Genomic DNA, 57,671 nt, shown 5'->3' with positions numbered 1-57,671 from the left:
TCATATTGCTCGTAAAAATTGATGCAAAGAATATTACCAATGGATGTATAGTCATTAGTTTTTAGCTCCTTTCTTTTTATTCATTAAATTATAAGCAACCCACATTATAATAGGTAGGATGAAGAAGGCTCCTGGTGGCATTACCATCAAGGTCCATGGTGTCCAGCTATCTGGTAGGATTTGTATACCAAATATTGCACCGAATCCTAAGATTTCACGAATGATTGCTACTGCCAATAGAACTAGAGTATAACCTATACCTGCTGCAAATCCATCTACTAGGGAATCTACTGGTGGATTTGAAATTGCGAAGGCTTCAGCCCTACCCATGATAATACAGTTGGTAATTATAAGTCCTACATAAGGTCCAAGTGTCTTGCTCATTTCTGGCATGTAGGCCTTGAGGAATATATCTACCAAGATTACGAAGAATGATATTACAAATACTTGAACAACCATCCTAATGTGTTTAGGAGTTACATCCTTAATTAATGAGATTATAAAAGATGATAGGGCTGTAGTAAAGGTAAGGGCAAGACCCATAATCAATGAGTTAAGGGCAAGGTTTGTAACTGCTAGGGCAGAACAAATTCCTATTACTTGTACTAATACGGGATTGTCGTGGAGTATTCCATTTTTAAGAATTTCTTTGTATTTCTTCATTACTTATTTCCTCCCATATCTTCTATGAAACTTTGAAGATCGTCATTTACTAAGTCGACAACAAAGGTTGAGGTTTGAGTAGCGCCTGATATAGCATCGATATTTCCACCTGGGGCAGGTTTGTTGATAACAAAGTCGCTATCCTTACCTTCTATATCAAGCCCCCTGTATTGGCTCTTGTACTCTTCCTCTTCTATACGACCACCTAGTCCTGGTGTTTCATCTTGCTCTGTAAAGGAAATACCAAGGAGGCTATTAAAGTCAGCACTGATTCCTACATAACCTGAGATAGATCCCCAAAGACCTGGTCCGTTAACTTGAACAGCATAGCCCTCAACCTCACCACTTGGCTTGTATACAAACAATGCTTTACCATCGTATTCATCTTCTTCTACATTTTCGTTAAAGGTAGCCTTTATAGATTCAGGGTCATTTGCGTCATAGTCGATATCAAAAACATAGAGGATCTTTTCCATTAGGGCAAGCTCTGTATTTTCTGATATCTTTGGGCTTGTGATTTCATTTACAAAAGCTAAAATAAAAGTCAAGATTACGGACAATATAATCATAAAGATAACAGGTTTTACCATTGATTTTTTATTACTCATGCTGCCATCTCCTTTGTTTTGCTTTTTTAGCTTGTTGACTCTTTCTTACTGCGTAATCGATTATAGGTCCAAAAGTATTGCCTATAAGGATTGCAAACATCATACCACCTGAGAATAGGGCGAAACCTCTGATAATTACAGTAACTACACCTATGATAATTCCGTAGCACCACTTAGCTATCTTAGTCTTAGGTGCAGAGATAGGATCTGTTGCCATAAATACAGTACCAAACAAGAATCCACCTGATAAGATACCATAAAATGGTGGTAGGACACTATCAAATCCCATCATTCTCAAGATTAGGGACAAACCTGTAAATCCAATAAGTGATGAGACCATAATTTCCCATGATGCAACTTTCTTAACAATTAAATAAATACCACCAAGGATAATTAATAATTTAGAAGTCTCACCAATAGATCCTGGCACCAAACCAAAGAATAAATCAGAAATGCTAGCAAGCTCATTTCCGTTCTTAAACATTAGCATTGGTGTTGCCATTGATACATCATCAATTACAGGAGTTAACCAATTAGAAATAGCTGGGAAAGAATTTTGGTTCCAACTAATAGTTAGTGGTTGTGGGAAGTTAACATAGATAAAAACTCTACCAACTAGAGCTGGGTTAAATACGTTTTTACCAAAACCACCGAAAACAGCCTTACCGAAAAACATTGCAAAGATAATTCCTACTGCTGATATCCAGAATGGAATACTAGCTGGCAAAGTCATTGTATATAAAATCGCAGATACTATAGCAGCTTCTGAGATTTTTTTGTTTTTATATAACTTAGCTTGAGATAGATATTCCACTAGGCAAGCGATAACTATGTTGAAAATATAAAGACATAGAACACGCCAGCCGAAATTTAGAACTGAAAATATCATAATAGGAATAAGGGCGAACAAAACTGTTCTCATCATTTTTTGTTTTAAAAATAGATTTTTTAAAGCCATATTTCACCTCCATTATTTATATTATAACATATTAAAAAAAATAAATAAAAAAATCTTGCTAATAGTTTTAGATATTATAGTTTAAATAACAATAATATTCAAAGTTTAAATTATTATTAAAATAGTAAAACATTAAATTATAAACTTTCTGTGAAGTATGTTTAATTCCTATTATATTTTATATAAAAAGATAATTGTGAACTTACTTCTTGAAATCTTCATAAAACTGGCTATAATAATAGTAGTGTATGGTGATACGCATAACACCAATGGAGGGGTATATGTTTGATTTAAATTACAATTCAAATACTCCCTTATATATGCAGATCGTTGAACAAACTAAGAGCCTTCTAGCAGCAGGTATCTTGAAAGAGGGGGACAAGTTTCCTTCTGTAAGAGAACTTGCCAAAATTCTTACTATAAATCAGACTACAGTCTCCAAGGCCTTCAAAGAACTTGACAAGATAGGTCTGATTGAAACTAGGCCAGGAGTCGGGACTTTTATCAAAATAGATAAGGGTAAGATTGTCAATGATAAGGGGAAGTTTGAAAAAAATCTCATAGAGGATTTTAAGCAGGCTATTTTCTTGGGCTATAGCAAGGATGAGCTTTCTGACTTGTTTAGTAGATGTGAAAGGATGATCGATGAAAATAAGGGTTAATAATTTGGTTAAATCTTTTGAAGATAGGAGGGTCCTAGATAAGATCTCCCTAGACCTAGAGAAGGGCCTTATAACAGGTCTTGTTGGAAGGAATGGATCAGGTAAGACCACCTTATTTAAGTGTATGTCAGGCATATATGACATAGACGAGGGAGATTTTACAATAGATGGTGTGAGCCTAAAGGATGATAAGGCCTTGATTTCAAAGATTGCCTTTTTGCCTGATAGGTTTGAATACTTTAATTATTATAGGGCTAGGGCTATTCCTGATTTTTATAGGGTTATTTATAAAGACTTTGATACAGACTTCTTTTTTACTCAAATTAATAAAAATAAGATAGATCCTAATCAAAATATTAGAATTTTTTCTAAGGGAGAAAAGAATATCCTAGGGCTTATTACAATCCTTGCGAGTAGGGCTGATATTCTCCTAATTGATGAGGTTCTTGATGGGATGGATATTTTAAACAGCGAGAAGATTTTGACCTATTTAATAGATGCCAAGGACCAAGGTAGGGCTATTTTTGCATCATCCCACCAAATAGATAAGCTCTCTGGTATAGCAGATAATATCTACTACCTAAGCCTAGCTGGCAATTTAATAGATACATCAAATAGGGAAATTAATCAGCTAAATAAGGTCCAAGTAGTCTTCAAGGATGAAATCCCAAGGGAATTTCTTGACCAAACTATAGTAGTCAACAAGATAGGAAGGGTAGCAACAGTCCTTATAAATATAGACGAGAGCAAGTTATCTAGGTTTTTGAATAGGGATGATGTTGTCCAATATGATATATTAAATCCTAAGGTAGAAGATTATTTCTATCTTGAAGCTGGAGGAATAAACTATGAGGAAATTTAAGGATCTTTCAATTTTTATTATTAAGAGATTTTACCTGCTTTTAATTCCAGCCTTAATATTTTTGGTAATAGTTTTAAGTTTTGGATCAAGAAATACCTTAAAATCTGAATACCAGACTTTTATTAATAACATAAATGAAATGAAAGAAGACATTGATAAGGATAGCTTTGGGAAGGATATCGTCATTAATGATGAGCTTATTAAGGAAACTAGGATAATAGCCTTCAAGTTTAAGGATAAGTATAAGCTCATGTCAGGCAGGGAATTAGAAAGTGTAAGTGATGCTGAGGCTACTTATTATTATGAGAGAATCAACAATACAGGCCATGATGCTCAGAACTTGACCTACAATTCCTATCATTACTTCATAGAGAAGTTCAATGAGAAGGGGCTTAATCCAACTTCCTACTACGAAAATCTCTTGGGGCCTATTATGGTATTTATAATAATATTTTCCATAATAATAACATCTCTAGAGCAATCTATGCCTATTTATGACTTTACTAGGATGCTACCTTGGAAGAAGAGAGAAGATTTGGCAATGAAGGTTGTCTTTACCTTCTTACTTTCACTATTTGTCTATGTGGTCAATATAATCTTTGTAACTTTTGCCTTAAAAAGCTCAGCCTTTGGCAGTATCTTGGACTACACAAGTCTAATAAACCAGATAGTGAGGGATATCTTGATCCTCCTAGGAACAAGTATCATAACAACTTCTCTAGGATTTATTGCAGGAAATTTCCTAGGCCACATAGGACTTGGTTTTATGATCTTTACAGGAACCCACCTAATAAACTTCAATATAGCAACCTTCTTATCTATATTTAGTTTAAGAATATATGCTGATATAGATATGAAATATAATGACTTTATTAGAGGGCTAGATAGGTTTCCTGCGACTGTCTTATCCCTTTCTAATTTAAGACAAGATAATATTAATTCAATCCTAGCATTCTTGCTAGTAAGTCTAATAGTATTTGCTATAGCTTATTTTACATCGAAGAAATTTATAGCAGAAAGGTCAGGCTATATGATTATATATAAGCCTATAGCTATGGTGTGCAAGTTCTTTGGAGTTTTAACACTAGCTAATATGGCGACATCCATAACCCTATCAGTATTTATGGAAGTTCACCCTATAGTAGGGATTATCTTATTTGCAATTTGCTTGTTATTCTCCTACAAGTTCTTTGACATCATCTTTAAGATTAAACTTAAGTTCTAGGGAGGTTATTTATGGCAAAAGATAGGTTAAGTTGGCAAGAATATTTTATGAAGCTTGCCAAAAACGTGGCCATGCGAGGCACTTGTGATAGGGCCTATGTGGGTTGCGTTATAGTAAATGAAGAAAATAGGATAGTATCAACTGGCTACAATGGATCAATCAAGGGAAATCCCCATTGTGACGAGGTGGGCCATACTATGAGAGATGGCCACTGCATAGCTACAATCCACGCTGAGATGAACGCTCTCTTGTATTGTGCTAAGGAGGGGATTAAGGTAAATGAATGTATATGCTATGTAACCCATTTTCCTTGCCTAAACTGTACCAAGGCCCTTATCCAAGCAGGTATTAGGAAGATTTACTACAATGAAGCCTACAGGGTAGATGACTACGCCCTAGAGCTTCTAGATAGAAATAATATTCCCTATGAGAAAATCGAGGTGGATGAGCTTTGATTAGGCTATTAGCATCAGACTTTGATGGGACAATCTATATAAATGAAGCAATAAGCGAAGAAGATAGGAGGGCCATAGGGGACTTTCAAGAGGAAGGTCATGTTTTTGGCATAGTAACAGGAAGACCATATTTTTCCCTAAGACCCCTTATAGAAAACAAACTTGCCCCTGATTTTATAATAGCAAATAACGGGGGAGAAATACTGACAAGACAAAACAAGGCCTTGACCAAGATTTATAGGGACCCTATGGATAAGGATAAGGTAAGGGACTTTATAAGTAAATATCATTCCTATGAAATAAATATCTTCACTGACCAAGATAGGAAGGCTGGCTCTATCAGTGATGTAAACGATGGCGAGGAGATTATAAGCCTAGCCATCTACATAGAAGAAAAAATTGATTTTAATCGAAAGTATGAATTTTCCTACCACAGGTCAAAAGGAGTCTACGACATAACTAGTCTAGAAGTAAACAAACAAAGAGGAATCGACCTTATCAAAGAATATTACTCATACAAGGATGACATAATAGCAATAGGAGATGACTTTAACGATATAAGCTTCCTAAAATCTACCCCCCTTTCCTTTACCCTTGACTATGTAAAAGAAGAGGAGGTCTTGGGGGCTGTAAACTTTAAAGTAAAAAACATAAGTAACTTAATAGAAAGATTAAAAAGGGGAGACTTCTAGGTCTCCCTTTGTATTACATTCCGCTTAAAAGATTATTATATTATTCCGTGTTTACTGGTTCGGGTCAGAATTTACCGAATTATTCGCATCATTGAACTTTTTCTATATCAACCAAAGGAAGCATATCCATTATTGCATCTCTTGATGGCAGGTCTAGGACTCTGGCTGTGGCTGTAGCGCTTGCTACGGATACCCTATAAGATTCGATTGGATCGCCGTCACGAACCAAGGTTCCTATGAAGCCTGCTATCATGGCATCCCTACAGGCTACTGTGTTTATTATAGATTTTCCATCTTCAATTTCGTGGGTCCTGTATATGGAATCTTTGTTAAAGAACATAGATCCTTGAGCCCCGTAGGATATGATTACATTCTTGGCCCCAAGCTCTATAAGTTTTTTGCCATAAGGGATATATTCGTCTATATTTTGAATTTTTACATCAAAGATTTCTTCTATATCTTCTCCATTTGGTTTTACTAAGAGGGGTTTTTCCTTCACTATATTTATCAAAAACTCACTAGGCACATCTGCTACGAAGTCAGCCCCATTGGCCTTGGCAACTGATACTAGTCTATAGTAGATGTCATTGTCTGTTGGATCTTCCATTGGAGGAACTGATCCACCCAGGATGATGGTATCTCCCTCTCTAACCCTTGATAGGTAGTAGATTAGCTCATCTACAGTTTCGCTTTTCATAAGAGAGCCTGGGAAGTTGATAGTTGTATGCTTGCCACCCTCATAAAGTTTGATATTTGTTCTATTAGGATTGTCCATTTGTATGAAGGAGGTGTTTATCCCTTCCTTAGAAAGCCAGTTTTCTATAAAGGCCCCTTGGAAGCCTCCCGAAAATCCTGTAGCAATGGTAGGAATTCTTAGGGATGCTAGAATTCTAGAAACATTTAGAGCCTTGCCTCCTGGTAGGGCCCTTTCAGAAACTATGTCATTTACCATTCCAGTTTTTAGTTCCTTAAGTTTTACGAAAAGGTCTATGGACGGATTAAGTGTTACAGTGTAGATCATAATTACTCCTTTAGACTTTGAGTTTGCTTATAGCATCAATTACTTCGTTCATATGCATGCCATGGCTACCCTTTACAAAGACTAGGGTAGACTTACTTATAAGAGATTTTAATTTTTCTATTAGCTCATCCTTATTGTGGAAGTGGAAGAGGCGATTTTTTGGGAAGTTATTTAGGGCTGCCTTGTAGGTGTGGTAGGATAGGTCTCCAAATAAGAGGACATATTCAAAGTCGTTTGGATCTATATCTAGGCCAACCTCATAGTGAAGTTCTTCTTCTCTTTCTCCTAGTTCTAGCATATCTCCCAAGACTGCAATTTTTGAATTGTAACCTTCGACTAGGGCTGCACTTTTGAGTCCTGCCCTTAGGGATTGGGGGTTGGACTTGTAGGTGTCATCATAGACATCAAAGCCACTATATTCTATAATATGGCCCCTATTTAGGGAAGGTTTCATATTGGCAAAGCCTCTTTTAACTTCATCACTTGTCAGGTCAAATAACTTAGCTACTAGGAGGGCGCAGGCTCCATTGTAGATATTGTGCCTGCCCAGGAGCCCTATTTGGTAAGTATCGCTGTCCTTAGAAAACTTAACCATGTTGGCAAAGGTGTTTTCTTCTTTTACTTTAAAGTCTACATCTTCACCTAGACCAAAGGAGATGGTTTTTTGCCTTAAGTCATAGGATGGGAGTTCTTTCTTGATAATCTCGTCGTCCCCATTGTAGATAAAGACCCCATCGTAAGCTAATCCCTCGATTATTTCCATCTTTGCCTTAAAAATTCCCTCCTTGGTCTTGAGATTTTGGAGGTGGCTATCTCCTATGTTGGTTATGATGACTATATCTGGCTTGGCAATGGATGTGGTAAGGGAGATATCTCCAAAGGAATCTGTACCAAGCTCTGTTATCCCTATATCAATATCCTCATCAAAGGAAAGGATGGTCTTAGGAACACCGATTTCGTTATTCAAATTGCCGGTAGTCTTATTTACCTTATATTTTTGGCTAAGGACTTCATAGAGGAGGTCCTTGGTAGTGGTTTTGCCGTTTGATCCAGTAATGGCTACTACCTTTATGTCAAGCTCTTTCCTATAGGCCCTAGCCAGATTTTGGAGGGCCCCTAGGGTATCATCTACCCTTATATATGGAAGGGAAATATTTGACTTAACTTGGTAGTCCCTATCTATAAGGAAGGCTGCTGCCTTTTTATCTTCACTCTCCTTAATAAAGATTCTTCCATCAAAGACCTCTCCTATCAAGGGAATATAAAGGTTACCCTCTTCTATAGTCCTTGAATCGGTAGATACTCCCTTGACCCTTAGGTCCTTAAAAGATTCATCAGAAAGCTCTCCACCAATCATTGCGGCGATTTGACCTAGACTTCTCTCAATCATTTCTATACCTCGCTAGTCCATCATCAATTAGCATATCCAAAACTTCAGCAAAACTTATTCCATATTCTTCCATAAGGAGTCTTGCAAAAAATGAAGATGGGGTAAAGCCAGGGAAGGTATTTATTTCATTGACATAAAAACGACCATCCTTGCCATAGAAAATATCAACCCTTGCAAAACCCTCACAACCACAAGCCTTGTAGCAAGCACTTACAAAGTCTTGGGCATCTCTTAGCTTATCTTCTGGTAAATCATAAGGTAGGCATTCCTTGGTTGTCTTAGAAAAATACTTGGCATCATAATCCAAGAGGTCATGGTCTGTTGTATAGGCTGCAGCCTTGGATAGCTTGAGATCCTTAGTGCCAACTACTGCAAACTCTAGCTCTTGGCCCTCTATTAGCTCTTCAACCAAGGCCTTTTTGTCATATTGCAAGGCGTTCTTACAGGCTGGAATTAATTCTTCTTTTGAAGAAACCCTAGATACTCCGACTGATGACCCATTGGCTGATGGCTTTACTATAAGGGGAAGACCAATTTCCCTGATACATTTATCAGCAAAGTCCTCGCCTAGGTCTTCTTTTCTAGCATATAGGTACTTGGCTTGGAGGAGGTCATTCTTCTCAAAAATATCGTTAGTAGTTACCTTATCCATACAAATAGCTGAGGATAAGAGTCCGTTTCCGATATAGGCAAGACCTGCTCCATCCAAGAATCCTTGGATAGTACCATCTTCTCCGTAGGTACCATGGACACAAGGAATAACAATAGTATTATCGAGGTCTTCTTCGCTAATAGTCTTTAGAAAATTAGCTATAGACTTAGTCTTTCCTTCCTTAATATCTTTGACTAAAGAAAACTCATCGTCTGGATCAAAGTTATCAAAGATAGGGGAGAACTTTCCTTTCTTATCTATATAACATAGCTTTAGATCGTACTTATCTTTATTTAAATTTTTGCTTATGTTCAAGGCGCTCCTTAAAGCGATATCATGTTCGCTAGAAGGGCCACCACACAAAATGTAAACACTAATCATTAACTGCTAAAATGCTCTCTTTCTTAGTTTTTTATACCTTAATTATACTTCAACTTATGAGACTATAAACAAAAAGAATAAATTTGAAGGGTTTTCACAAAATCTATCCAAAATAATTACATTAGTAACAATGGCCATAAAGTTAATTTGTTAATTTTATCTTGGACAATCAACACAATTTATCCATCTTTAATAAAATAAGACCTTTGTTAGAAAATAAACTAGGAAAATAAGATGGGAAAACATTTGAATTACTTTATTTTAAAAAAATTTTAAAAAAAATCTTCAATATACATAATTTCTACACAATCTCATAGTATAATATGAGCAGTTGAGAAAGAGTTGTTAACATTTTGTAACCAATGTAACACGAATATAAAATTACGAAAATAATTTGGAGGAATATAGATAATGAATAAATTAAGAAAGTACGCTCTAGCAGCAGCCCTAGTATTGCCTACGGTATTTGGACTAGGAGCAAATAGTGCTAAGGCTGACAGTATAGTAATTAATAAGCAAGTAGCAGGAGCAGTTAATGTAAGAAGCTCTGCAGAAGAAACTAACAACGTTATAGGTACTATCGATGATGATAGCAAATCTTACGAAATCAAAGACGAGGTAAACGGATGGTTCAAGATTGACTTCGAAGGAAAAGAAGCTTATGTAGGAATGCCTTGGTTTAACGTTAGAAAGGAAACTGAAGTAGTAGCTCCTACAAACTTTAGAAAAGAACCTAACCTAAGTTCAGAAATCCACGAAGTACTAGAAGAAGGTAGCAAGGTTACACTTATTGAAGAAAGTGAAAATGGCTTTGTAAAGGTGAAAGTTGAAGATAAGGTTGGATATATCTACCACAACCTACTAAAGGCTATAGTAGATAAGAAGGCAGAAGATAAGGCTAACCAAGCTAGCCAAAATACTAGTGTAGCAAGCAACAACCAAGCTTCATACACAGAAAGCTATGAAACTAGCTACACAGTACCAACTTATACAGAAGAAACATACACAGAACCAGCAACAGAATACTATGAAGAAGAAACTACAAGCTACCAAGGAGATTCTAACTGGGCTAAGGAATGGATAGCACAAAGAGAATCAGGTGGATCATACACAGCTTACAATCCAAACGGTGGCTACTATGGTAGATACCAACTTAACCCATCATTAGTATCTTATGGAGCAAGCCCTGCAGAACAAGAAGCAGCAGCTGACTCTTATGTATATTCAAGATACGGATCATGGGAAAATGCTCAAGCTTTCTGGGCAGCTAATGGATGGTACTAAAAATAAATAATTGACTTAATTGACCTAGGGTGAGTTAATCATCTTGGGTCTTTTTTTGATAAAGTGGTAAAATATATTTAATAAAAATATTGGAGGTAGTGATGAAAGCAATTTTAACAGTAGTGGGCATAGATAGGCCCGGAATAATTTATAGGGTGTCTGAAGCCTTATACAAATTTAATATTAATATCTTAGACTTTAGTCAAACCATTATGGAAGATAAGTTTGTGGCTATAATTAATATTGACCTAGCCAAGGCTAGTGATGACTTTACTAATATAAGCGATTATTTTACTAAGCTTGGAGAAGAAAACGGCCTAAGTATAAGGCTACAAAATGAAAAACTCTTTGATAAGATGCATAGGATATAGGTATGGATACAGGAAATATATTAGATACAATAAAGATGCTTGACCAAGAGAACCTTGATATCAGGACAATTACTATGGGGATTTCCCTCTTTGACTGTATAGATAGGGACTACAAGGTGGCCTGCCGCAAGATCTATGACAAATTAATGAGGGAGACAGAGGGGTTCATAGAAACAAGTAAGGAAGTATCCAAAATCTATGGAGTCCCTATTATAAATAATAGGATATCAGTTACTCCTATAGCCTTGATAGGAGGAGCTACTGACTTAGATGACTATACACCCTTTGCCCTAACCCTAGATAAGGCAGCTAAGGAAATAGGGGTTGACTTCATTGGAGGATTTTCTGCCCTAGTCCACAAGGGGATGACCAGGGCTGATGAGATCTTGATAAAGTCAATTCCTAGGGCCTTGGCAGAAACAGACTATGTTTGCTCTAGTGTAAATATAGGCTCCACCAAGGCTGGTATAAATATGGATGCAGTAAAGATGACAGGCCAAGTCGTAAAAGACCTTGCCCAAAATACGGCTGATAAAGACTCCCTAGGTTGTGCTAAGTTTGTTGTCTTTGCCAATGCAGTTGAAGACAATCCCTTTATGGCAGGGTCTTTCCTTGGGGTAGGAGAAGCTGATACTGTTATAAATGTAGGAGTTTCTGGCCCTGGAGTAGTAAAGGCTGCTATAAGTGGCAAGGAAGACCTAGCTATTAATGAAATCTATGAAATAATCAAAAAGACTGCCTTCAAGATAACTAGGATGGGAGAGCTGGTGGGTCGTGATGTTGCTAAGAAACTTGGCAAGAATTTTGGTATCCTCGACTTATCTCTTGCTCCAACTCCTGCTATTGGGGATTCTGTTGGTAGGATTCTTGAAGATATAGGAATAGACAAGGTAGGAGGCCATGGAACTATAGCAGCCCTTGCCATGCTAAATGATGCAGTAAAGAAGGGTGGTCTTATGGCATCATCTAGTGTAGGAGGACTTTCTGGTGCCTTTATCCCAGTTAGTGAAGATGAAGCCATGATAGAGGCTGTAGGAAATGGCTCTATGAGCTTTGATGAGCTAAAGGCAATGACCTCAGTCTGCTCTGTAGGTCTTGATATGATAGCCATACCAGGAGATACCAGTGCCGAGACCATCTCTGCTATGATAGCTGATGAAGCTGCCATAGGAGTTATCAATTCTAAGACTACTGCTGTTAGGGTCATCCCAGTCTATGGCAAAAAGCCAGGAGAGATGGCAGACTTTGGGGGACTTCTTGGTAGGGCGCCAATAATTGATGTAGGCGACTCAAATTCTGATATAATGGTTAATAGGGGTGGGCATATCCCAGCTCCCCTACATTCATTTAAAAACTAAAGGAGATAATATGGAAAATACAAAACCAATACTAACAATAAAGATGGAATCTGGAGATACAATCAAGGCAGAACTCTACCCTGACAAGGCTCCAAACACAGTAAACAACTTCATAGATCTTGCCAACTCTGGCTACTATGATGGACTAATCTTCCATAGGGTAATCAAGGGCTTCATGATCCAAGGAGGAGACCCTGATGGAAATGGAACGGGTGGACCAGGCTATGCAATAAAAGGCGAATTTTCTGCCAATGGCTTTAAAAACGACCTAAAGCACGATAGGGGAGTCCTATCTATGGCGAGGTCAATGATGCCAAATAGTGCAGGTAGCCAATTCTTTATCATGCACCAAAACAGTCCCCACCTAGATGGCCAATATGCAGCCTTCGGCAAGGTAATCGAAGGAATAGAAGTAGTAGACAAGATTGCAGAAGTTAAAACAGACTTTAGGGACAAACCTAAAGAAGACCAAGTGATGGCAGAAGTTAGTGTAGATACTAAAGGATGCGACTTCCCAAAACCAGAAACCCTATAAGGAATTTAAGGCTCAGTAATAGGCTGAGTCTTTTTCTATGTCATTTTTATAAGTAGATCTCTAAAATTTTTCCTAGGGCTTGTAAATTTTGGCAAAAAAACAAGGTGGATTTGCTTCCACCTCATCATTAGATTTAATTAATTTGATCGGATTGATAAATTCTTAGGAGTTCTTCGAGGATGTCGATTTTTTCTTTGATGATATTTCCCTCGTCTGTGTCCTTCTTGAGCATCCTAGGGAGCATTATCTCAATCTCGCTGATATTTGGGGTGTAGGATGATAGGTCATCTGTTATGGACTTGTAGGACTTGTGTTCTGCCAAGGCTACATGGTGGGAGTTATAGATTAGAGTGTAGCCAGCTATGCCAGTTTTAGCTTGGTAAGGCTTAGAGATGCCTCCATCTATTACATAGAGCTTGCCATTGGCCTTGACTGGACTATCTCCCTTGTTGGTTTTGACAGGCACGTGGCCATTTATAATCCTTCTCTTATCATGGTCTACTCCAAATTCATCTAGGATCATATCTACTATTTCTTCCTTTTCTGATAGCTTGTAGTAAGGGTTGTAGATTTCTTCCTTAAGTTTCTTATCGTCTACAAAGATGTTTTCAAAATAAGAGTATTGGCTCTTTCCAAAGATTGGTGAATACTTTCCATTGATTAGGTACCACATAACATCCTTGGCATAGATGTCATCAGAAAAATATGACCTTCTAACTAGCTTGTCTAGCTTATCCATGAGGGCCTTACCCTTGTAGGTCTTGCCCTTGATCTTAACTTCTGCAAAGCCACCGTCTTCATTTAGAGGGATGCAGCCATGGAAGAGGAGGGAGCCGTTTTCGATCTTATACATTGATCCGTGGTCATAGAGGAACCTAATGTGCCTTTGAAGCTTCTCTGCCTTGGTAAATTCGTTGGTTAGGACCTTTATAATAAATTCTTCTTCCTTGGTTAATTTTAGGGGGTCTTTAGGGTCGACTGTTGGCAAAATTGTATCCTTCATAGGGACACCCTTGTAGGTACCCTTGTCAAAGTCAATAAATTTGAGGAAGTTCCTATCATCTACTCCGAAGTCAGGGTTTCTGTCAATTAGCTTGCCATCTAGCTTAAATCTTATAATGGATATGGCTTTAAACATCTTGGCAGCTACCTTGGCAGAGATATTATCATAAATATTGCTATCAAAGACCTTAGGCATAAATAGCTCACATGGATCATCCTTATAGGTAGTTACTGCAAATTGGTAGAGGGGTCTTAGGTTTATTCCATAGCCATCTTCAAGCATATCAAAGTTATTGTAGGAGAAGGCATTGGCTAGGCAGGCTGCTATAAGGGCTTGGTTACCAGAGGCTGCTCCCATCCATTCAACATCGTGGTTGCCCCATTGGATATCTATATTGGGGAAGTTAAGTAGCTCATCCATAATAATGTGAGGGGATGGGCCTCTGTCGTAAATATCGCCTATTATGTGGAGCTTATCAACGCTCACCCTTTGGATAAGGGATGATAGGGAGATGATAAAGTCATTGGCTGAGCCATATTTTACTATATTAGATACTAGGGAATCATAGTATTCCTTCTTGTTAAACTCGGTGTTGTTGGTATAGAGGAGTTCATCAATGATACCTGTGTAAGAGCCGTGGAATTTGGATTTTACATAGGACTTAGGGTACTTGGTTGATACAAATCTAAAGAGTTTGATTAGCCTATAGATGGTAATAGTGAGGTAGTCATCAGTCAAAAGGTTTTCATCTTCAAAATTTTTAAGAAATCTCTCGGGATTATAGATGAGGGTCGCTAGGTCGTCTTGGTCCTTTTGAACTAGGGAGTCTGAAAATAGTTTTTCGATCTTCTCCCTTATATTACCGGAAGCTGAACGCAAGAGGTGGAGGAAGGCATTGCTTTCCCCGTGAATATCTGAAAAGAAATATTCGGTTCCCTTTGGCAAATATAGGCTGGCATTAAGTGATATCAATTCATCCTTGATACTGGTAGTGTCTGGAAACATCTCTTCGAGTAGTTTTAAATAATTTTTGTCCATAATGGCTCCTTTCTATAATTTCTGCTAAAACGTCTTATAATAAAAGAGATGAACATACTCATCCCTTTGTAGGCAAATTAATCCCCTTCCACTTCTGAAGGGATTTCTTCACTTGTAGCGTCTGTTGGTAAATCATCCTTATCTAAGTCTTCTTTATTACCTTCCTCTATATAAGGACTTTCTGTATCCTCGGAATTCTCGGACTCAGTATAGAGGTCGTCTTGAGGGTCTGGGTTTACAAAATTTAAATTAACTGGCTCTGCGTCAATCTTCCTGTAGCTGGCAGGTTTACTTGGAGTGTAAGGAGCTTGGTAGCTTTCTTCTGCTTTATTAATCTCTACTTCCTTAGGACTTTCAGAATAATCCTCAAAGACTCCCTTGGACCTTCCTATAATTGTAAAAATCGCACTAATAACAACTAGGGCATTTAAGAGCATAAGAAGGAAGATTAGTCTTTCTCTTAGAATAAAAACATAGATAAATATGTCGATAGCTATAAATAATAAACCAAAGAACAAATTAACTATGGCCCTTTCACCAGTACTTGCTTGTCTAAAGATATTCCTAGTTACTATAAAGTTAAAGATAAATATCAAAAGTAGGGCAAAAATCGCAAAGGGCTTTATAAAGTTTAATGGTACATTATTAAAATTGATTATGTCCAATAAGGACGCTAGGGATTTTTTGTCAGCAAAACCTGTAAAAATCGTAGCCAGTAAAAATAATATAGTAATAACAGACCTAAATAGACCTGATAATTTTGATAAGAAATTAATTAAAGTTTTCATATAGCCTCCGTTTATTTAATTATAGCATAAAAAAGCAAATATAGCATATAAATCTTATTTGTTTGAATAAAATCTTAAAGTATAATTATCCCAAATACACAAAAGCTAGGAGGATTCTATGGAATTTGATAAAGTTTTAGAAAAAAGAGTATCAGCCAGGGACTTTACTGATCAAAAACTGACAGATGAAGAAGTCGCTGAAATCTTGGATGCAGCCAACAAAGCGCCCATTGCTATGGGGGAGTATGATAAGTGCCAGCTTTTTGTAATAAGGGATAAGGCCCTATTGGAAGAAATATCAGAAGAGTATAGAAATAAGGCAGGGGTCAAGCACGATGCCCTCTATGGAGCACCTGTCATGATTCTCTTCGCATCTTCTAAGGAGACATCTGCTGCCTTCGAAGATTGTGGCTGTGTGTTGGAAAATATAGCCCTCAAGGCAACAGCTATGGGACTTGGATCTTGCTATATAAGAGGAGCTATCCAAAGCCTAGGAAATGATGCGACCTATCTTGATAGCCTAGACCTAGCTAATAAATTCCATCCAGTAAGTGGAATCATCCTAGGACATAGCAAGAAAGAAAATCCTCCTAAGGACCATAAGATAAGGGCAAATTTTATAGGATAAGCTTCACTAATATTTCCCCTTATATATAAAGAAAGAAAAGTCAAGTAAGGTTATAAGAGCTAGAGAAAAAGACTTGATATAATTTTGAGCTTATGGTATAATTAACAATTGCTAGAAATCTAATTTTCGAGATTTTTTTATTTTTGAAACACTTATTTTATCAGATATTAATAGGACAGATAAGTTTTAAAACGGACAAGGAGTATAATTAATGGCCCAATTCCATGAAGAAATGTTTGGGAGAACTAAGAGAAAATCTTTCTCCAAATTCCCTCAAGTGCTAGATTTACCTAATCTACTCAAAGTACAAAAGGATTCATATGAATGGTTCCTAAATGAAGGTCTAGGAGAGATATTAGAGGATATTTCACCAATAGAAGACTACAATGGCAACCTAATTCTTGAATTTATTGGCTATGAGTTTGATGATGAACCTAAGTATACTGTAAAAGAAGCCAAGTATAAGGACGCTACTTATTCTAGGGACCTTAAGGTCAAGGCAAGACTTATAAACAAGGAAACAGAAGAAGTTAAGGAACAAGAAGTCTTTATGGGAGATTTCCCAATGATGACTGATAGTGCTACCTTTGTAATAAATGGTGCTGAGAGAGTTATTGTAAGTCAGCTTGTTAGAAGTCCAGGAGTCTACTATGCTGAGGAAACCGACAAGAGCGGGGACAAGATGTATTCTTCTACAGTAATTCCTAACCGTGGAGCTTGGATAGAATTCGACACAGATGCAGCCCATACTGTAAATGTAAGACTTGATAGGACTAGGAAACTTCCTGCAACAACCCTTGTTAGGGCCTTGCTATTTGAAACAGATGATGAGATAATCGAAGCTTTGGGTGATACCAAGCACCTAAGGATGACCCTAGAGAAGGAAAATAGCGAGACTACAGAAGAAGCCCTAATAGAAATCTATAAGAAATTAAAACCTGGGGACCCAGCTAGTATTGAAAGTGCCACCAACCTTATCAACAACCTCCTCTTTGACGATAGGAGATATGACCTAGCGAGGGTAGGTAGGTATAAGTACAACCTCAAACTAGACTTGGCATCAAGGATAGAAGGACTAATTTCAAAAGATGACATAATAGATCCAGAAACTGGAGAAGTCTTTGTAAATGCTGGAGAAGTAATTGACTTTGATAAGGCAAAGGCTATAGAAAATGCTGGTATCGTAACAGTAGATGTCATCATGAAGGACCAATACAATGTAGAAGATGACAAGGTACTTAGGATAGTTGGAAATAACTTTGTAGATATAAACTCATTCGAAGAATTAAAGGACCTTGACATAGATGTCGATGAATTTAGTGAAAAAGTATACTACCCAGTAATGAGAGAGATCATTGACCAAGCCTCCTCAGATGAAGAGATTAAGGCAATGATGGAGAGGAGAAAGAAAGAACTTGCTCCTAAGCACATTACTAAGTCAGATATCCTAGCAATAGTTAACTACCAATTCAACCTATTTGAAGGAATTGGATCTGTTGATGATATAGACCACCTAGGTAACAGACGTGTAAGAGGAGTAGGAGAGCTCCTACAAAACCAATTTAGGGTAGGACTTGCCCGTATGGAAAGAGTTGTTCGTGAGAGAATGACTACCCAAGATCCAGACCTTGCAACCCCACAAGGCCTTATAAATATTAAGCCAGTTACAGCAGTTATTAAGGAATTCTTTGGCTCATCCCAATTATCCCAATTCATGGATCAAACAAACCCTATGAGTGAGCTAACCCACAAGAGAAGACTATCAGCCCTAGGACCAGGTGGTCTATCAAGAGATAGGGCAGGAGTTGAAGTAAGGGACGTACACGATTCCCACTATGGTAGAATTTGTCCGATAGAGACTCCAGAAGGACCAAACATCGGTCTTATAACCTCCCTTACCACCTACTCAAGGGTAAATAAATACGGCTTTATCGAAACTCCTTACAGGATAGTAGGAGAAGGTGGAGTTGTAACAGATGAGATAGAATACCTAACAGCAGATATCGAAGATAACTATATAATTGCCCAAGCCAACGAACCCCTTGATGAGAATAATAGGTTTGTCAATGATAGGGTATCTGGACGTGGTATAAATGGTGTAAATGATATCTATCCTAGAAACAAGATCCAATACATGGACGTATCTCCACAACAAATCGTATCAGTTGGAGCAAGCTTGATACCTTTCTTGGAAAATGACGACTCAACTAGAGCCTTGATGGGCGCCAACATGCAAAGGCAAGCAGTACCTCTTATCAAAACTGAAGCACCTATAGTTGCTACAGGAATTGAGCATAGGGCTGCCAAGGATAGTGGAGTTTGTGTAGTATCAAAATCTGCCGGTGAAATTGTCTATGTAGGAGATGAACATATAAAACTAAAGAGGGATAGCGATGGAGAAATAGAAGACTATGAACTTCTTAAATTCGAAAGAGCTAACCAAGGAACAACTATCAACCAAAGACCTATAGTAAAAAGAGGAGATAGGGTAGAAGCTAACGAAATCCTAGCAGATGGCCCATCAACAGAAAATGGTGAGCTTGCCCTAGGTAAAAACATCCTTATAGCCTTCACAACCTGGGAAGGATACAACTTCGAGGATGCTATGCTCCTTAACGAAGAGCTTGTAATAGATGATGTATTGACATCAGTTCATATAGAAGAACATGAGTGTGAAGCTAGAGAAACCAAGCTAGGTGCAGAAGAGATTACCAAGGATATTCCAAATGTCGGCGATGATATGAAAAAAGACCTTGACGAAAATGGAATTATCAGAATTGGTGCAGAGGTTAAGTCAGGCGATATCCTAGTTGGTAAGGTATCACCTAAGGGTGAGACCGAACTATCACCAGAAGAAAGACTCCTAAGGGCAATCTTTGGTGAGAAGGCTCGTGAGGTGCGTGATACCTCCCTCAAGGTACCTCATGGAGAAAGTGGTATCGTAGTCGATGTCAAGGAATACAACAAGAAAGACGGAGATGAACTATCACCTGGAGTAAACAAGGTAATCAGAGTCTATGTGGCTGCTAAGAGAAAGATCATGGTAGGAGATAAAATGTGTGGTCGTCACGGTAACAAGGGTGTCGTTTCAAGAATCCTTCCTCGTGAAGATATGCCATTCTTGCCAGATGGTACCCCACTTCAAATCTGTCTAAACCCACTAGGTATCCCAAGTCGTATGAACCTTGGACAAGTACTAGAAGTCCACATGGGACTAGCAGCTAGAACCCTTGGTTGGAAGATAGCAACTCCAGTATTTGATGGTGCCTTGGATACAGAGATAGAAGAAGTCCTAGAAGATGCTAAGAAGGTAGCTCCTTATGTAAATAAAACTGGAAAAATCGTCCTCCGTGATGGAAGAACAGGATTGCCTTTCGAAAACCCTGTTACAGTTGGAGTCATGTATATGCTTAAACTCCACCATATGGTAGAAGAGAAGATCCACGCAAGATCTATTGGACCATACTCACTAGTAACCCAACAACCTCTAGGTGGTAAAGCACAATTTGGTGGCCAAAGATTTGGAGAGATGGAAGTATGGGCCCTAGAAGCTTATGGTGCAAGCCACACTCTCCAAGAAATCTTGACTGTTAAGTCAGACGATGTTACAGGAAGGGTTAAGACCTACGAATCAATAGTCAAGGGAGAAAACATCCCAGAGCCTGGAACACCAGAATCCTTCAAGGTTCTAGTAAAAGAACTCCAAAGCTTGGCACTAGATGTTGAACTAATAGACAATGACGGTAATGTAATAGAACTTAAAGAAAATATAGATGATCAAGACAGGTTCTCCCAAGTAGACAAGATCGACCCAAGCAAGATCAAGTCTATAACAGGAACACTTGGATCAAGTAAGAATAGCAAAACAGCTAAAGAGAGCAAGGACAGCCAAGTTGTAGAAGCTCTAGATGGAAAAGAAGATAGCCAAAGCCTTAGTGCTAACGAAGTAGAATAGGGGAATAAATGAGCGAATTAAGTCAATTTGATGGAATGAGGATGAAGATAGCATCCCCTGAAAAAATCAGATCCTGGTCCCATGGAGAAGTAAAAAAACCAGAGACTATTAACTACAGAACCCTAAAGCCTGAGAAAGATGGACTTTTCTGTGAAAAAATCTTTGGACCAACCAAGGATTATGAATGTGCTTGTGGTAAATATAAGAGAATAAGATACAAGGGCGTAGTCTGCGAAAAGTGTGGAGTAGAAGTAACCAAGTCTAAGGTCCGCCGTGAGAGAATGGGCCATATAGAACTTGCAGCTCCTGTAAGTCATATCTGGTACTTCAAGGGAATCCCATCCAAAATGGGACTCCTCCTTGATATGAGCCCAAGAGTGTTGGAGAAAATCTTATACTTTGCATCATATGTAGTTATAAATCCTGGTCAAACAGACCTTATGGAAAAACAAGAGATATCAGAAAATGAATACCAAGATATTATAGAAGCTTATCCAGATGACACAGAATTTAAGGCTGCTATGGGAGCAGAAGCAGTAAAAGAACTCCTAAAAAATGTCGACCTAAAGAAGGAATACAACTCTCTACTAAAAGAACTAGATGAGTCAACAGGTCAAAAGAAGGTTAGAGTATCAAGAAGACTAGAAGTAGTAGATGCCTTCCTAACATCAGGCAACAAACCTGAATGGATGATCCTAGATGTCCTCCCAGTTATGCCACCAGAACTAAGACCTATGGTTCAACTAGAAGGTGGTAGATTTGCGACATCTGACCTAAACGATTTATATAGAAGAGTAATCAATAGAAATAACAGACTAAAGAGACTACTAGATATCGGAGCTCCAGAGATTATCGTCCGTAACGAAAAGAGAATGCTCCAAGAAGCAGTAGATGCCCTCATAGATAACGGTAGAAGAGGTAGGGCTGTAACAGGTGCTTCCAACAGAAACATGAAGTCCCTATCAGACCTATTGAAGGGAAAATCTGGTAGATTTAGACAAAACCTTCTAGGAAAGAGGGTAGACTACTCAGGAAGATCTGTAATAGTAGTAGGTCCAGACCTAAAGTTCAACCAATGTGGCCTCCCACAAGAGATGGCCCTCGAACTATTTAAGCCATTTATCATGAACAAGGTTGTAGATTCAGGCATAGCCCACAACCTAAAATCAGCAAAAAAAATGGTAGAGAAAAAAGACCCAAGGGTCTATGAAATCCTAGAAGATGTAATAAAAGACCATCCAGTCTTGTTAAACCGTGCCCCTACCCTTCACAGACTAGGTATCCAAGCCTTTGAACCTGTCCTAGTAGAAGGTAAGGCAATTAAACTACATCCATTGGCATGTAACGCCTTCAATGCCGACTTCGATGGAGACCAAATGGCTATCCACTTGCCTCTATCTAACGAAGCCCAAATCGAAGCAAGACTACTAATGATGTCAACCAACAACATCCTTGGACTAAAAGACGGTAAGCCAATCACAACCCCATCCCAAGATATGGTACTGGGTGCTTATTACCTAACAACAATAAAAGAAGGTGCCAAGGGAGAGGGAATGATCTTCGAATCAATAAACGAAATGCTTAAGGCCTTAGATGCTGGATTCGTAGAATACCAAACCAGATGTTCAGTAAGAATGAGAAAGAGCCCAGAAGACCCTGGTAAGATCGTAGAATCTTCTGTAGGTAGATTTCTCTACAACCAAGGCATCCCACAAGACCTAGGCTATGTAAATAGAAAAGAAGATCCATATTCCCTAGAAATTGATATGGTAGCAGATTCTGGAACCCTAAAAGATATAATCGACAGATGCTTTAGAAAACACGGCAACATCAAGACCGCTGAAGTCCTAGACTACATCAAACAAACAGGTTACAAGTACTCAACCCTATCAGGACTAACAGTATCCATGTCAGACGTAAACATACCAAAAGAAAAATGGAACCTAATCAAAGACGCTGACAACGAAGTAGACAGGTACGAAAAACTCTACAGAAGGGGTCTAATAACAGACCAAGAAAGATACGAAAAAGTCGTAGACATCTGGACCAAGACAACAAACCTAGTAACAGATGCCTTGCTAGCAGACCTAAAAGATGACAACAACATCAAGATCTTCGCTGATTCCGGTGCCCGTGGTTCAACCAACCAAATTAGGCAACTTGGTGGTATGCGTGGACTAATGAGTCAAGCCGATGGTAAAATCATAGAAATTCCTATCAAGGCTAACTTCCGTGAAGGACTATCCGTACAAGAATACTTCATATCAACCCACGGATCTAGAAAGGGACTTACAGATACAGCCCTAAGAACAGCCGACTCAGGTTACTTGACCAGAAGAATGGTAGACATCTCCCAAGATGTAATAGTAACAGAAGATGATTGTCATACAGATGGCTTTGTAGTAGCCCATGAATTTAGAGATGGTAACGAAATAATCGAAAACCTCCAAACTAGAATCACTGGTAGAACAAGCTTCGAAGACATCAAAGATCAAAATGGAGAAATAATAGTCCACAAGAATGAAATCATTGATGAAGATATGGCTGATGCCATAGTAGATAGTGGTATAAAAGAAGTTAAACTCCGTTCAGTCCTAGAATGTAAGGCAAAACATGGAGTATGTGCTTCATGCTATGGTAGAAACCTAGCTACAGGCAAACATGTAAACGTGGGAGAGGCAGTAGGAATCATAGCTGCCCAATCAATCGGAGAACCTGGTACCCAACTTACAATGAGGACCTTCCACTCAGGTGGTATAGCTGGTGTAGGAATCACCCAAGGTCTTCCTAGAGTTGAGGAGCTATTCGAAGCTAGAAAACCAAAGGGACTTGCCTACATGGCAGAAAACTCTGGTGAAGTTACCCTCATCCAAAACGAAAAGAAAACCGATATCGAAATCCTATCAGATGATGGCTATGCTAAAAAATACAACATACCATTTGGCTCAAGAATATTGGTAAAAGATGGCGATATAGTCAAAAAGGGTGACCAACTAACAGAAGGATCCCTAGACCCGCACGATGTCCTAAACGTCCTAGGCAAGGTAGGAGTCCAAGACTACATTACCAAGGAAGTCCAAAAAGTATACAGGCTTCAAGGTGTAGAAATAGACGATAGACACATCGAAGTCATAGCTCGTCAAATGCTAAAGAAAGTCAAAATCGAAGAATCAGGAGATACAGAATTCCTACCAGGTAGCCTCCAAGATAGAAGAGAAGTTGACCTAGCCAACGAAAAACTAGAAGCTTGCGGCAAGAAAGTCGCAACCTATACCCAAGAACTATTAGGTATAACCAAGGCAAGCCTTGCTACAGATAGCTGGCTATCAGCAGCATCCTTCCAAGAAACAACCAGAGTTCTAACTGACGCTTCAATCAAGGGTAAAGTAGATGACCTTAAGGGTCTAAAAGAAAACATCATCATAGGTAAACTAATCCCAGCAGGTACAGGCCTTAGAAGGTACAACGATGTTGAAATAGATTACGAAACCAAAGAAGCAGAAGATGCTCAGATAGCCATGAACATAGAAGCTATGGAAAATGAAGAGCAAGAACAAATGCAAAACTAAAAAAGCAAACTTAGCCCCGACCCTAGGACGGGGTTATTTTTATCCTCATAAGGGCCTAATTGATATATTAAAGCATATATAAAAAATGACAAGAAATCCCCCCTCCGATAGATAAATATATCTATCTAACAACTTAAAATATTTAAAATAAATATTGACAAAATTTAAAAACATTTTATAATTGAAGTATAAGGAGGAGATAAAAGAAGCCTATAAGGATAAAGGAGACTACCATGAACAAAAAATTAAGAAAAACTTTCCTAGCTGCCATGTCATTGCTCATACTTTCATCCTGCCATAGTACGAGCAATGAAGAAGATAAAAGGATAGAAGAAAACATAAATAAGCTAAGTAAAGAGTATAGGGATGTAGTTGATGATATATGCTCCCTAAAAGTAGAAGAAGCCCTATACTATGATACCTATGACTCAGAAGGCAATTTGATAACCACCAATATGGGAGCTCAGTGGGACGATAAGTCTATGACCTATAGTAAAAATACCTACAATCTCAATAGTCCAGTAGAAAGAGTCGACTTGTTTGAGGGAAAGGAAGTATACTACATAGACCTTGTAAATAATAAATTCTATAAAAGAACTCTAGAGAAAGTACCTGAAATAATAAGTGTAAGTAAGAAGAAATATCCTGACCCTTTCTTGCTAAATGAAAAAATAGAATATTTTAATATATCAGATATAAGTGAGAAAAAAGGAGAAACTCTAATAGAATTTGATAACAATACATCTATGAAATTTGACAAAGAGAATATTTTGCTAGAAGAAAGCAATATGAGTGCAGGTCAAAAGATAAATACCAAACTTAGTCATAAGGAAAGCGATTTAGATAAGATCTTTAATTCCTACAAGGATCTGACAAAAGATATGGAAGAAGTTACTTCTATGGAAGGCATAAAAGACCAATCTATGTCATCTAACTAAAATAATTTAGCGAGAGTGAATATTTATAGTGAGAGGAATGTTAGGAAGAACAATGAAAAAATATTTTATACTAGCACTCCTATCCATAGCACTGGTTGCTTGTGGTGGAGGAGATAATAAACAAAACACAAGTGCATCAGACAAAAAATATATAGATGCTGAAGTAGATCCTGAAACATACAAAAGAAAAAAAGACCAATTATCTAAACTTGATGAGAAGACAGCTACCTTGGTAGAAAATATATTTAAGGCACGAGGTAAGGTGGTGTTATATTATGAAGCCACAAGCGATGATGGGTCTATTAAAAATATAACAGCAACTGAAAGATTTGGGGATAAAGGAATCTCCTATACAAAAAACTTACTATACCAAGATGGTGATTTGGAAGATATGAAAGAATTGGTTGGTCTCAATGAAGGAGATGATGCTTTATATATCAATATATTTGAGAAAATGTACTATAAGGATACAAAGAAGAATAGAGGAATTAAATATACAGATGAAGACTTAGAATATCCTGATGCTTCCAATTTAAGTGATAAATTAATTGACAATACTATCACTGATATACAAGAAGAAGATGGCAATACGAGGATAGATTTCTCTGATGGAACATATAGTATATACAACAAAAATTATGTATTGCTCGAAGAAACTCAGCATAGTGGGGATTCGTTAGTTACTATAAAGTTGATAAAAGAAGAAGAAAATCCAGAAGAAGTATATGATTATTATAAGTCTTTGATAGAGGATTATTTGGAAGAGGATTCTCTAGCTAGTATAAACTGGTATCCTGACCAAGAATATGAAAAGGGAAATTTAGTAAGAAAACATCCAAGGAAGAAACCATGAGAAAGAAAACTATATGGATAGGAGGTTTACTTGCCTTTGTATTGTTATTTACATTTCAATATAGAAGAGTAAATGCTTCTTATCCTAAAAAAAGTGAAATAAAAACTTACGATATGGAAGATAAAGTTAAATTAGGAAATGTGGAAGTTAAAGTCTTGGATAGATATATCAAAAATTTCGAAGGACAAGATTATCTGGGAGTAGACCTTGAATATACCAATAAATCTAAGGACTTAAATATAGCTAGATCTAATCTCTTACCTAAATTTTATCAAAATTTCGCTACTTCTATTCCTCAAAACATGATTGAGAGGGGGAATGAGGATGAGTTGTTTGACCAAGCCTATCATCTAGAAGACCTTGATTTGGATAAGAACTCTAGCAAGGAAATAACTATTTATTTTCAATTGAGCAAAGAGGGAGATTATTTCAATAATTTACTCTTGAATGGGGAGTATTATAGTGAAATACGTCAGGATAAATATGATGATGGTATTCTTTACTATGAAGTTATAGACTTAGGAGATGTTTATGATTAGGGAAAGTTTTTATAGGGTTTTTAAGAGAAAGAGGATTTTCCTGATTTTACTTGTAATAATAGGGATAAATGTCTTTGATATTATCCCTAGGAATGCTCTTACGCTTGCTGCTTCAAGTCCGATTATACAATCAGCCTTTGTAGATAATATAATGATTAATGGAGCTTACGGATCACCTTATGTAGCCTTTACTTTTCTATCCTTTATCCTAGCAAGTCTACCTATGGCAGATTGTCTAGTAGAAGATAGGGATACTGGTATAAATAAGATTTATCTATTGAAGATATCTAAGAAAAAATATCTTAGAGATAGGTTTCTTTTGAATTTTGTTTATGGTGGACTTAGCCTGGCTGTAGTTATCTTTATCAATTTATTGGTATGGATGATGCTTAGGCCATCTTCACCTGTAACTCATTACAATGTGAATTTACTTAATAACTTTTTCTTGATAGACTTATTGGAGAAGAGTCCTATCTTCTACTATATAGCTATGTTGTTAAGGCTCTTTGTAGTAGGGGGTACTATGGCTTCTTTCGCTATGTTTTTAAATGACCTATTTAAGTCTAGGTATATTGGAATAGGGGGAGTTTTTATTTTAGATATAGTAATTTCTCTTGTTGGAACAATTATATTTGAAAAGATTGGCAAACCAGGAAGTTTTGGTGGACTTACTAGACTTGTCGATGGACTTGCATTAAATTTAGGTCTTATAGACTTTCTATATCTTATGCTTCTATTAGTCATACCCCTAGTATATTTCTTTGTAATAAAGAAGGATAGGGAAGTGCTATGAGGTCATTGGATAGGGATATAGAGATTTTGATTAGGAGGGGGAGGAAGTATTTTGTATTTTTAGGGATTTTTCTCCTCCTGACTATCCTCTTGTCTTATGGGTCTTTTGATACTAGGAGTCCCTTGGAGACCTTGTTTGATTCAATATTTAAGGACAATGGGAATTTTATTGATTTTAAGAATTTTGCCTTTCCCATAGGATTCTTGGTAATACATTTCTTGCCTAGCTTTGCTATTAGTGAGATTTTGTATAGGGATAATTTGAATATGGGTTCATATAATATTGGCAAGTTTCACTCAAAGAGGGAGTATTTTGCAAACAAGTTCCTAGCTGCTTCGCTTGTCAATGCCTGTATAGGATTTTTCTTTTTTTCTTTCCTATGTTTATATGTGAGTCTAGTAGGGGAGAAGAATTCTATGCTTATGGTAGGTTTTATTAGGGTCGGTATTTTTTATACTATAGAAAATATTTTGCTTACAAATTTTACCCTACTTATCGCTTTATTTACAGGCTTTAGGCTAGCTTTATTTATTTATATGGCAAATCTTGCCCTAGCTATGGTTACTAATATTCCCTTTATCCTAGGTCAGGGATCTTTGGTTATGAAACAAGATTTCTATGGAGGATTGTTTAGCCTGGGGTTAAATATAGGAGTTGTGGTAATTTATGCTATTGTATTTTGCCTATTGGCCTATTACTTGCCAAAACATTATGACTACTTCGGGAGGAAGAGATGATAAAAATTACAAATGCCAACAAGCAGATTTCAGGTAAAAAGGTTCTTATAGATATAAATTTAACCCTAGAAGATAATAAAGTCTATGGATTTGAAGGGGAAAATGATATGTACCCTCTTTACTGGACAAACCAGTAAGGAGGGTATTTTTATGAAATATAGCTATGAGTTTAAAAAGAACTGTATAGAATTATACAAACAAGGTAAATGGGCTGATACACCTAGAGGTATCAACAAATATTACTTCCGTAACTACATAAGAAGATGGTATAATTTAGTAGAAACACATGGAATTGAGATATTAAAGCATAAATCTCATAACAATAGTTTTTCAGTAGAGGATAAATATAATAGTGTATTAGAAGTTGTTAAAGGAAAATCTACTTATCAAGTTTCTATTGAATTAGGAATCAGTGAAGGTAATATTCAAAACTGGATTAACAATTACAAAATTTACGGATATAATGGTCTTGTAAATAAAAAGAAAGGTCGTAAATCTAAAAATACAACCATGAAAAAAACAAATATCCATAAACCAAAAAAACTTAATGAATTTGAACGAGAAGAGCTAATAAGACTTAGAGCTGAAAATGAATATATAAAGGCTGAAAACGAAATAATAAAAAAAGAAATCGCCTTGAGAGAAAAGAATTACGCTGCGCAACTCAAGGCGAAAAAGCAGCGATTGTCAAAAAACTCAAAGAAAAAGGCTACAGACTAAAATATCTTTTAATAGCTATCGATTTGCCGAAGTCGACATACTACTTTGAAATTAATAAAGTTGATGTGGTTAAGATTAGAAATAAAAATATAGAAAATAAAATATCTGAGATATTCGACAATCATAAAGGAAGATATGGTGTAAGAAGAGTATATAGAGAATTATTGAATCAAGGATATAAAATAAATCATAAAAAAGTTCAGAGAATAATGCATGAATTAAAACTATTTGGTAAAAGACCTAGAGAAAAGTATCATTCATATAAAGGTAAAGTAGGAAAGATTGCTGACAATATAATAGACAGAAATTTTAAAGCTGATAAGCCATTACAAAAATGGAGTACTGATATATCTCAATTTAACTTTTCATGGGGTAAATGCTACATCTCTCCGATACTTGACATGTATACAAATGAGATAATCTCTTATGACTTATCCTTAAGTCCTAATTTAAAACAAATATCTAATATGTTAATGAAAGCATTTAACAAATTTCCAAAACTAAACAGCTTAATATTACATTCAGATCAAGGTTGGCAATACCAACATAAATATTATATAAATGAACTTAAGAAACATGGTATAGTTCAATCAATGTCAAGAAAAGGTAATTGTTATGATAACTCAATTATGGAAACATTTTTTGGAAGATTAAAGAATGAAGTTTATTATGGTTACGAAAAGAGCTATAGCTCTTTTGAAGAATTTTCGAAGGCAATAGAAAAATATATTTATTATTACAATAACGAGAGAATTCAGGAGAAAACAAAATGGATGCCACCTACAAGATATAGGTTAGCATCCACTACAACTAATTAATTAAATATTATGTCCAGTTTTATGGGTACACTTCAAAATGGCTCAGGCAAGACTATGCTTTTTAGGGCTATATGTGGCTTTATTAGGCTTGATTCTGGAAGTATTCAGATAGATGAAGTTATGGTTGATGGCAATCATATTTACAATGATATAGGCTTACTTTTAGAAAATCCTTCTTTCATAGAAGACCTATCTGGTTTTGATAATTTGGCAATGATAGCATCAATTAGAAAAATTGTAGGCAGGAATAAGATTATTGAAGTACTTAAAAAGGTAGGACTTTATGATGCCAAGGATAAGTTATATAAGACTTATTCTCTTGGGATGAAGCAAAGGCTAGGTCTTGCCAATGTAATACTTGAAGATCCGAAGATTTTAATTTTCGATGAACCCACAATAGCCTTGGATAAAAGAGGCGTTGAGGCATTGATAGAGATAATAAAAGAAGAGAAAGCAAAAGGCAAAACAATTCTTTTATCTAGCCATGAGAAAGAGATAATAGAAGATTTGTGTGATGAAGTCTACTACATGGAAGATGGAAGGCTAAGCAAGAAATAAAAGTTTATATGAAAAAAGGATGCTAGCTAAATGGCATCCTCTTTTTTAGTCTTTTTTTATCACTATGAATTTGTTTTTTTCTAATAAGATTAGGTACTTAAATAATCTTTTGTATAGGGGATCGGCAGCTTGGCCGTATTTTTCATCAATTATTTTTGCTATATCTTCTATAGTGTTTGTGCCATTGATATTCTTCCAAACTAGACTTCCTAACTCGTCTAATTTTATATTGGAATATTTAGGCTTTTTGAAAAATTTTTGGGCCAGCTTATGGTTTAATCCCTTATGGTACATCTTAAGTACATAAATCTTTTTTTCTTCGTCAAAGTATGATTCTGTATTTCTTACAGGTATTTGATCGATTTCAAAGTTCATCTATTTTTCTTTTTTGTTTTTAAAATTTTTAAATACAACTCTTAGTAGGTTTAGAGCAAGTAAGAAGTAAACAATTATAGTTACACTTTGAGTAAGTGGGGTTGATCCACTTAGGTCGATCTTATCAGCTAGGGTGCTTGCTCCTATTGGAATTAGGGCAAATACTGCAAGGATTATTCCCATAAGTCCTTCACCTGCTATAAGCCCTGCAGAATAAAGGGTACCTGATGTAATTGCAGCTTCTTTTTCTTCGCTTGATTTACTCTTAACCTTATCAATTATAAGTCTTACTATTCCTCCGACCATAATACCAGTTGATGTTGATAGGGGTAGGTATAGACCGATAGCAAATGGAAGTACTGATATGCCTACAAGTTCTGCCATAATTGCTATAAATACTCCTATTATTACTAGGTTCCATGGGAGGTTACCATCCATAACACCTTCTACTATTAGCTTCATTAGTGTAGCTTGTGGTGCTGGAAGTTCTGCTCCACCAAAGCCCCAAGTTGTGTTAAGTAACCACAATACTCCACCTATGGCAAGGGCAGCTGCTATGGCACCAATTAATTCTCCTATTTGTTGGTATTTTGGAGTAGCTCCTACTATATAGCCTGTTTTTAGGTCTTGAGAAGCATCACCTGCTATAGCTGCTATGATACAAATGATTGTACCAATTGAGATTGCTGCAAGCATACCACTGTGGCCGACATTTCCTGTAGCCCTTAAGATTAGGGTTGATATAAGTAAGGTTGCTATAGACATACCACTTACTGGGTTGTTACTTGATCCTATTATACCTACCATCCTGCTTGAAACTGTTGCAAAGAAAAATCCAAATACAACAATTAAGATAGCTCCAACTATTCCAACAGGAACTGATGGTAGTAGGAAGATTAGGATAACAGATATTACTATCAGGATAATAGATAATTTTGAAGACATATCTGTATCTAGTCTATCTGTAACAGCTTTTTTGTCCTTGTTTTTTAAAGAAATCATTGATTCTTTAAATGAAGATATAATCATTGGCAAAGATTTGATAAGTGACATAATACCACCAGCTGCAACAGCTCCTGCACCGATATATCTTATATATGATCCCCAAACATCGGAAGGTGCCATAGAAGCTATCTCAGAGCCACCAATCATATTTAATAAAGGCATAAGGACAAACCAAGCCAAGATACCACCTGATAACATAAAGGCAGATATCTTTGGTCCAACTATATAACCTACACCCATTAGGGCAGGTAGGGCATCCATACCAAAGGCTGTTCCTCCAAAAACCTTAGTGTTTATATCAAAATTAATTCCTTCTGGGAAGACTTTAAGTCCGTTAGAAAAGAACTTATACAAGGCTGAAAGTCCTAGGGCTTTAAATACTGTAGAAGCCTTAGCTCCACCTTCTTCTCCAGATATTAGAACTTCTGCACAGGCTTTTCCTTCAGGATAAGGAAGAGTTCCATCTTCTTTAACAATAAGGGCTCTTCTTAATGGGATCATAAATACAACACCCAGGATACCACCTATTAATGCTAATAAAAATATGTTCATAAACGACATATGTCCTGGTTCGCCCCATTCACTTTCCCATAGGAAGGCAGCAGGTAGGGTAAATATTGCACCAGCGGCAAGGGATTCACCGGCAGATCCTATTGTTTGGACTATATTGTTTTCAAGTATAGAGTCTCTTTTTAAAATAATTCTAACAATGCCCATAGAGATTACTGCTGCGGGTATTGAAGCAGAAATTGTAAGACCTACACGTAGTCCAAGATAGGCATTTGCTGCACCAAATAGGATTGATAGTAAGATACCAAGAATAATTGCTAGTGGGGTAAATTCCCTAAGTTCACCCTTGCTATTAGGTACTACTGTATCTCTTTTGTTTTTCATAATAATCCTTTCTTTAATTAATTCATAGTTATATATTGATTATATATGCAAGTTAAGATTTTACAAATCTCAAAATGCCTTAAGAAAGCTAAAAATCTTAAATTAACAGAGCTTTAAAAATTTGCTATAATTAGATAGGGGGAATGATGAAAAAGAAAAATAAAGATTATAAAAGAGCAAGAAGTTTTGTGATAAGAAGAAATAAAGATTCTATTTTGAATATTATATCCTTTGTCTTAGTCGGCATAGCCTGTGGTGTAAGCATTGGTCTTTTTAAAAAATCAATTGCCTTTATATCTGGTCATAATATTAACTTTCTAACTAGGGCTAGTGGAAATATTACCTTATCGGTCGCAATAATTATTTTATTTATTATTATAGGAAGCTTTATTTATTATTTAGCTAAGAAAAATCCTATGATTGCAGGTTCTGGAATCCCAATAGTCTATGGGATGTTAGAAGGTAAGTTTGAACCTAAGCTAGCTAATACTTTGCTAAGTAAGTTTCTAGCAAGTTCCTTGGCGATTGGTTCTGGTCTTAGCCTAGGTAGGGAAGGCCCATCTGTTCAAATAGGTGCTCTGATTGGTCAACTTGGTCATAAACTTCTAAAGTGTAAGGAAAATAAGATTTATTACATAGGAGCAGCTGCTGGTGCTGGTATATCCGTAGCCTTTAATGCACCTATTACAGGCTTGTTATTTACTATTGAGGAAATTTACAATAAGACCAATAGGAAAATATTCTTATCTTCTGCTATTACCATATTTTCGGCTGTACTGACATCAAATATACTTTTTGGAAACTTACCATCCCTTGCTAATTTACCAATGATAAAAGATACAGACTTATCTAATGTCTTTTATGTCATATTACTTGGAGTAATTTGTGGTCTATCGGGAGTATTTTTTAATAAAATAGTTATAGGATCTAAAGATTTTTTTGGAAAAATTAAAATTAATCCCTTTATAAAATATCTCCTTCCTTTTGTACTAACAGCTATTGTTTTGTTATTTGATATAGAACTTTTTGCATCAGGAGAAGAATTTATTTTCCTTCCTCTTGGTGAAAATAAGTCTATAGGAGGCTTAATAGCCTTATATTTTGTAAAGATAGGTCTATTATCCTTAGCTTTTAGCCAATCAATTCCGGGTGGAAGTTTGGTTCCTTTAATAGTTTTGGGATCTATATTAGGAAATATAGTAGCGAGTATACTTTTTAACTTAGGTTTGATTGATAGCTCATCTATCCTTTTATTTTCTATGCTAGCTATGTGTGGACATTTTTCTGCTATAATAAGGGCGCCGATTACTGCAATAATTTTAGTTTTCGAAATGAGTGGGGGAGTCTTTAACTACCTACTTGGTTTATTTCTTGTAAGCTTGATATCTTATAGCATAGTTGAGTTATGTAAATCAAAACCCTTTTATAGTGACTTATATGATAGAATGAAAAATTAATACCCAAACAGATATTTAAGATTATATTTTTGTGAGTATGTAAAATATTTTAAAAGAGCCTTCGCTATACCAAAGGCTCTTTTAAATCAAATTAATTTTTTAACTTCTTCTAAGGCTTTTTCAAAGTTAACTTCGTTAGTTACTTCTGGAACATATTCTACATATTGGACTATTCCATCCTTATCTACTATTACAATACCTCTAGCTAAAAGTTTCAACTCATCTATTAAAAATCCGTATTTTTCACCAAATTCTCTTTCTTTGTAGTCAGATATTGTTAGAAGGTTTTTAATATCTTCATTTGCACAGAAACGTGCTTGGGCAAATGGAAGGTCTTCTGTGATTTGAACTATAGCTATATCATCAGAAAGATCTAGGGCTTCTTTATTAAATCTTTTAGCTTGGAAAGCACATACATCTGTATCTAAGGAAGGAGCAACTGAATAGATAAGAACTTTTCCCAAAAGATCATCTGAATTAAAATCAGATAGGTCATTTTTGGTAGCCTTAAAGCTTTTTGCTTCATCTCCTATTTGTACTTGATTTCCAATAAGAGTAACTTCATCTCCGCCAAATGTAATTTTCATATATAACTCCTTTAATTTAAAATTAACTAGAATTATTATACCCAAATTTGATAAAAACTAGTAAAATTATTTGTTCATATTATTTGATAATTTAAATATGTTATTTTTTATAAAAATGGGTATCAATATAAAACAGACATTGATAATACAAAGAAAGGGGAAACAATGAAGAAAGTATATTCAGCTGTAAAACTTCCACAAGAAGCTATAGATATCTTGGAAGATAATGAAATTGAACTTACAATGCATGATGAGTTAACTACACCATCAGAAGATGAGATAATTGAAAAGGTAAAAGACGTAGATGCGCTTATATCAGGAGTTAATGTAGAAGTAACTTCTAAAGTAATCGAAGCTAATGAAAATATGAAAATAATAGCAAATATTGGTGCTGGTACAAATAACTTAGATATAGATAAGGCAGAAGAAAAAGGCATTGTAGTTAGCAAAACTCCAGGAAGAGATTCCGTCGCTTCTACAGCTGAGTTAGCAATTGGCCTAATGCTTGCCGTGTCTAGAAATATTTTGAAAAACCAAGATATGGTAAATGAAAATTCCTTTGATGGGTGGCAAGTAATGGGATTTTTAGGATCACACCAAGTTTCTTATAAGAACCTTTTGATCATAGGATTTGGAAATATAGGCCAAGAAATAGCTAAGATGGCAAAAGCCTTCCATATGGATATAAATTATTACGATATAAAAGATAGAAGTGAATTTAAAGAGGCAGAAGAAGAAACTTCTGCTAAGTATGTAGAGCTTGAAGAAGGATTAAAAAATGCAGACTATGTTATCCTTCAAATGAACTACACTGATGAAAACTATCATTTTATAGATAAAGATAAGCTATCTTTAATGAAAGAAGACGCCTACCTTATCAACACAGCTAGGGGAGATGTATTAGATGAAGAAGTCCTAGCAGATTACTTAGAAGAAGGCAAATTAGCTGGTGCTGGACTTGATGTTCATGAGAATGAACCTAAAATGAATGAAAGACTTATAAAAATGGACAAGGCGGTGTTAACTCCTCACATAGGAAATGATACCTACGAAGCAAGAGTTGAAATGAGTAAGGCTGCTGCAGAAGAAGTAGTCAGAGCCCTAAACGGAGACGAAGTAAAATATAAAGGTTAACTATCAAACAAAGACTAGGGTAGGTTATACCCTAGTTTTTCTTTTGTATCAAAAAGTATTGCCGATAGGAATTAGCCACCTATCTAGGATTATAGGATACTAGTATAATTAAGAAAATAATCTTCAAAGTTGAAGATCTCCAGGTAGGAGCTCAGTTTTTCTTATGACAAAAAACCACATATAGAACATAGAAGTATAATTATAAAAATAAATAAAATTTCTCTATAAGGAAAGGGTTGATAATTATTTTTCTAATAGATTTTTATTAATAATTAGATAATAATGTTAAAAAATAAATAAACTTGACCTAAATAGGAAAATGTTTTATACTTATTTCAAATATATAAATTTATACAATATATGAACTTATATAATACATAGAGGAGGAGTTATGCAGAATATATTAGGTCCCGACAAGATACTAGAGAAGATAAGTGATGTTTATATCACAAAAGCTAGAGCAAGTAGCAAAAAATTACTGATTCTTTCTTTTATAGCGGGAGTTTTTATAGCTTTTGCAGCAGCAGGGTCTACTTATGCATCTTTTAATTTGCTTGCGGATAATAAGACTTTAGGAATAGGAAAGTTAATCCAAGGTCTTACATTTACACCTGGTCTTATTTTTGTTTTAATAGCAGGAGCTGAGCTTTTTACTGGTAATAATCTTATGGTAATATCAGTTTTTGATAAAAAGCTTAGGATAAAAGAACTTTTTAGGGCTTGGGGCTTAGTTTACATAGGGAATTTTATTGGTTCAATCTTTGTTGCTTTTTTACTTTCAAAGTCAGGTCAATGGAAGGCAGGAGATATGGCCTTGGGGGCAAGAGTAATCTTGCTTGCAAATTCTAAAGTTAATTTGGGCTTTTTTGAAGCCCTTATATTTGGTGTTTTTTGTAACTGGTTAGTTTGCCTTGGTGTATGGATGTCATTTGGATCAGATAGTCAAGTAGGAAAGATGTTGTCTGCATTTTTCCCTGTTATGCTTTTTGTGCTTTCAGGTTTTGAGCATAGCATAGCAAATATGTACTACGTTCCTGCAGGAATTTTTGCAAAGTCTATACCAGAATATGTTGCTGCTAGTGGTCTTGAAGCTAGTGCACTTGGTAATTTAACTTGGGGTGGATTTTTTGCTAATAATCTATTGCCTGTAACTATAGGAAATATTATAGGCGGAGCGATATTTGTAGGATTAGCTTATTGGCTAGCATATAGGAAAAGAGGAAATTAGTATGAAGACGATTAGAGGAAACATATATACCTACCTATAATAATATTTTACTGGTTTATAACTAAATGGATAAGAAATTATGATAAAAACATAAGATTATATTAGAAAATAAGTATTTACTTGACATAATGAGCATTTACGTGTAGAATATTTAAGGATTGGCAGATGTTGCCAATTATTTAATTATAAAAGAAAAGGAGGTGCATTATGCCTACAATTAATCAACTTGTTAGAAAGGGTAGAAAAAGCGAAGTAACAAAATCAAATACTCCGGCTTTAGGTTACAACTACAACACATTAAAAAGTAGAATAACTAAGAACCAATCACCACAAAAACGTGGAGTTTGTACATCAGTAAGAACTGTAACACCTAAAAAGCCTAACTCAGCTTTAAGAAAGGTTGCCAGAGTAAGACTTACTAACGGAGCTGAAGTACTATCTTACATTCCTGGAATTGGACACAATCTTCAAGAGCACAGCGTTGTATTAATCAGAGGAGGAAGAGTAAAAGACCTTCCTGGTGTTAGATACCATATTATCAGAGGTACACTAGATACAGCAGGTGTTGATGGAAGAAAACAAGGTAGATCTAAGTATGGAGCAAAGAAGGCTTAAGACTTAGAATTTAGTGCATAATGTACTTAATATATAGAGAGTATATGTGCACACTAACGATTTGTTAATCGAGTACTCAAGATATTACACATTATTGGTAAAGGAGGGAAGAAAAGTGTCAAGAAAAGGACATATACCAAAAAGAGAGGTAATGCCTGATGCTAAGTACAACGATAGAGTTGTTACTAAGCTAATCAACAACATAATGTTAGATGGTAAAAAAGGCCTTGCTACAAGAATAGTTTATGACGCTTTTGATGCCGTAGCTGAAACAACAGGCAATGATGCATTAGAAGTATTCTACCAAGCTATTGAAAACATAATGCCAACACTAGAAGTAAAAGCTAGAAGAATCGGTGGTGCAAACTATCAAGTACCAATGGAAGTTAGACCTGAAAGAAGACAAACCTTAGCTCTTAGATGGTTAGTTAACTTTGCTAGAGCAAGGGGAGAAAAGACTATGGTTGAAAGACTTTCTAAAGAAATACTTGATGCAGCTAACAATTCTGGTGCAGCAGTTAAAAGAAAAGAAGAAATGCACAGAGCTGCAGAAGCAAACAAAGCTTTCGCACACTATAGATACTAAGAATCGGGGGATTAATGAAAAGAGAAGTCTCATTAAAAGATACCAGAAATATTGGTATCATGGCCCACATAGATGCTGGTAAGACAACAGTTACAGAAAGAATGTTGTATTACACTGGAAAGATTTATAAAATCGGTGATACCCATGATGGTACAGCTGTTATGGACTCCATGGATCAAGAAAAGGAAAGAGGAATCACAATCGGTTCTGCTGCCACAACTTGTTATTGGAATGATCATAGAATTAATATCATAGATACTCCAGGTCACGTTGACTTTACTGTAGAAGTTGAAAGATCATTAAGAGTATTGGACGGTGCAGTTGCATTATTTGATGCAAAAAGCGGTGTAGAACCTCAATCAGAAACAGTATGGAGACAAGCTGATAAGTACGATATTCCTAGAATTTGTTTTATTAACAAGATGGATGCTACAGGAGCTGACTTCTTCATGGCTGTTGATACAATCGAAGATAAATTAAAGGCTAACGCTGTTCCTATAGAAATTCCGATAGGAGCTGAACAACAATTCGAAGGTGTAGTAGACCTAGTTGAAATGAACTCAGTTACCTACAACACAGAAGACCTCGGAGCTCACCCAGTTATAGGAGAAATTCCTGATAACCTAAAGGAACAAGCAGAAGAATATAGGGCAAACCTATTAGAAGAACTTTCTGAAGTAGATGATGATATCATGATGAAATATCTTGAAGGTGAAGAAGTTACACCAGAAGAGATTAAAAAAGCTATCAGAAAGGGAACTATAGAAAAGAAAATTTTCCCATGCCTATGTGGATCAGCATACAAGAATAAGGGTGTTCAAGCACTACTTGATGCAATTGTTGAATATATGCCAAGTCCAGTAGACGTACCTGCTATTGAAGGTACAGATCCTAAAGATGAAAGTGTTGTACTAGAAAGACATCCTGGAGATGACGAACCTCTATCAGCGCTAGCTTTCAAGGTTGTAACAGACCCTTATGTAGGTAAACTAATCTACGTTAGAATTTACTCTGGTACAATCGAATCAGGATCATATATCTACAATGCAACCAAGGGCAAGAGAGAAAGAGTTGGACGTATTATGCAAATGCACTCCAATAAGCAACAAGAAATCGAAGTTGGTTATTCAGGAGATATCGTAGCCCTACTAGGACTAAAAGATACAACAACAGGTGATAGTTTATGTGATCAAGATAATCCAATTATCCTTGAAAACATGGAATTCCCTGATCCAGTTATCTCAGTTGCTATTGAACCAAAAACAAGAGCAAGTCAAGATAAGATGATCGTAGGACTTCAAAAACTTGCTGAAGAAGATCCAACTTTCCAAACAAGATCAGATGAAGAGACAGGTCAAACAATTATCTCAGGAATGGGAGAGCTTCACCTTGAAGTTATCGTAGATAGACTACTAAGAGAATTTAAGGTAGAAGCAAACATAGGTAACCCACAAGTAGCTTACAGAGAATCAATCACTAAGGAAGCTGAAGCACAAGGTAAGTTCGTAAGACAATCCGGTGGTTCAGGTCAATACGGTGATGTATACCTAAGAGTATCACCAAACAAAGAAGGAGAAGGAATTACCTTCGAATCTAAGATTGTCGGCGGTGCTGTACCTAAAGAATACATCAAACCAGTTGAAGCAGGTGTTCGTGAAGCAGCTGAAAGTGGTATACTAGGTGGATACCCAATGGTAGACCTCCACGTAGTCCTATTCGATGGATCTTACCACGAAGTCGACTCATCAGAAGTTGCCTTCCAAGTAGCTGGATCTATGGGATTCAAAAACGCTGTTGAAAAAGCAGGTCCGGTCCTACTTGAACCTATCGAAAAAGTTGAAATCACAACACCGGATGAATACCTTGGAGATGTAATGGGCGATGTTTCATCAAGAAGAGGAAAGATCGATGGTATGAATCCAAAAGATGGCATTCACGTACTAAATGCTTTCATTCCACTATCAGAAATGTTCGGCTATGCTACAGACCTAAGAAGTAAAACCCAAGGTAGAGCAACCTATTCAATGCAATTTGACCACTACGCACAAGTTCCAGAAAGCGTAAAAGAACAAGTATTAGATAAATAATTAATATAGGAGAAAAAAATGAGTAAAGAAACATTTGACAGAAGCAAACCACATATTAACATTGGTACAATAGGCCACGTAGACCACGGTAAAACAACAACAACAGCAGCTATAACACAAGCTCTAAACAAAAAATATGGAACAGGTGAATTCGTAGACTACGAACACATCGACAAGGCTCCAGAAGAAAGAGAACGTGGAATCACAATCAACACATCAGTAGTAGAATACGAAACAGAAAAAAGACACTACGCCCACATTGATGCTCCAGGCCACGCTGACTACGTTAAAAACATGATCACAGGTGCAGCACAAATGGACGGTGCAATCATCGTAGTAAGTGCAGCTGACGGTCCAATGCCACAAACAAGAGAACACATTCTACTAGCAAGACAAGTAGGCGTTCCAAAAATTGCAGTATTCCTAAACAAAGAAGACCAAGTAGACGATCCAGAACTAATTGAACTAGTAGAAATGGAAATCAGAGACCTACTAAGCGAATACGATTTTGACGGAGACAACTGTCCAGTAGTAGTAGGATCAGCACTAAAATCCCTAGAAGAAGGTGGAGAAGGCCCATGGTCAGATAAGATCCTACAACTAATGGATGAAGTAGACGAATACTTTGACATTCCAGAAAGAGACAACGACCTACCATTCCTAATGCCAGTAGAAGACGTAATGACAATCTCAGGAAGAGGAACAGTAGCAACAGGAAGAGTAGAAAGAGGAACACTAAAAGTAGGCGATTCAGTAGAAATCGTAGGACTAACAGAAAAAACCAGCCAAGCAGTAGTAACTGGAGTAGAAATGTTCCACAAATCACTTGACCAAGCAGAATCAGGAGACAACGTAGGAGTACTACTAAGAGGAGTACAAAGAAACGAAATTTCAAGAGGACAAGTACTAGCAAAACCAGGTTCAGTAAACCCACATACAGAATTTGAAGGACAAGTATACGTACTAAGCAAAGAAGAAGGAGGAAGACACACCCCATTCTTCTCAGGCTATAGACCACAATTCTTCTTTAGAACAACAGACGTAACAGGAGATATCCAACTAGAAGAAGGCGTAGAAATGGTAATGCCAGGAGACAACGCAACCTTCAAGATAACTCTACAAAAGCCAATAGCTCTAGAAGAAGGACTAAGATTCGCAGTACGTGAAGGTGGAAGAACAGTAGCATCAGGAGTTGTTACTAAAGTTGTTAAGTAATAAGTAAAAATCAAAATCAGCTGGCCCGACTCTTTGGGTCAGCTTTTTTAAATAATAGAAAATGGAGACTAAATGAACAAAAAAACAATAACCATAATGCTTGCCTATGTAGGAGTATTGACGGGGGCAGGACTGGCATCTGGTCAAGAACTACTTCAGTACTTCGTATCCCTTGGCCTTCCAGGACTTATTGGAATTGGAGTAGTAGCTATCCTACATATGCTAATAGGAGGAGTAATCCTACAACTAGGATCCCACTACATGGCCAATGACCATAGTGATGTATTTGACGAAATAACAAACAAATTCATAAGCAAATTTTTGGACTTATCATTAATATTTACTTGCTTCGTAATCGGATTTGTAATGATAGCGGGAGCAGGATCCAACCTAAACCAAGCCTTTGGTATCCAAAACTGGGTGGGATCAGTAATCTGTGCTATTCTTGTAATCGGTGTAGGGATGCTAGACTTTGACAAAGTAAGCAAGGTCATAGGATCCTTCACACCGCTTATAATTATCTTTACCTTGATAGCTAGTATCTATACCTTCATAAGATACCCGATGAACTTTGACCAACTAGAACAAATTGCCCTACAAGTACCATCAACCTTCGATAATGTAATTATATCAACCATAAACTACTTCGGTCTTTGCACCATGACAGGAGTATCCATGGCCTTTGTCCTAGGTGGAGATGAATTTAACTCCAAAGAAGCCTTCAAGGGGGGAATATTTGGTGGACTAATAGTAGGAATCCTTGGAGTTATGATAGCCCTAACCCTCTTTTTAAGAATAGGAGAAGTAGCTAGCCTAGATATACCAATGCTCTATGTAGTAACAAACATAAACAGAATTCTAGGCTTTGTAATGTCAATAGTTATCTTTGGAATGATCTTCAATACAGCAGTATCACTCTTTTATGCTCTAGCTAGGAGATTCTCCAATGGAGATGAAAAGAAATTTAGAATCCTCTTAATAGGAATGACCCTGGTAGGATTTGTACTAAGCTTTGGAGGCTTCAAACAACTAGTATCGTTATTCTACCCAATTATAGGCTACACCGGCATGGTATTACTAATAGTCCTAGTCTTTGCCTACTTTAGAGAAAAAGAATCAATAGATGTAGAAATGAAAAAAAGATATGCCATCAGCCACTTCATGAGAAAAAAACTTGATGATGACAAAGTCTACACCAAAAAAGATAAGAAAAAATTAGAAAAACTAGTAGACTCTTCAATCATCGATAATGAAGTAATAAAAGAAAAGGCTGAAGAAACAGTAAAAGAAGCTATGGAGAACGAAAGTGATGACGAAGATTAAAATTTATAGGAAATCTACCAACAACCCATATTCCAAGCAAGGATTAGGGTTGTTTTTTCTGTTCACTTAAGTGAGTTGAGCGAAGGAAAGAGAGCAAAACAAAAAAATCACCTGCGGTCAAGGTGGAGGAAATTAGCTTTAGCTTCAAGCACCAAGAAAGCCTCCTTAAAGTATAATTGTGATAATCACATGCACAATTAAAAAAGGAGACATTCATGGATAAAAATACTTTATCACATAAAGCCTACGATTGCAAATATCATATAGTATTTGCACCAAAATATAGAAGGCAAGATAGCTTCAAACATAGAACACTTACTCATATCTTGCATTGGTAAGGCTATATAAAATCTTGTTTTTCTCTCAAGGAATGTAGCTAAGCATCCTTTATTTTGCCTATAGATGATACTACTGTATCTAATTGCCAGTGTCCAAACTCTACTTTTTTCTTGACTTTGATTGGTCTCTTTCTTATGGAAGTTCCAAGGTTAAAGCTACCTCTAGTTTATTTAGTTTTTCTTGATTTTCCTTTTCTTCTAAGTTTACTTATTTCAAATTGAATTAGTCCTGAATAAAGCCAATTGTATATAGTTTTAAAGGAAATTACACCTTTTAATACAGTAACGGCAATTTGTTCTGGAGACCACTTACAATTCAATTTCTCAATGATTTTATCCTTTATTGTTTCTGTAACTTTTCTTTTTCTTCCTTTATGTGAATACTAGGTTTCTCTATCTTTGCTTGCTTCTATAGCCGAAAAAGTGTTATTGGATCTTTTTAACTCTCTAGAAATAGTCGAGTGATGAAGTTCAAGAATTTTCGCTATTATTCTAGAAGAATAGCCCTCTTTTTTTAATACTTCTATCTTATATCTATCATTTATGGTAAGATTTTTATAACTCATATTAACCACCGTGAATGTTTTTGTGGTTATTACCATTTTACCCGAAGTTAGTATGAGTTTTTCTTACATATGCTGTCGCATTTAATTCTACAAAGTATCTTAAAAAAATTTCCTTTTATATATTTATTTTTTTTGGATTAATAGGCAAGCTTTCAAAAAATATTATATCATCCCTCTCGCTTGCATCACCTTCGGCTAGGATGGCAGCTTTTGACTTAATATTACCACCAGCCTTAATAACTAATTCTTCTATAGCCTTAATAGATTCTCCAGTAGAGATTACATCATCCAAGATACAAACATCTTTGTCTTTTATTAATTCTATATCGTCACCATTTAAGTAAAGATTTTGCTCATCTTTAGTAGTTATTGAATTGACAGAAACTCCAATTGAATCTGTCATATAGGTTTTAATAGACTTCCTACATACTACATATCTTTTGATATTTCTTAACTTAGATAGTTCATAAACCAAGGGGATGCCTTTGGCTTCTGCACTTATAAAAACATCGACTTTTGGTATCAATTCATCGAGCTTTGATGCGGCCTTCTCAGTCATTTCAGTATCACCTAGGAGTACAAAGCTTGCTATAGATAAGTCATCTGAAATATCTATTATAGGTAGGTCCCTTTTTAGACCTGCAAGTTCTAGCTTATAAGTATTCATTATATCTCCTTAAAATAATATAAATTTCAAAATTATTCCTGCCATGAGACCAAAGAATGGATCTGTTGAAGCTGTTACTGTCATAGTTATGGCAGAAAGAATTGCTGCATCTGGGCTTACTCCACTAAAGGCTACAGCAGCATTGGTAGGAACTGTTACCAAGGCTCCTAGTACAAAAAGGAAACCATGGATGGATTCGCCTGGGACATACTTACCAAGCTTTGGCAAAAGTCCTAAAAACATTATTAAGCCCAAAATCACCATCATCAAGACTCCAGAGTTGACTGGATTATCACTAGCACCTGTTGCAGAAATTATAGATTCAACAGGTGCTCCACCAAAGAGGGCTGATACAGAATCAGCTATACCAGAATAGATAGTTAAATGATCAACATTTGCAGCTCCATTACCGAGGCTTGCTGTAATATTTCCAAAGGCAATGTTTGCTCCTATAGTTAAGCAGGATAGGGCCAAGGCCCCTCTAAGTATATGAGTTGACATAGTAGGCTTTCTTAACCTAAACTTTCTCTCTTCGGCTACTATTTTATTACCTATGTCCATCTTTTTTATATTAGCGTAGATTGAAGAAACAAGAACTGAAACCACTATAGTATATACCAAATTTCTTCCTGATAGGAAGTATATAACTATAGCAACTCCTGTAGAAATTCCAGATATTTGTGGGTTAATTTTAATTCCATCTATGGCGATCTTTGCCAAGATAAGCCCTACTCCTGCCATCATAGCATTTATTATTTCATCTCCGGCTATACCAACTATAAAGGATAGGAGTCCTGTTAAGCCTAGTATTGCCATGATAATACCTGTCCAAAAGATTATCGATAGTCTTTCTCTCTTATCCCTACCCATAGAACCAGCTAGGGCTATAGTTTCAGCCTGCATGGATATTGGTATGGGAGATTGCAAAAATAAACAAGCGATAACCCCTACCAAGAAGCCCAATGAAGTTGGAAAGGCTTCAAAACCGACACTAAGGGCTAGAAGTGCTTGAGGTATACCATTAATAACAACCCCTAGGGCAGCGATGATATCATTTAAAGTCATAAATCCTCCTAATAATATAATCTTTATTTTAGTCAATTAGATCAAAATTACTTAGTAAAAGAAAAGCTTACTAGCTAGGTTGTTTTACCAGTGACTTATACTTGAAATAATTGCAAAGATATTATATGCTTGTTTACTTTTTTTACAATGAAAATCAAGAAAGCAGCCTAATAACTACGAATTAAGTCCTAATTTTAGATAAATGGGTATATATGTAATACTAAAATTAAAGGAGGTATTATGGGTAAGTATAGTGAAGATGCTAAAAAGCTCAATGAATATGTTGGTGGAGATGGCAATATCTCTACTGTAACTCACTGTGTAACGAGGATGCGTTTTGTTTTGAACGACCCTTCCAAGGCTGATGTAGAGGCTATTGAGGATATTCCTTCAGTCAAGGGTTCTTTTACTCAGGCAGGACAGTTCCAAGTTATCATAGGAAATGATGTCGATAATTTCTATAATGATTTCATAGCTATATCTAGTGCTACCGAAGCTAGTAAGGATGAAGTCAAAAAGGACGCTAGTAAGAATCAAAATGTCTTGCAAAGGATATCTTCTGTTTTGGCAGAAATTTTTGCACCACTAATTCCTGCTATTATTGTAGGAGGTCTGCTCTTAGGTTTTAGAAATATCTTGGAGGGAATTCAGTTTGGTTTTTTGGGTGGACAAACCATAGTAGAATCTTATGTCTTTTGGAGGGGAGTTAATGACTTCTTGTGGCTAATATGTGAGGCTATTTTCCACTACCTACCAGTAGGCATTACTTGGTCTATCACAAGGAAGATGGGTACAAGTCAAATTTTGGGAATAGTTTTGGGTATTACCCTTATCTCACCTAATTTACTTCTAAATGCCTATGAAGTAGCCAATGGTGGCGAAATTCCTATATGGGACTTCGGATTTTTCCAAATACAAAGGATAGGCTATCAAGCTCAAGTAATTCCAGCAATGCTTGCAGGTTTTTTGCTTGTTTATTTGGAGAGGTTCTTCAAAAAGGTCATCCCTCAGGCTATTTCAATGATTTTTGTACCTTTGTTCTCCCTAGTCCCTACAGTACTCTTGGCTCATTTGATTTTGGGACCTATAGGCTGGAAGGTCGGATCTATGATTTCTAATTTAGTTTATAGTGGACTAACTTCAACCTTTAGTTGGATTTTTGGTGGTATATTTGGACTCTTCTATGCACCACTTGTTATAACTGGTCTCCATCATATGACCAATGCTATAGACTTGCAATTAGCTAATGACTTTGGTGGAACAATCCTTTGGCCAATGATCGCCCTATCCAATATAGCCCAAGCCAGTGCAGTTATTGCTGTAATTTATCTTCATAGGGGAGACACTAAAGAAGAACAAATCTCTATCCCTGCAGCGATTTCAGCCTACCTGGGTGTAACAGAGCCAGCACTTTTTGGTATCAATATCAAATATGGCTTTCCTTTTATAGCAGGTATGATAGGCTCAGCCCTAGCAGGAGTATTTTCTGTATCAACCAAGACTATGGCCTATAATATTGGAATTGGAGGACTACCAGGCATCCTATCAATCAAGTCTGGATCCTATATTACCTTTGCTATAGCCATGGCAATAGCGATAATTGTTCCGATAATCTTGACCATTATCTTTGAAAAAAGATCTATGTTTAAAAACAAGATTGAATTTAAGACACCAAGTTTCTCATAGGAGACTGTATGAATTTAGGTAAGAAAGTTATATATCAAGCCTATCCCAGGTCTTTTAAAGATACTAGTGGAAATGGTATAGGAGACCTTGAAGGGATTAGGCAAAAGGCTGATTATTTTAAGAAGTTAGGAGTTGATATGGTTTGGATAAATCCCTTCTTTGTATCACCTCAAAATGATAATGGCTATGACATAGCCGACTACTACCATGTAGATCCCTTGTTTGGGACTGATGAGGAACTGGATAAGTTAATAGAGACCTTTGATGAAAAGGGGCTTGGTCTAATGTTTGATATGGTCTTAAACCATACATCCACCTCTCATGAGTGGTTCCAAAAGGCACTAGATGGAGATGAGTACTACCAAGATTTCTATTATATAAGAGATGGCAAGGATGGGTCTTATCCAAACAACTGGACTTCCAAATTTGGGGGTCCAGCCTGGAATAAATTTGGTGATACTGACAAGTATTACCTCTGCCTTTATGATAAGACCCAGGCTGATTTGAATTGGCACAATAAAAATGTCCGCAAAGAAGTCTACAAGATAGTAAATTATTGGATAGATAAAGGTATCAAGGGCTTTAGGTTTGATGTCCTAAATGTCATCGGTAAGTCCAAGGACCTTAAGGATAGTTCAGGCAATATAGATGAAGAGAAGAAGCTCTACACCGATACCAGGATTGTCCATGAATGGATAGAGGAGCTAAATAAAAATACCTTTGGCAAGGATGAGGATATAATAACTGTAGGGGAGATGAGTTCAACAGATGTTCATAACTCAGCTCTCTATAGTAATCCTGAGGGAAGTGAATTATCCATGGTCTTTAGCTTCCACCACCTCAAAGTTGACTATAAGGACGGAGAAAAATGGACTGACGCAAGCTTTGATTTCAAAAAACTAAAGGGCACCCTAAACTACTGGCAAGGCGAGATGCAAGAGCATAGTGGGTGGAACGCCTTATTTTTTAATAACCATGACCAGACTAGGGCAAATACGAGGTTTGGCGATGTAGACAAGTACCACTACCAAACTTCTACCATGCTAGCTCAAACCATCCACCTAATGAGGGGGACTCCTTTCATTTATCAGGGAGAAGAAATAGGTATGACAGATCCTGACTATGATTCCATAGGAGATTATAGGGATGTCGAGAGCCTCAATGCCTACGATGCCCTCCTTGCTAAGGGGATGAGTGAAGATGATGCCCTAAAGATAATTAAGCTTAAGTCTAGGGATAACTCAAGGACTCCTATGCAATGGAATGACAGCTCAAATGCTGGCTTTAGTGAGGAGACTCCTTGGATTAGGGTAAATGATAATTACAAGGAAATTAATGTAAAAAAGGCCCTTGCAGATAAAAATTCTATCTTTTATTATTACAAAAAACTAATAGAGCATAGGAAGGAAGAAAATCTAATATCAGATGGTTTGTATTTCCCAATTCTTGAAGATGATGAGAATATCCTTGCCTTTGTAAGAGAATATGAGGGTAATGTCCTAGTGAACTTCTCCAACTTTACTGGCAAGAGCTTAGAAGTTGATCTAGAAAACATGGTTGACTCCTACCAAGAATATGAATACTTGCTAGGTAACTACGGAAGAGTCGAAATAAATAAAAAAATAAATCTAAGACCCTACGAATGCCTTGCCCTCATAAAAAGATTTTAATCCATGGTTATTACAAAACTACTATAAATTTTAGTTATATCAGAAAGCTTTCTAAGGAATATAGTTAAAGAACCTGTCGACAAGAGATTAAGCGTATAGGTTTCTTATAAGAACCTATAAATATTTATTAACTATGAAAGATCTCCTTTTTATCTAAGGAGATCTTCATATTCATTAATTTGGCGAATCCTATCCGGATCTTCAAAGAAATTTTTAATTAATCGCTTTAAGGTAGGTGTTAAAACGATTAAACCAATTAGGTTTGGTATGGCCATTAGACCGTTCATAGTATCAGATATAGACCAAATTTCTTTTAGTCCACCCACAGCTCCTAAAAAAATAATAGGAAGATAGATTAATTTATAAAACTTTGAGCCTTTTGATCCAAAAAGATATTCAAGGCTTTTTTCTCCGTAATAATACCAACCTATTATTGTAGAAAAAGCAAATAATGTTAAACTAATGCTAACTATATAAGCTCCATAAGGTATGCCACTATTAAAAGATTGAGTAGTTATTGCTGCTCCCTCTAATCCTTCTTTATAATTGTCACTTATAAGAATAACAAAAGATGTCAAACTACAAATTATAAAGGAATCTACTAAAACTTCGAAGACTCCCCAGAGTCCTTGTCTTACTGGATGATCAGTTTTAGAAGCTGCATGTGCAATAGGTCCAGAACCAAGTCCTGCTTCATTTGAAAAAAGTCCCCTAGAAATACCAGCTTTCATAGATGATTTAAGACTAATGCCAGCTATTCCTCCCGCTGCTGCACTTGGATTAAAAGCATTTGCAAAAATACTTGTTAAAATAGGGCCTAACTTATTAATATTTGAAAAAATAATAAAAAGGCAAGCTAGTATATAAAAAATAGCCATAAAAGGTACCAGTTTTTCTGTAACTTTTCCTATGCTATTAATACCTCGTATTATAATAAGAGATGTTAGTATGATTAGAACAAATCCAACTAAGTAAGGGCTAAGTCCAAAACTATCTTTAAGTGTCATAGAAATTGAATTTGCTTGGGTCATATTTCCTATTCCAAGAGCTGCTAGGGCAGAAAATATAGCAAAAACTGAACCTAGAGCCTTGCACTTTACACCATTTTTTAAATAGTACATAGGACCACCAACATAGGCACCTGTTACTGGATTTTTTTCTCTATAAGCTATTGCTAAAGTAACTTCTGCAAATTTAGTTGTCATCCCAAAAAAAGCACTAACCCACAACCAAAATATAGCTCCTGGTCCACCGATTGAAATCGCAGTAGCTACTCCTACTATGTTTCCAGTACCTACTGTTGCAGCAAGAGCAGTAGAAACAGCTTGAAAAGCAGTTAATTCTCCACTTCCAGTAGTATCTTTTTTAAATAACTTAAGGAAAGTTGATTTAAAAATATAGTTGAAATTTCTAATTACTAGTCCATTTGTTGCTATAAATAATAAAATGCCAGTTCCCAATAACAATATTATCATAGGCCAGCCCCAAACTATGGAGTTAAGTGATTTGTTAATTGTCATAATAAAATGCATATCTTATACCTCAAATACAATTTAATATATATAATTATACTAAGCAAAGAAAGAATATTCAATTAAAAAAATAATTTAATAGAAATTACTAATTTATTTTAATAGATTAATTATTTAGATTTAAAAACTACTTTTGGGTTATATACAAAAGCCAATGCTAATCTAAACTACTCATAGGAATGCCAAAGTGCAAGGATTGGAGCATTCTTCCTTCTGAGAACTTCGATTATTTTATGAAAAGGTGGAAGAACTAAGAGTTAAATCAGGCTTTTATTCGACCTTTGACATGGTTTAATATATGGTTAAGGTATTTTCTTTCTATAAAAGAATAATTTCCTTTAAGTAAGCAAATAAGATTGTAGCGAGGACAGTTAGAATTTTTAAAAGAGAAAAAGGTATTCTTGCCTTTACCAAGTATTTTATTGGAGATAAGGTCCTAGTTATTATTAACCTAAGTCTAAAATAATTCTTCCACAAAGCAAATGTATATAACCAGCCTACGATTTAAACCAATTTGTCCTATTCAATTATGACAAATGGGTTATGGTCGACCCTCTAGTTATGAGGTCCTACGAAGTAGTAGTATTTGTTAGAGACTAAGGTAAAGTTCAATAATTGATAAAAATACTAAAAGCTGTAAAGTGATTTTATAAAAGTTAAGGAGACATTATGAAAATTACACTAGTAGGACTAGGTTATGTCGGCCTATCAAACGCGATATTGCTTGGACTTTCTAATGAAGTTATAGGCATAGACGTTGACGATAGAAAAATCGACATGATTAATAATAAAAAATCACCCTTAGTAGATAAGGAAATTATAGAATACTTAGAAAATAAAGACCTAAATTTGAGAGCTGAAAGGGCTCCTAAGGTCCATTACAAGGATAGCGACCTAGTAATCCTTGCCCTTCCAACCAACTATGATGAGGTCAAGGAACACTTCGATACCTCCTACCTAGATGGGGCTATCAAGGAAGTCAAGGAAGTCAATGAGGACGTTACTATTTTAATAAAATCTACTATTCCAATTGGCTACACCGAGAGCAAAAACAAGGAATATGGATGCGATAATATCATCTTCTCACCAGAATTTTTGAGAGAGGGTAGGGCTCTCTATGACTGCCTCCATCCAAGTCGTATAATTGTTGGAGAAAAATCTGATAGGGGGATGGAAATTGCAGAGCTTTTCAAGCATGAAGCCCTCAATGATCCTGAAATTATCCTCATGGAATCAAGCGAAGCTGAAGCAGTCAAGCTCTTTGCCAATACCTACCTTGCTATGAGGGTGGCTTACTTTAATGAACTAGATTCTTTTGCTGAAGTAAAGGGACTTAATTCCAAGGATATAATCAAGGGAGTCTGTGGAGATCCAAGGATTGGTAACCACTACAACAACCCTTCTTTTGGCTATGGGGGTTACTGCTTACCAAAAGATTCCATGCAACTAAGCTCCAACTTTAGAGATGTGCCAAATGCCATGTTTAATGCAGTAGTAGATGCCAATAAAATCCGTAAGGACTTTGTATCTGACAGGATCTTGACCAAGGAGCCAAAAACCATAGGAATCTATAGGCTAGTTATGAAAAAAGGCTCTGATAACTTCAGAAAATCTGCCATCTTTGATGTAGTTAAGAACCTCAAAGCCAAGGGATCTGACCTAATAGTCTATGAACCAAATGTAGATAAGGAAAACTTTGAAGGCATGAGGGTAGTAAATGACCTAGATGAATTTAAAAAGGCTGATATAATTGTTGCAAATAGGATTGATGAAAATCTAGTAGATGTAGAAGATAAAGTTTATTCAAGAGATGTATTTAATAGGGATTAACTATGGAAAAAAAGACCAACAAGTATATTCCGGAAGTTCATTCCAAGCTTAGAAAATCATTTATAAAGGTACCAGAAGAGATCTATAGGGCATCTGGGATTAAGATTTTTGATAAGAGAATAAAATCCCTTCTCTTTACGACAGACCTCGCCATAATTAGAAATTCAAACGCTGACTCAATCATGGCAGTCTATCCCTATACCCCACAAAACACCATCACTAGCGCCATCCTAGATGTGGCAAATGTGCCATGCTTTGTAGGAGTTGGAGGGGGCACAACCCAAGGCCTTAGGTCAAAATATATAGCCATAGAAGCAGAACTTATGGGAGCTTACGGGGTAGTAGTGAACTCTCCCATGCCCAATAAGGATATAGAATCCATTGCAGAATTCTTAGATATACCAGTTATCGCCACAGTAAGTAGCTTTGATAATGACTATATGGGTAAGATTGAAGCAGGGGCTGAGATCCTAAATGTGGCAGGTGGCAAGTACACAGCAGACCTAGTAAGGGAGATTAGAAAAAATATCGGCAATGAATTCCCAATAATCGCAAGTGGGGGCAAGCAGAACCACCATATCTTAGAAACAATCGAAGCTGGTGCCAATGCCATATCCTATACACCACCTTCAAGCTCTGAAGTCTTTGCAAGTATGATGGATGCTTATAGAAATAGGAGAGATGATGAATAAATTATATCCAGGATTTTTGACAGATGTTGGCAATATCAAGGTGGGCCATGCCCAAAACCTAGAAGCAGGAACAGGTTGCTCAGTAATAATTCCCGATGAAGGAAACACCGGTGCAGTAGAAGTAAGGGGGTCAGCTCCAGGAACTCGTGAAACAGACCTCCTAAGCCCAACCAACCAAGTTAGCTCCCTTAATGCAGTAGTCCTTGCAGGAGGATCAGCCTATGGACTTGAAGCTGCAAGTGGAGTAATGAAGGCCCTAGAAGAAGAAAAGATAGGACTTGACGTAGGAGTCGGAGTCGTCCCTATAGTAAGCTCGGCAGTCCTCTTTGACCTTGCCTACAAGGATAGCTCAACCCGTCCAGACGAAGCCATGGGAAGGGAAGCCCTAGCTAAGGCTAGCTATGACAGCAAAGAAATGGGACTAATTGGAGCAGGAAGTGGAGCGACAGTTGGCAAGGCCTTCGGAATGAATTTCGCCCAAAAGTCAGGACTTGGCCAAGCAAGCATAAAGCTTGGAGAGCTTGTAGTAAGTGCTATGGTAGCAGTAAATGCCTTTGGGGATATATTCGATAACGAAAGAAATGAACAAATAGCAGGCCCAAGGGTAGATGGCAAGATGGTAAAAACAATGGATAATATCGAAAAAATTGCCCAAAACTTCGCTGACCTCGAAGGAAAAAACACTACCATAGGAATAGTCGCAACCAATGCGACCTTCGATAAAACAGGGCTAACCAAGGTCACCCAAATGACCCATGATGGCTACGCCAGAGCTATAAACCCAGTCCATACCATGTTTGATGGAGATACAATCTTTTCCATAGCAACCAACAAGGTAGAAGCCGACATCACACTCGTAGGGGCCCTCGGAGCAAAGGTTATGGCAAGGGCTATAGCCAATGCAATTTATAGTAGCCAAAGTCAAGAAAATTAGTTGACAAGCTCCCCCTTAGAGAGTAACATATAAGGGTAATTCTCTACTCCGTATTAATAAGCGGGGTCATAGACCGTAGGGAGGTGAAATAATGAATAATTACGAAGCAGTATTGATTTTCAAAGCTGATATGGCTGACAGTGATAGAACTGACCTTCTTGAGAGATTTAAACAAATCATTGGTCAAGATGGTGAAGTAACTAACGTCGACGATTGGGGAAAGAGAAAATTAGCTTACGAAATTAATTACCTAAAAGAAGGTTATTACTATATCGTAGACTTTACAGCTAACCCAGACCATATCAAAGAATTTGAAAGAAGACTAAGACTTTCAGATTTTATAATCAGATACATGGTTATCAGAAAAGAGGACTAAGCAATGAATAGAGTAACACTTATAGGAAGACTTACTAGAGATCCGGACTTAAGGTATACTCAAGGACAAAGAGCGGTGTGTACATTCACACTAGCAGTCGACAAGCGACTTAGTAGGGAAAGACGTAACGAAATGGAAGCCCAAAATCGTCCGACAGCTGATTTTATTAGAATAACAGTTTGGGGAGCTCAAGCTGAAAATTCTAGTAAATATTTAAGAAAAGGAAGTCAATGCGCAGTAGAAGGTAGGATCGAAACTGGATCTTACCAAGATAGGGAAACAGGAAAAACAGTTTATACAACAGATGTTGTCGCTGATAATGTTGAGTTTTTAGGATCAAGATCAGATAATTCTTATTCATCCTATAATAATCACAGTAATGACAACCAAGATATTTATAATAATTCCTATTCACAAACTCAAAATAATCAAAGACCAAATAGTCAAAATGATTCATTTTCTGCAGATGATGACTTTTTCGATGATGACTTTACTGAAATAGAAGACGATGGTAGGATTCCATTCTAATAAGAAAGGAATTATAAATGGCAGGAAGAAGATTTAGACCAAGAAAAAAGGTAGACCCATTTGTTAAAGATCCTTCAAAGGTTATAGATTATAAAGATATCGAAACTCTAAAAAGATTTATAACTGAAAGAGGTAAGATTCTACCTAGAAGAGTAACAGGTCTTAATGCAAAACATCAAAGAGAGATTACTAGAGCTATTAAAAGAGCTAGACAAGTTGCATTACTACCATACGAAGAAAATTAATAGATAGATATTAGACAATTTTTCAATAAGCAATATCAAAGGGCATACAAATGCTCTTTTTTATTATTTATTTCTAGGTTATAATAGTAGCTAAGGAAGTATTTATGACTGGTTTAGTTGAATTTATTAAAGACCATTTTACAAGTGAAATAGCCTTATTTTTGATTTCCATGCTCCCTCTTATTGAGGTGAAGGGGGCAATCCCCATAGGTTTTGTCATGGGGCTATCTGTCTTTAAGACTTATGGTATTTCTTTTGTAGGGTCAACCCTACCAGCGATTTTTATTTTAATTTGGATAAAGAAAGTTTTTTCTCTTATGGCGAGGTCCAAGTCTCTAAGGAAGTTTGTAGGAAAGATTGTAGATAAGGCCCATAGGAAGGATGAGAAGATCAGGAAGTACGAGTACCTGGGTCTATTTGTTTTTACGGCCCTACCTCTACCTGGTACTGGTGTCTGGATGGGTTCTCTCATAGCGGATCTTTTGGATCTGGATAAGAAGAAGGCCTTTGTTACTATTGCCCTCGGTAACCTTCTAGCTTCTTTCCAAATGTTAATTTTTTCTTCCATTATATTTTAATTTATTTTATTGAAAAGAAAACCTTGTCAAGAATCATTTTTTATATTATATTATATATAGACAGGAGGTATATATGTTAGTAGAGATTATTTCTTTAATTGTTGCAATCCTTGCGATTTTATTTATGGGATTTACAATTACAAAGAAGATATTACCTGTATCCTTAGGTAATAAGAGGATGAGTGAAATTGCTGCCCATATCAAGGATGGGGCCATGACTTTTATTAGACGTGAATATATTTTTATTACGGTTTTTGTGGTTATTGTTTCTGTCCTAATAGCGATTTTTCTCGATGTTAGGATTATGGTCTGCTATATTTTGGGATCAATTTTCTCTATGCTTGCAGGCTTTATAGGAATGAGGGTGTCTACAGCAGCCAATGCTAGGTGTACTAATATGGCCTATGAAAAGGGTTCGAGTGGTGCCTTGAATCTTGCTTTTGCTGGTGGATCTGTTATGGGTTTTGCTGTAACAGGACTTGGATTTTTGGGAATTATGATTTCATATCTAATTTTTAGAGACCCAGCCATTATTATGGGCTATTCCCTTGGTGCATCATCAGTTGCACTTTTTGCTAGAGTTGGTGGAGGTATCTATACCAAGGCAGCAGATCTCGGAGCTGATTTGGTTGGTAAGGTTGAGGAAGGTATCCCTGAAGACGATCCTAGAAATCCTGCAGTTATAGCTGATAATGTAGGCGATAATGTAGGTGATGTGGCTGGTATGGGTGCTGACCTTTTTGAATCATATTCTGGTGCCATTATTTCAGCTATAACTCTGGGTATTGTAGCAAGTGGGGATGCTGGTACGAAGTTTACCTTCTTCTTGGTTGCTATAGGAATTTTAGCCTCTATTTTTGCAAGCTTTATGTTTCTTACTAGCAAGCACAAGGATCCTCAAAAGTCCCTTATGTCTACAATTTATGTGTCAGGGGCACTAGTACTCGTAGCATCATTGATTTTATCTTTTTATTACTTTAAGAAACTCAATGCAGCCCTTGCTATAATTGTTGGAATTGTGGTTGGTATTTTGATAGGACTTTTGACAGAGTACTATACTTCTGATAAGTATAGGCATGTTAGAAATATAGCTGATGAGTCAAAGACAGGAGTTGCTACAAATATTATCTCAGGCCTTTCAGTAGGAATGCTATCTACAGTCTTGCCAATAATCCTTATTGCCCTTGGTATAATCATAGCCTACTGGGCTAATGGAGTATTCGGTATAGCCCTAAGTGCAGTGGGTATGCTTTCTACAACAGCGACGACTATTACAGTTGATGCCTATGGCCCTATAACTGATAATGCAGGTGGTATAGCAGAGATGAGCTATTTGCCAAGTGAGGTTAGGGATATAACTGATGAGCTAGATTCAATTGGAAATACTACAGCAGCTATTGGTAAGGGTTTTGCCATAGGAAGTGCAGCTTTAACTGCCTTATCACTCTTTGTAACCTATAGCCAAAGTCTAAATCTTGGATCAATTTCGATACTTGAGCCACAAGTTGTAGCTGGTATGTTTATTGGAGCTATGCTTCCATTCCTCTTTACTGCCCTAACTATGAATTCAGTTGGCAAGGCAGCATCACAAATGATTGCTGAAGTTAGAAGACAATTTAGGTCTGATGATAGGATTTTGAGGGGAGAAGCCGAACCTGACTATGCTAGGTGTATTGATATTTCAACTACAGCATCGCTCAGAGAAATGATTGTGCCAGGAGTGCTTGCTATAGTTGTTCCATTACTTGTAGGTAAGGTCCTCGGAGCCTATGCCCTAGGTGGACTTTTGGCAGGAGCTTTGGTAACGGGTGTCTTGATGGCAATCTTTATGTCAAATGCTGGTGGAGCATGGGATAATGCCAAGAAGTACATCGAAACTCTCGATGGAGATGAGGGCAAGGGATCTGATGCCCACAAGGCAGCAGTTGTAGGAGATACTGTAGGAGATCCTTTCAAGGATACATCTGGACCATCTCTAAATATCCTAATCAAACTTATGACTGTGGTTTCAGTTGTATGTGCAAGCTTGTTTATTTAATTTATGACAAGTATGTTAATTTTCTTAGTCTATAAATTAATTTTTAAAATTATTAAGTTAATTTGACAAAGTAGAATAACGGATATATAATATAACCATCAAATAATTAGTTTGTTAAATGTGTTGAAGAGAAGAGTATGTATCTGAAAGCTTAAAGCGAGTCCGTTTTGGTGTGAGAGGACAAGGGGAAGGGTACAGAAGAGAATCTTAGAGCATATATGTCGATACAAGGAGACTTATACGGGAACTCCCGTTACAGAGTTAGAGTATGTATGTACTTGAAGAGGTCTATTCCGTGAGGAATAGATGAATATGGGTGGTATCACGAGCTTTCGTCCCTTAGTAGGGAGAAAGCTCTTTTTATTC

General features: G+C 36.5%; 55 protein-coding genes and 1 other annotated feature (1 of these 56 running past the window's edge). Of the genes, 39 read left to right on the top strand and 16 right to left on the bottom strand.

Features of this window, described 5'->3' with window-relative positions; translation table 11 throughout:
- The 4 genes in view from MUN42_RS08560 to MUN42_RS08545 are tightly spaced (each overlapping or abutting the next) and all read right to left on the bottom strand, a layout consistent with a single transcriptional unit that may run on beyond the window.
- Positions 1-55, bottom strand: partial view of an Rnf-Nqr domain containing protein gene (locus tag MUN42_RS08560; protein WP_243344356.1) — the 5' end (the start) only. The gene continues 530 nt to the left of window position 1, outside the view; only the first 55 of its 585 coding nucleotides appear in the window; it begins with the start codon at positions 53-55; its stop codon lies beyond the left edge, outside the window.
- Entirely contained in the window at positions 55-663 is a 609-nt protein-coding gene (locus MUN42_RS08555; RefSeq protein WP_243344353.1) for an NADH:ubiquinone reductase (Na(+)-transporting) subunit D, read from the bottom strand. Before MUN42_RS08555 ends, MUN42_RS08560 begins: the two co-directional genes overlap by 1 nt.
- Positions 663-1,271, bottom strand: coding sequence for an FMN-binding protein (locus MUN42_RS08550; RefSeq protein ID WP_243344351.1), 609 nt, complete (start codon positions 1,269-1,271; stop codon positions 663-665). Before MUN42_RS08550 ends, MUN42_RS08555 begins: the two co-directional genes overlap by 1 nt.
- On the bottom strand, positions 1,264-2,229 hold the full coding sequence (locus MUN42_RS08545; protein ID WP_243344349.1) for an RnfABCDGE type electron transport complex subunit D: 966 nt from the start codon (positions 2,227-2,229) through the stop codon (positions 1,264-1,266). Before MUN42_RS08545 ends, MUN42_RS08550 begins: the two co-directional genes overlap by 8 nt.
- Positions 2,230-2,510: 281 nt before the next feature.
- Here MUN42_RS08545 and MUN42_RS08540 point away from each other — a divergent pair, with 281 nt between their 5' ends.
- The 5 genes from MUN42_RS08540 to MUN42_RS08520 are packed head-to-tail and all read left to right on the top strand — an operon-like array spanning position 2,511 to position 6,125.
- Positions 2,511-2,891, top strand: coding sequence for a GntR family transcriptional regulator (locus tag MUN42_RS08540; RefSeq protein ID WP_243344347.1), 381 nt, complete (start codon positions 2,511-2,513; stop codon positions 2,889-2,891).
- The gene (locus MUN42_RS08535; protein ID WP_243344345.1) at positions 2,875-3,753 is read left to right on the top strand and encodes an ATP-binding cassette domain-containing protein; all 879 of its coding nucleotides are present in this window, start codon (positions 2,875-2,877) and stop codon (positions 3,751-3,753) included. The genes MUN42_RS08540 and MUN42_RS08535 overlap by 17 nt, the downstream gene beginning before the upstream one ends.
- Positions 3,740-4,978, top strand: a complete 1,239-nt coding sequence (locus MUN42_RS08530; RefSeq protein ID WP_243344344.1) for a hypothetical protein — start codon at positions 3,740-3,742, stop codon at positions 4,976-4,978. Before MUN42_RS08535 ends, MUN42_RS08530 begins: the two co-directional genes overlap by 14 nt.
- An 11-nt stretch (positions 4,979-4,989) precedes the next feature.
- Positions 4,990-5,433, top strand: coding sequence for a deaminase (locus MUN42_RS08525; RefSeq protein WP_243344342.1), 444 nt, complete (start codon positions 4,990-4,992; stop codon positions 5,431-5,433).
- Positions 5,430-6,125 carry an HAD-IIB family hydrolase gene (locus tag MUN42_RS08520; protein ID WP_243344339.1) on the top strand — a complete coding sequence of 232 codons (696 nt, stop codon included), beginning with the start codon at positions 5,430-5,432 and terminating at the stop codon, positions 6,123-6,125. Before MUN42_RS08525 ends, MUN42_RS08520 begins: the two co-directional genes overlap by 4 nt.
- Before the next feature lie 88 nt (positions 6,126-6,213).
- On the opposite strand, the gene MUN42_RS08515 is transcribed toward MUN42_RS08520, so the two are convergent.
- The 3 genes from MUN42_RS08515 to MUN42_RS08505 are packed head-to-tail and all read right to left on the bottom strand — an operon-like array spanning position 6,214 to position 9,569.
- A complete protein-coding gene (locus MUN42_RS08515; RefSeq protein WP_243344338.1) occupies positions 6,214-7,146 on the bottom strand; it encodes a 1-phosphofructokinase family hexose kinase in 933 nt (310 codons plus the stop codon).
- Positions 7,147-7,156: 10 nt separating this feature from the next.
- The gene (murF, locus tag MUN42_RS08510) at positions 7,157-8,536 is read right to left on the bottom strand and encodes a UDP-N-acetylmuramoyl-tripeptide--D-alanyl-D-alanine ligase (RefSeq protein WP_243344337.1); all 1,380 of its coding nucleotides are present in this window, start codon (positions 8,534-8,536) and stop codon (positions 7,157-7,159) included.
- A complete protein-coding gene (locus tag MUN42_RS08505) occupies positions 8,529-9,569 on the bottom strand; it encodes a D-alanine--D-alanine ligase (protein ID WP_243344336.1) in 1,041 nt (346 codons plus the stop codon). Before MUN42_RS08505 ends, murF begins: the two co-directional genes overlap by 8 nt.
- 411 nt (positions 9,570-9,980) lie before the next feature.
- On the opposite strand from MUN42_RS08505, the gene MUN42_RS08500 reads away from it, so the two are divergent.
- The 4 genes from MUN42_RS08500 to MUN42_RS08485 all read left to right on the top strand — a co-directional run bounded on the left by MUN42_RS08500 (position 9,981) and on the right by MUN42_RS08485 (position 13,117).
- Positions 9,981-10,853: an SH3 domain-containing protein gene (locus MUN42_RS08500; protein ID WP_243344335.1), complete on the top strand. Its 873-nt coding sequence runs from the start codon at positions 9,981-9,983 to the stop codon at positions 10,851-10,853.
- A gap of 101 nt (positions 10,854-10,954) precedes the next feature.
- The gene (locus MUN42_RS08495; RefSeq protein WP_243344334.1) at positions 10,955-11,224 is read left to right on the top strand and encodes an ACT domain-containing protein; all 270 of its coding nucleotides are present in this window, start codon (positions 10,955-10,957) and stop codon (positions 11,222-11,224) included.
- 2 nt (positions 11,225-11,226) lie between these two features.
- A complete protein-coding gene (locus tag MUN42_RS08490; protein WP_243344333.1) occupies positions 11,227-12,582 on the top strand; it encodes a PFL family protein in 1,356 nt (451 codons plus the stop codon).
- Between the two features lie 10 nt (positions 12,583-12,592).
- Positions 12,593-13,117, top strand: coding sequence for a peptidylprolyl isomerase (locus tag MUN42_RS08485; protein ID WP_243344331.1), 525 nt, complete (start codon positions 12,593-12,595; stop codon positions 13,115-13,117).
- A gap of 133 nt (positions 13,118-13,250) precedes the next feature.
- Here MUN42_RS08485 and MUN42_RS08480 read toward each other — a convergent pair whose 3' ends face one another.
- Both MUN42_RS08480 and MUN42_RS08475 read right to left on the bottom strand, forming a co-directional pair.
- Positions 13,251-15,158: a fructose-1,6-bisphosphatase gene (locus MUN42_RS08480; RefSeq protein WP_243344329.1), complete on the bottom strand. Its 1,908-nt coding sequence runs from the start codon at positions 15,156-15,158 to the stop codon at positions 13,251-13,253.
- A gap of 77 nt (positions 15,159-15,235) precedes the next feature.
- Entirely contained in the window at positions 15,236-15,946 is a 711-nt protein-coding gene (locus tag MUN42_RS08475) for a hypothetical protein (protein WP_243344327.1), read from the bottom strand.
- A gap of 118 nt (positions 15,947-16,064) precedes the next feature.
- On the opposite strand from MUN42_RS08475, the gene MUN42_RS08470 reads away from it, so the two are divergent.
- The 12 genes from MUN42_RS08470 (at position 16,065) to MUN42_RS08415 (ending at position 30,054) form a co-directional block, all read left to right on the top strand.
- Positions 16,065-16,574: a nitroreductase family protein gene (locus MUN42_RS08470; RefSeq protein WP_243344325.1), complete on the top strand. Its 510-nt coding sequence runs from the start codon at positions 16,065-16,067 to the stop codon at positions 16,572-16,574.
- 211 nt (positions 16,575-16,785) lie between these two features.
- The gene (locus MUN42_RS08465) at positions 16,786-20,529 is read left to right on the top strand and encodes a DNA-directed RNA polymerase subunit beta (RefSeq protein WP_243344323.1); all 3,744 of its coding nucleotides are present in this window, start codon (positions 16,786-16,788) and stop codon (positions 20,527-20,529) included.
- Positions 20,530-20,537: 8 nt separating this feature from the next.
- The gene (rpoC, locus tag MUN42_RS08460; protein WP_243344321.1) at positions 20,538-24,098 is read left to right on the top strand and encodes a DNA-directed RNA polymerase subunit beta'; all 3,561 of its coding nucleotides are present in this window, start codon (positions 20,538-20,540) and stop codon (positions 24,096-24,098) included.
- 233 nt (positions 24,099-24,331) lie between these two features.
- A complete protein-coding gene (locus MUN42_RS08455; RefSeq protein WP_243344317.1) occupies positions 24,332-25,036 on the top strand; it encodes a hypothetical protein in 705 nt (234 codons plus the stop codon).
- Positions 25,037-25,088: 52 nt separating this feature from the next.
- Complete coding sequence (locus tag MUN42_RS08450) at positions 25,089-25,889, top strand: hypothetical protein (RefSeq protein WP_243344316.1); 801 nt, start codon at positions 25,089-25,091, stop codon at positions 25,887-25,889.
- On the top strand, positions 25,886-26,428 hold the full coding sequence (locus MUN42_RS08445) for a DUF5067 domain-containing protein (protein WP_243344314.1): 543 nt from the start codon (positions 25,886-25,888) through the stop codon (positions 26,426-26,428). Before MUN42_RS08450 ends, MUN42_RS08445 begins: the two co-directional genes overlap by 4 nt.
- Positions 26,421-27,221, top strand: coding sequence for a hypothetical protein (locus tag MUN42_RS08440; RefSeq protein ID WP_243344312.1), 801 nt, complete (start codon positions 26,421-26,423; stop codon positions 27,219-27,221). The genes MUN42_RS08445 and MUN42_RS08440 overlap by 8 nt, the downstream gene beginning before the upstream one ends.
- On the top strand, positions 27,218-27,958 hold the full coding sequence (locus tag MUN42_RS08435; protein WP_243344310.1) for a hypothetical protein: 741 nt from the start codon (positions 27,218-27,220) through the stop codon (positions 27,956-27,958). Before MUN42_RS08440 ends, MUN42_RS08435 begins: the two co-directional genes overlap by 4 nt.
- Positions 27,955-28,095: a hypothetical protein gene (locus MUN42_RS08430; protein ID WP_243344307.1), complete on the top strand. Its 141-nt coding sequence runs from the start codon at positions 27,955-27,957 to the stop codon at positions 28,093-28,095. Before MUN42_RS08435 ends, MUN42_RS08430 begins: the two co-directional genes overlap by 4 nt.
- Positions 28,096-28,108: 13 nt before the next feature.
- On the top strand, positions 28,109-28,678 hold the full coding sequence (locus MUN42_RS08425) for a helix-turn-helix domain-containing protein (RefSeq protein WP_243344305.1): 570 nt from the start codon (positions 28,109-28,111) through the stop codon (positions 28,676-28,678).
- The gene (locus tag MUN42_RS08420) at positions 28,642-29,496 is read left to right on the top strand and encodes an IS3 family transposase (protein WP_243344389.1); all 855 of its coding nucleotides are present in this window, start codon (positions 28,642-28,644) and stop codon (positions 29,494-29,496) included. The genes MUN42_RS08425 and MUN42_RS08420 overlap by 37 nt, the downstream gene beginning before the upstream one ends.
- A gap of 21 nt (positions 29,497-29,517) precedes the next feature.
- Complete coding sequence (locus MUN42_RS08415) at positions 29,518-30,054, top strand: ABC transporter ATP-binding protein (protein ID WP_243344303.1); 537 nt, start codon at positions 29,518-29,520, stop codon at positions 30,052-30,054.
- 45 nt (positions 30,055-30,099) lie between these two features.
- Here the strand turns inward: MUN42_RS08415 and MUN42_RS08410 are convergent, their stop codons facing one another.
- Positions 30,100-30,429: a PqqD family protein gene (locus MUN42_RS08410; protein ID WP_243344301.1), complete on the bottom strand. Its 330-nt coding sequence runs from the start codon at positions 30,427-30,429 to the stop codon at positions 30,100-30,102.
- A complete protein-coding gene (locus MUN42_RS08405; protein ID WP_243344300.1) occupies positions 30,430-32,328 on the bottom strand; it encodes an oligopeptide transporter, OPT family in 1,899 nt (632 codons plus the stop codon).
- A gap of 146 nt (positions 32,329-32,474) precedes the next feature.
- Here MUN42_RS08405 and MUN42_RS08400 point away from each other — a divergent pair, with 146 nt between their 5' ends.
- Positions 32,475-33,785, top strand: coding sequence for a ClC family H(+)/Cl(-) exchange transporter (locus MUN42_RS08400; RefSeq protein ID WP_243344299.1), 1,311 nt, complete (start codon positions 32,475-32,477; stop codon positions 33,783-33,785).
- A gap of 86 nt (positions 33,786-33,871) precedes the next feature.
- Here the strand turns inward: MUN42_RS08400 and tpx are convergent, their stop codons facing one another.
- Positions 33,872-34,372 carry a thiol peroxidase gene (gene tpx, locus MUN42_RS08395; protein ID WP_243344298.1) on the bottom strand — a complete coding sequence of 167 codons (501 nt, stop codon included), beginning with the start codon at positions 34,370-34,372 and terminating at the stop codon, positions 33,872-33,874.
- Between the two features lie 165 nt (positions 34,373-34,537).
- On the opposite strand from tpx, the gene MUN42_RS08390 reads away from it, so the two are divergent.
- The 7 genes from MUN42_RS08390 to MUN42_RS08360 all read left to right on the top strand — a co-directional run bounded on the left by MUN42_RS08390 (position 34,538) and on the right by MUN42_RS08360 (position 42,560).
- Positions 34,538-35,506 carry an NAD(P)-dependent oxidoreductase gene (locus tag MUN42_RS08390; protein WP_243344297.1) on the top strand — a complete coding sequence of 323 codons (969 nt, stop codon included), beginning with the start codon at positions 34,538-34,540 and terminating at the stop codon, positions 35,504-35,506.
- Between the two features lie 391 nt (positions 35,507-35,897).
- A complete protein-coding gene (locus MUN42_RS08385; protein ID WP_243344296.1) occupies positions 35,898-36,734 on the top strand; it encodes a formate/nitrite transporter family protein in 837 nt (278 codons plus the stop codon).
- Between the two features lie 207 nt (positions 36,735-36,941).
- Positions 36,942-37,349: a 30S ribosomal protein S12 gene (rpsL, locus tag MUN42_RS08380; protein WP_243344295.1), complete on the top strand. Its 408-nt coding sequence runs from the start codon at positions 36,942-36,944 to the stop codon at positions 37,347-37,349.
- A 115-nt stretch (positions 37,350-37,464) separates the two neighbouring features.
- Positions 37,465-37,935, top strand: a complete 471-nt coding sequence (rpsG, locus tag MUN42_RS08375) for a 30S ribosomal protein S7 (RefSeq protein WP_243344293.1) — start codon at positions 37,465-37,467, stop codon at positions 37,933-37,935.
- Between the two features lie 14 nt (positions 37,936-37,949).
- The gene (gene fusA, locus MUN42_RS08370; protein WP_243344291.1) at positions 37,950-40,022 is read left to right on the top strand and encodes an elongation factor G; all 2,073 of its coding nucleotides are present in this window, start codon (positions 37,950-37,952) and stop codon (positions 40,020-40,022) included.
- 18 nt (positions 40,023-40,040) lie between these two features.
- Positions 40,041-41,237 (top strand): elongation factor Tu, encoded by a 1,197-nt coding sequence (gene tuf / locus MUN42_RS08365; protein WP_243344289.1) that lies wholly within the window; start codon positions 40,041-40,043, stop codon positions 41,235-41,237.
- Between the two features lie 72 nt (positions 41,238-41,309).
- Positions 41,310-42,560 carry a hypothetical protein gene (locus MUN42_RS08360; RefSeq protein WP_243344287.1) on the top strand — a complete coding sequence of 417 codons (1,251 nt, stop codon included), beginning with the start codon at positions 41,310-41,312 and terminating at the stop codon, positions 42,558-42,560.
- Positions 42,561-43,281: 721 nt separating this feature from the next.
- On the opposite strand, the gene MUN42_RS08355 is transcribed toward MUN42_RS08360, so the two are convergent.
- The 3 genes from MUN42_RS08355 to MUN42_RS08345 all read right to left on the bottom strand — a co-directional run bounded on the left by MUN42_RS08355 (position 43,282) and on the right by MUN42_RS08345 (position 45,196).
- Entirely contained in the window at positions 43,282-43,464 is a 183-nt protein-coding gene (locus tag MUN42_RS08355) for a helix-turn-helix domain-containing protein (protein WP_243344285.1), read from the bottom strand.
- 115 nt (positions 43,465-43,579) lie between these two features.
- Complete coding sequence (locus MUN42_RS08350; RefSeq protein ID WP_243344284.1) at positions 43,580-44,131, bottom strand: phosphoribosyltransferase family protein; 552 nt, start codon at positions 44,129-44,131, stop codon at positions 43,580-43,582.
- Positions 44,132-44,140: 9 nt separating this feature from the next.
- Positions 44,141-45,196, bottom strand: coding sequence for an NCS2 family permease (locus tag MUN42_RS08345; protein WP_243344282.1), 1,056 nt, complete (start codon positions 45,194-45,196; stop codon positions 44,141-44,143).
- Between the two features lie 240 nt (positions 45,197-45,436).
- On the opposite strand from MUN42_RS08345, the gene treP reads away from it, so the two are divergent.
- Positions 45,437-46,882 carry a PTS system trehalose-specific EIIBC component gene (gene treP / locus MUN42_RS08340; protein WP_243344280.1) on the top strand — a complete coding sequence of 482 codons (1,446 nt, stop codon included), beginning with the start codon at positions 45,437-45,439 and terminating at the stop codon, positions 46,880-46,882.
- 8 nt (positions 46,883-46,890) lie between these two features.
- Positions 46,891-48,552, top strand: a complete 1,662-nt coding sequence (locus MUN42_RS08335) for an alpha,alpha-phosphotrehalase (protein WP_243344279.1) — start codon at positions 46,891-46,893, stop codon at positions 48,550-48,552.
- 149 nt (positions 48,553-48,701) lie between these two features.
- Here MUN42_RS08335 and MUN42_RS08330 read toward each other — a convergent pair whose 3' ends face one another.
- Positions 48,702-50,027, bottom strand: coding sequence for an alanine/glycine:cation symporter family protein (locus tag MUN42_RS08330; RefSeq protein ID WP_243344278.1), 1,326 nt, complete (start codon positions 50,025-50,027; stop codon positions 48,702-48,704).
- A 726-nt stretch (positions 50,028-50,753) separates the two neighbouring features.
- On the opposite strand from MUN42_RS08330, the gene MUN42_RS08325 reads away from it, so the two are divergent.
- The 8 genes from MUN42_RS08325 (at position 50,754) to MUN42_RS08290 (ending at position 57,305) form a co-directional block, all read left to right on the top strand.
- Positions 50,754-51,914 carry a nucleotide sugar dehydrogenase gene (locus MUN42_RS08325; protein ID WP_243344277.1) on the top strand — a complete coding sequence of 387 codons (1,161 nt, stop codon included), beginning with the start codon at positions 50,754-50,756 and terminating at the stop codon, positions 51,912-51,914.
- Positions 51,915-51,916: 2 nt separating this feature from the next.
- Positions 51,917-52,606, top strand: a complete 690-nt coding sequence (locus MUN42_RS08320) for a hydrolase (RefSeq protein WP_243344276.1) — start codon at positions 51,917-51,919, stop codon at positions 52,604-52,606.
- Complete coding sequence (locus MUN42_RS08315) at positions 52,596-53,540, top strand: P1 family peptidase (protein WP_243344275.1); 945 nt, start codon at positions 52,596-52,598, stop codon at positions 53,538-53,540. Before MUN42_RS08320 ends, MUN42_RS08315 begins: the two co-directional genes overlap by 11 nt.
- Positions 53,541-53,631: 91 nt before the next feature.
- Entirely contained in the window at positions 53,632-53,916 is a 285-nt protein-coding gene (gene rpsF / locus MUN42_RS08310) for a 30S ribosomal protein S6 (protein ID WP_243344274.1), read from the top strand.
- Between the two features lie 3 nt (positions 53,917-53,919).
- Positions 53,920-54,444, top strand: a complete 525-nt coding sequence (locus tag MUN42_RS08305; protein ID WP_243344273.1) for a single-stranded DNA-binding protein — start codon at positions 53,920-53,922, stop codon at positions 54,442-54,444.
- A 17-nt stretch (positions 54,445-54,461) separates the two neighbouring features.
- Positions 54,462-54,689, top strand: coding sequence for a 30S ribosomal protein S18 (gene rpsR, locus MUN42_RS08300; RefSeq protein WP_243344272.1), 228 nt, complete (start codon positions 54,462-54,464; stop codon positions 54,687-54,689).
- A 104-nt stretch (positions 54,690-54,793) separates the two neighbouring features.
- Positions 54,794-55,267, top strand: a complete 474-nt coding sequence (locus tag MUN42_RS08295; protein WP_243344271.1) for a small multi-drug export protein — start codon at positions 54,794-54,796, stop codon at positions 55,265-55,267.
- Between the two features lie 73 nt (positions 55,268-55,340).
- A complete protein-coding gene (locus tag MUN42_RS08290; RefSeq protein WP_243344270.1) occupies positions 55,341-57,305 on the top strand; it encodes a sodium-translocating pyrophosphatase in 1,965 nt (654 codons plus the stop codon).
- A gap of 114 nt (positions 57,306-57,419) precedes the next feature.
- Positions 57,420-57,648, top strand: a binding site (T-box leader).
- Positions 57,649-57,671: the final 23 nt, after the last annotated feature.

Origin of the sequence: Anaerococcus sp. AGMB09787 (assembly GCF_022808955.1) — a bacterium.
GTDB lineage: Bacteria > Bacillota > Clostridia > Tissierellales > Peptoniphilaceae > Anaerococcus.
The sequence above is the reverse complement of the archived record's forward strand: the minus strand, read 5'-3'. Positions and strand labels throughout refer to the sequence as shown.

What these genes read in the sequence shown, in the direction of transcription:
- murF (WP_243344337.1), bottom strand. Translation starts at nt 8,536, where the DNA reads ATGATTGAGAGAAGTCTAGGTCAAATCGCCGCAATGATTGGTGGAGAG.
- rpsF (WP_243344274.1), top strand. Translation starts at nt 53,632, where the DNA reads ATGAATAATTACGAAGCAGTATTGATTTTCAAAGCTGATATGGCTGAC.
- MUN42_RS08515 (WP_243344338.1), bottom strand. Translation starts at nt 7,146, where the DNA reads ATGATCTACACTGTAACACTTAATCCGTCCATAGACCTTTTCGTAAAA.
- MUN42_RS08525 (WP_243344342.1), top strand. Translation starts at nt 4,990, where the DNA reads ATGGCAAAAGATAGGTTAAGTTGGCAAGAATATTTTATGAAGCTTGCC.
- MUN42_RS08530 (WP_243344344.1), top strand. Translation starts at nt 3,740, where the DNA reads ATGAGGAAATTTAAGGATCTTTCAATTTTTATTATTAAGAGATTTTAC.
- MUN42_RS08430 (WP_243344307.1), top strand. Translation starts at nt 27,955, where the DNA reads ATGATAAAAATTACAAATGCCAACAAGCAGATTTCAGGTAAAAAGGTT.
- MUN42_RS08350 (WP_243344284.1), bottom strand. Translation starts at nt 44,131, where the DNA reads ATGAATACTTATAAGCTAGAACTTGCAGGTCTAAAAAGGGACCTACCT.
- MUN42_RS08475 (WP_243344327.1), bottom strand. Translation starts at nt 15,946, where the DNA reads ATGAAAACTTTAATTAATTTCTTATCAAAATTATCAGGTCTATTTAGG.
- MUN42_RS08485 (WP_243344331.1), top strand. Translation starts at nt 12,593, where the DNA reads ATGGAAAATACAAAACCAATACTAACAATAAAGATGGAATCTGGAGAT.
- MUN42_RS08415 (WP_243344303.1), top strand. Translation starts at nt 29,518, where the DNA reads ATGGGTACACTTCAAAATGGCTCAGGCAAGACTATGCTTTTTAGGGCT.
- MUN42_RS08440 (WP_243344312.1), top strand. Translation starts at nt 26,421, where the DNA reads ATGATTAGGGAAAGTTTTTATAGGGTTTTTAAGAGAAAGAGGATTTTC.
- MUN42_RS08290 (WP_243344270.1), top strand. Translation starts at nt 55,341, where the DNA reads ATGTTAGTAGAGATTATTTCTTTAATTGTTGCAATCCTTGCGATTTTA.
- MUN42_RS08330 (WP_243344278.1), bottom strand. Translation starts at nt 50,027, where the DNA reads ATGATAATATTGTTATTGGGAACTGGCATTTTATTATTTATAGCAACA.
- MUN42_RS08505 (WP_243344336.1), bottom strand. Translation starts at nt 9,569, where the DNA reads ATGATTAGTGTTTACATTTTGTGTGGTGGCCCTTCTAGCGAACATGAT.
- MUN42_RS08355 (WP_243344285.1), bottom strand. Translation starts at nt 43,464, where the DNA reads ATGAGTTATAAAAATCTTACCATAAATGATAGATATAAGATAGAAGTA.
- MUN42_RS08435 (WP_243344310.1), top strand. Translation starts at nt 27,218, where the DNA reads ATGAGGTCATTGGATAGGGATATAGAGATTTTGATTAGGAGGGGGAGG.
- MUN42_RS08295 (WP_243344271.1), top strand. Translation starts at nt 54,794, where the DNA reads ATGACTGGTTTAGTTGAATTTATTAAAGACCATTTTACAAGTGAAATA.
- MUN42_RS08535 (WP_243344345.1), top strand. Translation starts at nt 2,875, where the DNA reads ATGAAAATAAGGGTTAATAATTTGGTTAAATCTTTTGAAGATAGGAGG.
- MUN42_RS08540 (WP_243344347.1), top strand. Translation starts at nt 2,511, where the DNA reads ATGTTTGATTTAAATTACAATTCAAATACTCCCTTATATATGCAGATC.
- MUN42_RS08470 (WP_243344325.1), top strand. Translation starts at nt 16,065, where the DNA reads ATGGAATTTGATAAAGTTTTAGAAAAAAGAGTATCAGCCAGGGACTTT.
- MUN42_RS08410 (WP_243344301.1), bottom strand. Translation starts at nt 30,429, where the DNA reads ATGAACTTTGAAATCGATCAAATACCTGTAAGAAATACAGAATCATAC.
- MUN42_RS08545 (WP_243344349.1), bottom strand. Translation starts at nt 2,229, where the DNA reads ATGGCTTTAAAAAATCTATTTTTAAAACAAAAAATGATGAGAACAGTT.
- MUN42_RS08555 (WP_243344353.1), bottom strand. Translation starts at nt 663, where the DNA reads ATGAAGAAATACAAAGAAATTCTTAAAAATGGAATACTCCACGACAAT.
- MUN42_RS08550 (WP_243344351.1), bottom strand. Translation starts at nt 1,271, where the DNA reads ATGAGTAATAAAAAATCAATGGTAAAACCTGTTATCTTTATGATTATA.
- rpoC (WP_243344321.1), top strand. Translation starts at nt 20,538, where the DNA reads ATGAGCGAATTAAGTCAATTTGATGGAATGAGGATGAAGATAGCATCC.
- MUN42_RS08385 (WP_243344296.1), top strand. Translation starts at nt 35,898, where the DNA reads ATGCAGAATATATTAGGTCCCGACAAGATACTAGAGAAGATAAGTGAT.
- MUN42_RS08325 (WP_243344277.1), top strand. Translation starts at nt 50,754, where the DNA reads ATGAAAATTACACTAGTAGGACTAGGTTATGTCGGCCTATCAAACGCG.
- MUN42_RS08360 (WP_243344287.1), top strand. Translation starts at nt 41,310, where the DNA reads ATGAACAAAAAAACAATAACCATAATGCTTGCCTATGTAGGAGTATTG.
- MUN42_RS08490 (WP_243344333.1), top strand. Translation starts at nt 11,227, where the DNA reads ATGGATACAGGAAATATATTAGATACAATAAAGATGCTTGACCAAGAG.
- MUN42_RS08495 (WP_243344334.1), top strand. Translation starts at nt 10,955, where the DNA reads ATGAAAGCAATTTTAACAGTAGTGGGCATAGATAGGCCCGGAATAATT.
- rpsR (WP_243344272.1), top strand. Translation starts at nt 54,462, where the DNA reads ATGGCAGGAAGAAGATTTAGACCAAGAAAAAAGGTAGACCCATTTGTT.
- MUN42_RS08320 (WP_243344276.1), top strand. Translation starts at nt 51,917, where the DNA reads ATGGAAAAAAAGACCAACAAGTATATTCCGGAAGTTCATTCCAAGCTT.
- rpsL (WP_243344295.1), top strand. Translation starts at nt 36,942, where the DNA reads ATGCCTACAATTAATCAACTTGTTAGAAAGGGTAGAAAAAGCGAAGTA.
- MUN42_RS08390 (WP_243344297.1), top strand. Translation starts at nt 34,538, where the DNA reads ATGAAGAAAGTATATTCAGCTGTAAAACTTCCACAAGAAGCTATAGAT.
- MUN42_RS08400 (WP_243344299.1), top strand. Translation starts at nt 32,475, where the DNA reads ATGAAAAAGAAAAATAAAGATTATAAAAGAGCAAGAAGTTTTGTGATA.
- MUN42_RS08345 (WP_243344282.1), bottom strand. Translation starts at nt 45,196, where the DNA reads ATGACTTTAAATGATATCATCGCTGCCCTAGGGGTTGTTATTAATGGT.
- MUN42_RS08315 (WP_243344275.1), top strand. Translation starts at nt 52,596, where the DNA reads ATGATGAATAAATTATATCCAGGATTTTTGACAGATGTTGGCAATATC.
- MUN42_RS08425 (WP_243344305.1), top strand. Translation starts at nt 28,109, where the DNA reads ATGAAATATAGCTATGAGTTTAAAAAGAACTGTATAGAATTATACAAA.
- MUN42_RS08335 (WP_243344279.1), top strand. Translation starts at nt 46,891, where the DNA reads ATGAATTTAGGTAAGAAAGTTATATATCAAGCCTATCCCAGGTCTTTT.
- MUN42_RS08480 (WP_243344329.1), bottom strand. Translation starts at nt 15,158, where the DNA reads ATGGACAAAAATTATTTAAAACTACTCGAAGAGATGTTTCCAGACACT.
- tpx (WP_243344298.1), bottom strand. Translation starts at nt 34,372, where the DNA reads ATGAAAATTACATTTGGCGGAGATGAAGTTACTCTTATTGGAAATCAA.
- MUN42_RS08455 (WP_243344317.1), top strand. Translation starts at nt 24,332, where the DNA reads ATGAACAAAAAATTAAGAAAAACTTTCCTAGCTGCCATGTCATTGCTC.
- MUN42_RS08305 (WP_243344273.1), top strand. Translation starts at nt 53,920, where the DNA reads ATGAATAGAGTAACACTTATAGGAAGACTTACTAGAGATCCGGACTTA.
- treP (WP_243344280.1), top strand. Translation starts at nt 45,437, where the DNA reads ATGGGTAAGTATAGTGAAGATGCTAAAAAGCTCAATGAATATGTTGGT.
- fusA (WP_243344291.1), top strand. Translation starts at nt 37,950, where the DNA reads ATGAAAAGAGAAGTCTCATTAAAAGATACCAGAAATATTGGTATCATG.
- tuf (WP_243344289.1), top strand. Translation starts at nt 40,041, where the DNA reads ATGAGTAAAGAAACATTTGACAGAAGCAAACCACATATTAACATTGGT.
- MUN42_RS08500 (WP_243344335.1), top strand. Translation starts at nt 9,981, where the DNA reads ATGAATAAATTAAGAAAGTACGCTCTAGCAGCAGCCCTAGTATTGCCT.
- MUN42_RS08405 (WP_243344300.1), bottom strand. Translation starts at nt 32,328, where the DNA reads ATGAAAAACAAAAGAGATACAGTAGTACCTAATAGCAAGGGTGAACTT.
- MUN42_RS08450 (WP_243344316.1), top strand. Translation starts at nt 25,089, where the DNA reads ATGAAAAAATATTTTATACTAGCACTCCTATCCATAGCACTGGTTGCT.
- MUN42_RS08465 (WP_243344323.1), top strand. Translation starts at nt 16,786, where the DNA reads ATGGCCCAATTCCATGAAGAAATGTTTGGGAGAACTAAGAGAAAATCT.
- MUN42_RS08445 (WP_243344314.1), top strand. Translation starts at nt 25,886, where the DNA reads ATGAGAAAGAAAACTATATGGATAGGAGGTTTACTTGCCTTTGTATTG.